Source organism: Mesorhizobium sp. WSM4840 (assembly GCF_055811755.1).
Genome location: NZ_JBVVQD010000017.1, coordinates 1 through 54861, shown reverse-complemented (window position 1 = coordinate 54861; position 54861 = coordinate 1). Strand labels below are relative to the sequence as shown.

General features: G+C 61.9%; 57 protein-coding genes, 3 tRNA genes and 1 pseudogene (1 of these 61 only partly in view). 28 read left to right on the top strand and 33 right to left on the bottom strand.

Annotated elements, in window-relative coordinates; genetic code table 11:
* The 7 genes from AC0L3I_RS22170 to AC0L3I_RS22140 all read right to left on the bottom strand — a co-directional run.
* Positions 1-751, bottom strand: the 5' portion of a protein-coding gene (locus AC0L3I_RS22170; RefSeq protein WP_473528225.1) for a flavin-containing monooxygenase. 482 nt of this gene lie to the left of the window's left edge; the window shows 751 of its 1233 coding nt (coding positions 1-751); its start codon is at positions 749-751; its stop codon lies off the left edge, out of view.
* Positions 752-815: 64 nt separating this feature from the next.
* On the bottom strand, positions 816-1394 hold the full coding sequence (locus AC0L3I_RS22165) for an OsmC family protein (RefSeq protein WP_473528224.1): 579 nt from the start codon (positions 1392-1394) through the stop codon (positions 816-818).
* 306 nt (positions 1395-1700) lie between these two features.
* The gene (locus tag AC0L3I_RS22160; RefSeq protein WP_473528223.1) at positions 1701-1949 is read right to left on the bottom strand and encodes a DUF1127 domain-containing protein; all 249 of its coding nucleotides are present in this window, start codon (positions 1947-1949) and stop codon (positions 1701-1703) included.
* Between the two features lie 256 nt (positions 1950-2205).
* Positions 2206-2631 (bottom strand): globin family protein, encoded by a 426-nt coding sequence (locus AC0L3I_RS22155; RefSeq protein ID WP_473528222.1) that lies wholly within the window; start codon positions 2629-2631, stop codon positions 2206-2208.
* Between the two features lie 471 nt (positions 2632-3102).
* Complete coding sequence (locus AC0L3I_RS22150; RefSeq protein WP_473528221.1) at positions 3103-3711, bottom strand: transglutaminase-like cysteine peptidase; 609 nt, start codon at positions 3709-3711, stop codon at positions 3103-3105.
* A 270-nt stretch (positions 3712-3981) separates the two neighbouring features.
* On the bottom strand, positions 3982-4599 hold the full coding sequence (locus AC0L3I_RS22145; RefSeq protein WP_123151050.1) for a PilZ domain-containing protein: 618 nt from the start codon (positions 4597-4599) through the stop codon (positions 3982-3984).
* A gap of 117 nt (positions 4600-4716) precedes the next feature.
* Entirely contained in the window at positions 4717-5355 is a 639-nt protein-coding gene (locus AC0L3I_RS22140; RefSeq protein ID WP_473488670.1) for a PAS domain-containing protein, read from the bottom strand.
* 421 nt (positions 5356-5776) lie between these two features.
* Between AC0L3I_RS22140 and AC0L3I_RS22135 the strand changes: the two genes are divergently transcribed.
* From AC0L3I_RS22135 to AC0L3I_RS22115, 5 genes are all read left to right on the top strand, one after another.
* Positions 5777-6535 carry a rhomboid family intramembrane serine protease gene (locus AC0L3I_RS22135; RefSeq protein WP_473528220.1) on the top strand — a complete coding sequence of 253 codons (759 nt, stop codon included), beginning with the start codon at positions 5777-5779 and terminating at the stop codon, positions 6533-6535.
* 103 nt (positions 6536-6638) lie between these two features.
* The gene (locus AC0L3I_RS22130) at positions 6639-7070 is read left to right on the top strand and encodes a CBS domain-containing protein (RefSeq protein WP_023798170.1); all 432 of its coding nucleotides are present in this window, start codon (positions 6639-6641) and stop codon (positions 7068-7070) included.
* Positions 7071-7237: 167 nt separating this feature from the next.
* Entirely contained in the window at positions 7238-8737 is a 1500-nt protein-coding gene (gatB, locus tag AC0L3I_RS22125) for an Asp-tRNA(Asn)/Glu-tRNA(Gln) amidotransferase subunit GatB (RefSeq protein ID WP_473528219.1), read from the top strand.
* A 4-nt stretch (positions 8738-8741) separates the two neighbouring features.
* Positions 8742-9230: a GNAT family N-acetyltransferase gene (locus AC0L3I_RS22120; RefSeq protein WP_473528272.1), complete on the top strand. Its 489-nt coding sequence runs from the start codon at positions 8742-8744 to the stop codon at positions 9228-9230.
* 256 nt (positions 9231-9486) lie between these two features.
* On the top strand, positions 9487-9939 hold the full coding sequence (locus tag AC0L3I_RS22115; protein WP_473528218.1) for a phasin: 453 nt from the start codon (positions 9487-9489) through the stop codon (positions 9937-9939).
* 5 nt (positions 9940-9944) lie between these two features.
* On the opposite strand, the gene panC is transcribed toward AC0L3I_RS22115, so the two are convergent.
* A complete protein-coding gene (gene panC, locus AC0L3I_RS22110; RefSeq protein WP_473528217.1) occupies positions 9945-10796 on the bottom strand; it encodes a pantoate--beta-alanine ligase in 852 nt (283 codons plus the stop codon).
* Between the two features lie 64 nt (positions 10797-10860).
* Complete coding sequence (panB, locus tag AC0L3I_RS22105; RefSeq protein ID WP_473528216.1) at positions 10861-11703, bottom strand: 3-methyl-2-oxobutanoate hydroxymethyltransferase; 843 nt, start codon at positions 11701-11703, stop codon at positions 10861-10863.
* 260 nt (positions 11704-11963) lie between these two features.
* Between panB and AC0L3I_RS22100 the strand changes: the two genes are divergently transcribed.
* The 3 genes from AC0L3I_RS22100 to AC0L3I_RS22090 all read left to right on the top strand — a co-directional run bounded on the left by AC0L3I_RS22100 (position 11964) and on the right by AC0L3I_RS22090 (position 13624).
* Complete coding sequence (locus AC0L3I_RS22100) at positions 11964-12362, top strand: NADH:ubiquinone oxidoreductase subunit NDUFA12 (protein ID WP_473528215.1); 399 nt, start codon at positions 11964-11966, stop codon at positions 12360-12362.
* Positions 12363-12636: 274 nt separating this feature from the next.
* The gene (locus tag AC0L3I_RS22095) at positions 12637-13152 is read left to right on the top strand and encodes a DUF2155 domain-containing protein (RefSeq protein WP_473488707.1); all 516 of its coding nucleotides are present in this window, start codon (positions 12637-12639) and stop codon (positions 13150-13152) included.
* Positions 13153-13255: 103 nt separating this feature from the next.
* On the top strand, positions 13256-13624 hold the full coding sequence (locus tag AC0L3I_RS22090; RefSeq protein ID WP_473528214.1) for a hypothetical protein: 369 nt from the start codon (positions 13256-13258) through the stop codon (positions 13622-13624).
* 12 nt (positions 13625-13636) lie between these two features.
* On the opposite strand, the gene aat is transcribed toward AC0L3I_RS22090, so the two are convergent.
* From aat to AC0L3I_RS22060, 6 genes are all read right to left on the bottom strand, one after another.
* Entirely contained in the window at positions 13637-14254 is a 618-nt protein-coding gene (gene aat, locus AC0L3I_RS22085; RefSeq protein WP_095492025.1) for a leucyl/phenylalanyl-tRNA--protein transferase, read from the bottom strand.
* A gap of 29 nt (positions 14255-14283) precedes the next feature.
* A complete protein-coding gene (gene accC / locus AC0L3I_RS22080; RefSeq protein ID WP_473488678.1) occupies positions 14284-15627 on the bottom strand; it encodes an acetyl-CoA carboxylase biotin carboxylase subunit in 1344 nt (447 codons plus the stop codon).
* 19 nt (positions 15628-15646) lie between these two features.
* The gene (accB, locus tag AC0L3I_RS22075; protein WP_029353815.1) at positions 15647-16105 is read right to left on the bottom strand and encodes an acetyl-CoA carboxylase biotin carboxyl carrier protein; all 459 of its coding nucleotides are present in this window, start codon (positions 16103-16105) and stop codon (positions 15647-15649) included.
* A 26-nt stretch (positions 16106-16131) separates the two neighbouring features.
* Positions 16132-16566 carry a type II 3-dehydroquinate dehydratase gene (gene aroQ, locus AC0L3I_RS22070; protein WP_031254564.1) on the bottom strand — a complete coding sequence of 145 codons (435 nt, stop codon included), beginning with the start codon at positions 16564-16566 and terminating at the stop codon, positions 16132-16134.
* Positions 16567-16780: 214 nt separating this feature from the next.
* Positions 16781-17584 carry a DsbA family protein gene (locus AC0L3I_RS22065; protein ID WP_473528213.1) on the bottom strand — a complete coding sequence of 268 codons (804 nt, stop codon included), beginning with the start codon at positions 17582-17584 and terminating at the stop codon, positions 16781-16783.
* Between the two features lie 87 nt (positions 17585-17671).
* Positions 17672-19066, bottom strand: coding sequence for a M48 family metalloprotease (locus AC0L3I_RS22060; RefSeq protein ID WP_473528212.1), 1395 nt, complete (start codon positions 19064-19066; stop codon positions 17672-17674).
* 180 nt (positions 19067-19246) lie between these two features.
* Here AC0L3I_RS22060 and AC0L3I_RS22055 point away from each other — a divergent pair, with 180 nt between their 5' ends.
* Entirely contained in the window at positions 19247-20395 is a 1149-nt protein-coding gene (locus AC0L3I_RS22055; RefSeq protein ID WP_473528211.1) for a pyridoxal phosphate-dependent aminotransferase, read from the top strand.
* Positions 20396-20400: 5 nt separating this feature from the next.
* Positions 20401-21330, top strand: coding sequence for a glutaminase (locus AC0L3I_RS22050; protein ID WP_165848789.1), 930 nt, complete (start codon positions 20401-20403; stop codon positions 21328-21330).
* A gap of 72 nt (positions 21331-21402) precedes the next feature.
* Here the strand turns inward: AC0L3I_RS22050 and AC0L3I_RS22045 are convergent, their stop codons facing one another.
* The gene (locus AC0L3I_RS22045; RefSeq protein ID WP_473528210.1) at positions 21403-24366 is read right to left on the bottom strand and encodes an Rne/Rng family ribonuclease; all 2964 of its coding nucleotides are present in this window, start codon (positions 24364-24366) and stop codon (positions 21403-21405) included.
* 673 nt (positions 24367-25039) lie between these two features.
* Here AC0L3I_RS22045 and AC0L3I_RS22040 point away from each other — a divergent pair.
* The 6 genes from AC0L3I_RS22040 (at position 25040) to AC0L3I_RS22015 (ending at position 32607) form a co-directional block, all read left to right on the top strand.
* Positions 25040-26332 (top strand): N-acetylmuramoyl-L-alanine amidase, encoded by a 1293-nt coding sequence (locus tag AC0L3I_RS22040; RefSeq protein ID WP_473528209.1) that lies wholly within the window; start codon positions 25040-25042, stop codon positions 26330-26332.
* Positions 26333-26541: 209 nt separating this feature from the next.
* Positions 26542-28998 (top strand): penicillin-binding protein 1A, encoded by a 2457-nt coding sequence (locus AC0L3I_RS22035; protein WP_473528208.1) that lies wholly within the window; start codon positions 26542-26544, stop codon positions 28996-28998.
* Positions 28999-29139: 141 nt separating this feature from the next.
* Positions 29140-30271, top strand: a protein-coding gene (prfB, locus tag AC0L3I_RS22030; protein ID WP_123151031.1) for a peptide chain release factor 2 whose coding sequence is annotated in 2 segments (ribosomal slippage) — positions 29140-29205 and positions 29207-30271 — 1131 coding nt in all. Because the reading frame shifts where the segments join, the coding sequence is not laid out codon by codon here.
* 444 nt (positions 30272-30715) lie between these two features.
* Positions 30716-31102, top strand: a complete 387-nt coding sequence (locus AC0L3I_RS22025) for a hypothetical protein (protein WP_473528207.1) — start codon at positions 30716-30718, stop codon at positions 31100-31102.
* 210 nt (positions 31103-31312) lie between these two features.
* On the top strand, positions 31313-31681 hold the full coding sequence (locus AC0L3I_RS22020; RefSeq protein ID WP_473528206.1) for a GFA family protein: 369 nt from the start codon (positions 31313-31315) through the stop codon (positions 31679-31681).
* 275 nt (positions 31682-31956) lie between these two features.
* Complete coding sequence (locus AC0L3I_RS22015; protein ID WP_473528205.1) at positions 31957-32607, top strand: YiaD family glycine zipper/OmpA-like lipoprotein; 651 nt, start codon at positions 31957-31959, stop codon at positions 32605-32607.
* 115 nt (positions 32608-32722) lie between these two features.
* Here the strand turns inward: AC0L3I_RS22015 and AC0L3I_RS22010 are convergent, their stop codons facing one another.
* The gene (locus tag AC0L3I_RS22010) at positions 32723-32995 is read right to left on the bottom strand and encodes a DUF2798 domain-containing protein (RefSeq protein WP_123151027.1); all 273 of its coding nucleotides are present in this window, start codon (positions 32993-32995) and stop codon (positions 32723-32725) included.
* 34 nt (positions 32996-33029) lie between these two features.
* Positions 33030-34082: an NmrA/HSCARG family protein gene (locus AC0L3I_RS22005; RefSeq protein WP_473528204.1), complete on the bottom strand. Its 1053-nt coding sequence runs from the start codon at positions 34080-34082 to the stop codon at positions 33030-33032.
* On the opposite strand from AC0L3I_RS22005, the gene AC0L3I_RS22000 reads away from it, so the two are divergent.
* Positions 34035-34928: a LysR family transcriptional regulator gene (locus AC0L3I_RS22000; RefSeq protein ID WP_473528203.1), complete on the top strand. Its 894-nt coding sequence runs from the start codon at positions 34035-34037 to the stop codon at positions 34926-34928. The genes AC0L3I_RS22005 and AC0L3I_RS22000 overlap by 48 nt on opposite strands.
* Positions 34929-35118: 190 nt before the next feature.
* On the opposite strand, the gene AC0L3I_RS21995 is transcribed toward AC0L3I_RS22000, so the two are convergent.
* The 7 genes from AC0L3I_RS21995 to AC0L3I_RS21965 all read right to left on the bottom strand — a co-directional run bounded on the left by AC0L3I_RS21995 (position 35119) and on the right by AC0L3I_RS21965 (position 42750).
* Positions 35119-36723 (bottom strand): DEAD/DEAH box helicase, encoded by a 1605-nt coding sequence (locus AC0L3I_RS21995; RefSeq protein WP_473528202.1) that lies wholly within the window; start codon positions 36721-36723, stop codon positions 35119-35121.
* Between the two features lie 191 nt (positions 36724-36914).
* Entirely contained in the window at positions 36915-37688 is a 774-nt protein-coding gene (locus AC0L3I_RS21990) for an NAD kinase (protein ID WP_473488688.1), read from the bottom strand.
* A 485-nt stretch (positions 37689-38173) separates the two neighbouring features.
* Positions 38174-38935, bottom strand: coding sequence for an MBL fold metallo-hydrolase (locus AC0L3I_RS21985; protein ID WP_473488689.1), 762 nt, complete (start codon positions 38933-38935; stop codon positions 38174-38176).
* 3 nt (positions 38936-38938) lie between these two features.
* Positions 38939-40003: an ABC transporter ATP-binding protein gene (locus tag AC0L3I_RS21980; protein ID WP_473528201.1), complete on the bottom strand. Its 1065-nt coding sequence runs from the start codon at positions 40001-40003 to the stop codon at positions 38939-38941.
* Positions 40000-40782, bottom strand: coding sequence for an ABC transporter permease (locus AC0L3I_RS21975; protein ID WP_473488691.1), 783 nt, complete (start codon positions 40780-40782; stop codon positions 40000-40002). Before AC0L3I_RS21975 ends, AC0L3I_RS21980 begins: the two co-directional genes overlap by 4 nt.
* Before the next feature lie 2 nt (positions 40783-40784).
* Positions 40785-41630 carry an ABC transporter permease gene (locus AC0L3I_RS21970; protein WP_473488692.1) on the bottom strand — a complete coding sequence of 282 codons (846 nt, stop codon included), beginning with the start codon at positions 41628-41630 and terminating at the stop codon, positions 40785-40787.
* Positions 41631-41643: 13 nt separating this feature from the next.
* Positions 41644-42750 (bottom strand): polyamine ABC transporter substrate-binding protein, encoded by a 1107-nt coding sequence (locus AC0L3I_RS21965; protein ID WP_473528200.1) that lies wholly within the window; start codon positions 42748-42750, stop codon positions 41644-41646.
* A 91-nt stretch (positions 42751-42841) separates the two neighbouring features.
* Between AC0L3I_RS21965 and AC0L3I_RS21960 the strand changes: the two genes are divergently transcribed.
* The gene (locus tag AC0L3I_RS21960; protein ID WP_473488694.1) at positions 42842-43456 is read left to right on the top strand and encodes a TetR/AcrR family transcriptional regulator; all 615 of its coding nucleotides are present in this window, start codon (positions 42842-42844) and stop codon (positions 43454-43456) included.
* 16 nt (positions 43457-43472) lie between these two features.
* A complete protein-coding gene (locus AC0L3I_RS21955) occupies positions 43473-43838 on the top strand; it encodes a hypothetical protein (RefSeq protein WP_473488695.1) in 366 nt (121 codons plus the stop codon).
* A 171-nt stretch (positions 43839-44009) separates the two neighbouring features.
* On the opposite strand, the gene AC0L3I_RS21950 is transcribed toward AC0L3I_RS21955, so the two are convergent.
* Both AC0L3I_RS21950 and AC0L3I_RS21945 read right to left on the bottom strand, forming a co-directional pair.
* Positions 44010-44255 carry a hypothetical protein gene (locus AC0L3I_RS21950; protein ID WP_473488696.1) on the bottom strand — a complete coding sequence of 82 codons (246 nt, stop codon included), beginning with the start codon at positions 44253-44255 and terminating at the stop codon, positions 44010-44012.
* Between the two features lie 147 nt (positions 44256-44402).
* A tRNA-Thr gene (locus tag AC0L3I_RS21945) sits at positions 44403-44478 on the bottom strand.
* A 146-nt stretch (positions 44479-44624) separates the two neighbouring features.
* Between AC0L3I_RS21945 and AC0L3I_RS21940 the strand changes: the two genes are divergently transcribed.
* From AC0L3I_RS21940 to AC0L3I_RS21930, 3 genes are all read left to right on the top strand, one after another.
* A complete protein-coding gene (locus AC0L3I_RS21940; protein WP_473488697.1) occupies positions 44625-44792 on the top strand; it encodes a hypothetical protein in 168 nt (55 codons plus the stop codon).
* Positions 44793-44992: 200 nt separating this feature from the next.
* Complete coding sequence (locus tag AC0L3I_RS21935; RefSeq protein WP_473488698.1) at positions 44993-45301, top strand: BA14K family protein; 309 nt, start codon at positions 44993-44995, stop codon at positions 45299-45301.
* A gap of 169 nt (positions 45302-45470) precedes the next feature.
* Positions 45471-45827 carry a hypothetical protein gene (locus tag AC0L3I_RS21930; RefSeq protein WP_095489666.1) on the top strand — a complete coding sequence of 119 codons (357 nt, stop codon included), beginning with the start codon at positions 45471-45473 and terminating at the stop codon, positions 45825-45827.
* Here AC0L3I_RS21930 and AC0L3I_RS21925 read toward each other — a convergent pair.
* Together AC0L3I_RS21925 and bhcR are read right to left on the bottom strand one after the other, a co-directional pair.
* The gene (locus AC0L3I_RS21925; RefSeq protein WP_473528199.1) at positions 45795-46289 is read right to left on the bottom strand and encodes a YbaK/EbsC family protein; all 495 of its coding nucleotides are present in this window, start codon (positions 46287-46289) and stop codon (positions 45795-45797) included. The genes AC0L3I_RS21930 and AC0L3I_RS21925 overlap by 33 nt on opposite strands.
* A gap of 61 nt (positions 46290-46350) precedes the next feature.
* Positions 46351-47235, bottom strand: coding sequence for an HTH-type transcriptional regulator BhcR (gene bhcR / locus AC0L3I_RS21920; protein WP_473528198.1), 885 nt, complete (start codon positions 47233-47235; stop codon positions 46351-46353).
* A 202-nt stretch (positions 47236-47437) separates the two neighbouring features.
* On the opposite strand from bhcR, the gene gcl reads away from it, so the two are divergent.
* The 3 genes and pseudogenes from gcl (at position 47438) to AC0L3I_RS21905 (ending at position 51032) form a co-directional block, all read left to right on the top strand.
* On the top strand, positions 47438-49219 hold the full coding sequence (gcl, locus tag AC0L3I_RS21915; RefSeq protein ID WP_473488701.1) for a glyoxylate carboligase: 1782 nt from the start codon (positions 47438-47440) through the stop codon (positions 49217-49219).
* Between the two features lie 89 nt (positions 49220-49308).
* Positions 49309-50088, top strand: a pseudogene (hyi, locus tag AC0L3I_RS21910) (hydroxypyruvate isomerase); the annotation flags it as partial.
* A gap of 59 nt (positions 50089-50147) precedes the next feature.
* Positions 50148-51032 carry a 2-hydroxy-3-oxopropionate reductase gene (locus AC0L3I_RS21905; protein WP_473528197.1) on the top strand — a complete coding sequence of 295 codons (885 nt, stop codon included), beginning with the start codon at positions 50148-50150 and terminating at the stop codon, positions 51030-51032.
* 40 nt (positions 51033-51072) lie between these two features.
* On the opposite strand, the gene AC0L3I_RS21900 is transcribed toward AC0L3I_RS21905, so the two are convergent.
* Positions 51073-51633: a hypothetical protein gene (locus tag AC0L3I_RS21900; RefSeq protein ID WP_473528196.1), complete on the bottom strand. Its 561-nt coding sequence runs from the start codon at positions 51631-51633 to the stop codon at positions 51073-51075.
* Positions 51623-52489, bottom strand: coding sequence for a TrmH family RNA methyltransferase (locus AC0L3I_RS21895; protein ID WP_473528195.1), 867 nt, complete (start codon positions 52487-52489; stop codon positions 51623-51625). The genes AC0L3I_RS21900 and AC0L3I_RS21895 overlap by 11 nt, the downstream gene beginning before the upstream one ends.
* 198 nt (positions 52490-52687) lie before the next feature.
* On the opposite strand from AC0L3I_RS21895, the gene AC0L3I_RS21890 reads away from it, so the two are divergent.
* Together AC0L3I_RS21890 and AC0L3I_RS21885 are read left to right on the top strand one after the other, a co-directional pair.
* Positions 52688-52772: transfer RNA gene (locus tag AC0L3I_RS21890), tRNA-Tyr, on the top strand.
* 71 nt (positions 52773-52843) lie between these two features.
* Positions 52844-52917, top strand: a tRNA-Gly gene (locus tag AC0L3I_RS21885).
* A 115-nt stretch (positions 52918-53032) separates the two neighbouring features.
* On the opposite strand, the gene AC0L3I_RS21880 is transcribed toward AC0L3I_RS21885, so the two are convergent.
* Together AC0L3I_RS21880 and AC0L3I_RS21875 are read right to left on the bottom strand one after the other, a co-directional pair.
* Complete coding sequence (locus tag AC0L3I_RS21880) at positions 53033-53479, bottom strand: GFA family protein (RefSeq protein ID WP_473528194.1); 447 nt, start codon at positions 53477-53479, stop codon at positions 53033-53035.
* 66 nt (positions 53480-53545) lie between these two features.
* Positions 53546-54433 carry a DMT family transporter gene (locus tag AC0L3I_RS21875; RefSeq protein WP_473528193.1) on the bottom strand — a complete coding sequence of 296 codons (888 nt, stop codon included), beginning with the start codon at positions 54431-54433 and terminating at the stop codon, positions 53546-53548.
* Positions 54434-54739: 306 nt separating this feature from the next.
* Between AC0L3I_RS21875 and AC0L3I_RS21870 the strand changes: the two genes are divergently transcribed.
* Positions 54740-54861, top strand: a 122-nt coding sequence (locus AC0L3I_RS21870) for a GTP-binding protein (protein WP_246677656.1), incomplete at its 3' end; no start/stop codon positions are given.

Here is a 54861-nt window from a genome sequence, read left to right as displayed (position 1 = left end):
CCAGATCGACATTGGAGCGATCCGCCCGACCGGCAAGTTGAAGTGAAGGCTGTCGTCTGGCGCTGTCGGGATCTGTCAAATCGTCCAGCCGCTGGGACATGAATCCCATATGGTAGAGCCACCAGAAGATATCCTTGTCTCGCCAGATGCGCGGCAAACGCGTGTGCTTGCCGACGGACAGGATTACGCGTCTGCCACTGCGTCGCAGCTCGTCGGCAATCTGGACGCCCGACGACGATGCGCCGACAACCAGCACGCCGCCTGACGCAAGCTGGTCGGGACTTCGGTACTGCGAAGCGTGGATGCTGACCGGTTGGTCCGCGCTGGTATGCAGCGGGAAGGGCATGCTCGGCACGTCGCAATGACCGGTGGCCACAACGACGACTTTCGCCGACCAGTCGCCGGCGGTCGTCCGCAGCCTGAAGCCTTGCCCATCCTGTTCGCACGACAAGACATCGACGTACGAGCGCACCGGCGCTTGCGATCGATGGGCATAGCCAACCAGGGTTTCCACAAACGCGTCGCGGCTCATGTAGCCGTCGGGTTCGGAGCCACAATATGGGGAGCCTGGCAGCCCGTTCAGCCAATTGGGCGTCAAAAGGCGGAGCGAACGCCATGTCGAGGACCGCCACCGTTCGCCAATGCGCCCGCGTTCCAGAACGACATGCGAGATCCCGCGTTTTCGAAGGCAATGGCTCAAGGCGATGCCCGCCTGGCCAGCGCCGACGATGACAACGTCAGCCTGTTCCATATTGTTTCCATCAGTTTTGGAGGCGACGGTTCAGACTCCCGTCCGAACCGCCTTTCCGGGTGGATCACTGGATGGTTTTGACACCGACCGAAACGGAAACACCGTTCGTCAGCACGTCGAAGACCGCGGACCGTGCCCGTGCCTGCTCGACCAGTTGCTGGAGCCTCTCGGACGGCGCATCGCCCTCGATTTCGAACGCCACCGTGATGTTCTGAAAGCCGTTTCGGACCGCGTCGGAAATCCCGAGGATGCCGCGCAGATCGATGTCGCCATCGACCGAACACTGCACCTTGGTCAGCTTGATGCCGCGCGCCGCGGCGATGTTGGCGACGCCCGCCATCAGGCAGCTGGCGAGCGCATGCAGCAGCCATTCGACCGGGGTGGGGCCGTGATCGGCGCCGCACAGCACGGCCGGGTGGTCGCTGTCGGCGTAATAGGCTTTGGCATGCTTCTGTTCCTGGCCGGCGCCGTGGAAGCCGAGCATGACGCTCTTGCTGTGGGTGCCTTCGACCCACTCGTTGTGGGCGCGGAACTGGAAATTGGCCAGTTCAGGCTGGCCGGCGACAAAGTTGATCGTTGCCAGAAGGTTCGGCGTGTCGACGCCGTTCAACGGTGGCCTTGAGGCCTTGGTGGTGTGTTGCATCGTCTTCTCCAAGTGAATAGTGCGGCGAATTTGCCGGACCGCTTCCTTGTGACGGCGCTGCGTTTGAACGAGGGTGGTTGCGTTCGTGGAATTTGCCATGGAATTGCTTGATCCACATGCTTCCACGCTACGAAACGATCTGCGAGACGTGGGCCTTGTTCAAAGCGCCAAAACCCCGGCGAGGTGATCGCCAGGGATTGCGCGGTTGAGTAATTCTTGTGTTGAAGGCCTGGCCCGACTTCGGGGCAACCTCTCGCGCCCGTCGAGCCGAGCCTGTTCAGCAGGCCGGGTCAATGTGGATCAGCATCATTTCGCGTTCAAGCGACCGCGTTGAGCGCTGTTGGCAATTGTAAACCGCATGGACGTGACGTGATCGATCTCCGAGCGGCCGATGCCCATGTCGTTGAGCAGATAGTCGGGCATTGAATGTAGCGCGACTCGCTCGCTGCGCATCTTCCATGCACGGAAGGCCAGGCGGATCGCGGATTTGGCGAAGCCGATAGCGTCGAGCCTGTCTCTCGAGGCGGAATAGTTTGCGTGATCGATTGTGGTCATTTTTGTCTCCATCCTCGCGACGCGACCATTCGCGCCGTCGATTAGAGGAGGTTGCGATAAGACCAGGGGAGTGAGCGTTTGAGCCTCCGTCGAATTATGGTCGAATTCGAGGGAATGGACCCGTTAAACTGCGTATGCAACCACGGGAATCGACAGTCACTGTCAATCCCGGCCGCCGGGCTGGGCCACGGGCGCGTTTGGTTTCAAAGCGCGAACATCGCTAACTTAAGTGCCGATTGTTCCGGCATCGGATGCCTCACGCTGCGAGCTGATCCTCGCGGGCAGCCGCGATCATCACACTTGCGAGCAACGCATAGGCTGCCTCCCAAGCCTCGCGGACCGCCGGCGTGAAGGCCGTGCCGAGGCCGGCCGCCATCGTGTCGATGAGCGCTTGCCCGACGATCGGGTAATGATGCTCCTTGAAACCGCAGGCCGCATGACGCTTGGCGAGCTCGCGTACGGTCGGAAGGACGGTGTTGGCACGATCCAGTCCGCGCACGACGGAGCCCAGGCTCGCCATCAGCTCTGCGCCTTGCTTGGGCATGTCGCTCGCCAGAAACAGTGCGCGAAGATCCGAGTCGATCGCGAACAGGCGTTCATAGAACAGAGCCGCGGCTGCCACGCGTATCGGGAGGACCTCGTGGAAACTATCCTGGACAAGTCGAATCTGGTCGGGTGTCATTGGCGACGCTCCTGCGCTCCTGGCCTGCGTGCGGCTCGACCATCCGCCCAAAACGTTTCGCATGCATGTCGCCCGGCGCATCGATGTGTTTCAGTTGTGTCTCAATTGGGGTTCGGTTTGCGCCCAGTTGTATTCAGATTCCTTCTGTGTCCTGACGGTGCCCGGAAACCTCTCAATGTGACCAAGCGTCTAGGAAACATTCCCGAACAGTCCTCTGATCACAGATCACTCGAATTTTCATCGCCTGGTAGCTCACGGCAGAAGCTTATTGCGCCGCTGAATTTGTCGCAAGCGGACCAATGTCCGCACCGGTCGTCTCCCGCCATTCCCAACGCGCAAGTCGGATCGTCATCCCCAGAAGCCAGTACCGCTTGAAAAGGTGGAGCCGGCCCGGGGACGGGGCCGGCTCCTAAAACCCGGTCGTTGGGGACGGGGAGTGTGGGGACTCGACCGGGTTTTTGCGTCGCGTCCTTAGCGGACGCTGGCGACCGCGTCGGAGCGGCCGTCGTTGATCGTTACCCAAGCGCCCGAATTCTGGCTCGATTGGCGCTTCAGGTAGGTGTACTCGGTGGCGGTCCAGGACAGCACCCTGGTTTCGAGATTGTCGAGGATGAACTCTCCGAGGCTGGTGCGCACGGTCAGCACCGCGTGACCGTCTCCGTTCGGCTGGCGCGCAACCGTCATCAGCAGGTCACCGGCCGGAACGCCGATGTTCATCAACGCGCGGCGCTTTTCCAGCGCATAGTCCTCGCAGTCGCCGAAGCCGCTGTTGGGATAGGACCAGATTTCTTCCTTGCCCGACAGTTCCATATCGGTGCGTGGCGCGATCCTGCTGTTGATGGAATTGTTGATGCTCACGATCTTCGCCCACAGCTTGCGGGTCAGCTCGACCGGCGCCTGCTTCTGCGTCCGCTGATTGCATTCCAGCGGAATCTTCTGGCAGAACTCGTAATGGCCGACCGGCTGTGTGGTGCGGCTTCCGGTGTGCATGAAGGCAGGTCCCGCTGCGTACGCCGTTCCCCAGGCGGTAAGCTGCATCGCCATTGCCAAGAGCAACAGCTTGCCCCTCGTCTTCTTCATCGTTCAGTCTCCCCGTTTGAGGAGACAATGACACGGTTGGATTTATTCGACGCAAAGGTCCGAAGTAGACATTAAGTAAAACGCCTATAGAATAAACATAAAATTTGAATCATTTCAGTATAAAATTGTTGAGGCGGTTTCGCGGGAGTCACATCGGCGCGACGCGGCGCCTTGGCGCGGCATCGGTTGGCAGCCCGCGACAGCCGGCGCGGGTCAACAAAAAAAACCGGCCGAAATGGGCCGGTCGATTGCGGCAATGTGCGCTGTTTGTCAGGTGCCGGACGCGTTGAATTCGGAATCGAGTGTTTCGGGCCGCTGGATGACCGCGAACTCGATGGCGACGCCCTCCTCGAAATGGCGCACCACCTGGCCGCGCATGGTGCCGAGCATGACCTGGATGCCGATCGCCGGCTTGACATCGATCTCGACCGCGGCGCCCGAAAGTGACAGATCGATGATGCGGCACTGGTACTGGCGCCCGTCACTGAGCTGAAGCACGCTGGTCGGATTGCGCGGCGCCACGCGTTCGTGACGACGGTCCTCCGGCAGATCGAGCTCGTGCTTGTTGGCAAGCCAGGTCAATTGCGCGGCAAGCTTGTCCTTCTTGCGTTCCGACGCGATGACCGTCATCGCGAAACCGTCCTGCAAAATGCGGGTGACGACGCCCTCGATGCGGCCGATGTGATCGATATAGGCGATGACTTTCTCGCCCGGCATGCCGATGCGCTCGGTGCGAAGCGCTACATTGCCCGGCGACATGTCGACCACCTGGCACGGATGTTCGGTGCGATCCTCCAGCATGAAGCGTCCGTAGATCTTCACGCGGACGCGCTGAAAGTTACGCCTTTCAGCTCGGGACGGCGCGGTGTCGACCGCCGCTGACCTCATGACTGCCTACACCCCGTTTGGCATTCCGCGCGTTGATGCGAGGAACTTCGTCGGAAAGCTACAGCAAAGCAGGTTAACAAAGGGGAAAGCCTGACCCCGCTACTTTAGCGTTTTGGGCTATTCCTCGCGCCCGCCGTCGAACACGACCAGATGGCGGATGCGGCGCGCTTGGCCGAGCGCCGAAATCGTCTGGGGCGGATCGAGTTCCGACGGGACAAGCGAAGGAACGTCGATGGCCGGCCGGCTCCTGGGGAATTTCGGTTCCTTCTCCGGATCGACGACACGGATTGAATCGATCAGGGCGTCGGCGATCGGATCCGCGCCCAGCCAGAAGGGTTTTTCAGCAGCGCTTATCACACCGAGGCAACGCGGATTTTCGACGCCGCCGTCGAGCGGCAGGGCGAGCAGCTCGAACTTGCTGGAGCGGTCGGTGCGGCTAAAACCTTCATAGGTGATGAGCACTACGGATTTCTGATCGAAGACGCCGTGGATCAGTTTTGAGACAAGCCGCTGGTCCTTCTCGCGCCATAGCGAGGGAAAGGAAAACCCCTTGAGCTCACGGCCATAGACCGCGCAAAGCCTGGTGCCGGCGAGCCGGAATACCGCTTCGCCGCGCGTATCCTTTTCCAAGATGAAGGTGTCGGCCAGCAACGACTTGATGTCGGCTGGCTCGACTTCCGAACGCTTCGGGGCAGGGCGCCCGTCACGCAGCCGGTTCCAATAATGGAACAGCGTGATCGATCCGTTCTGGTTCATGCTATGCTGCTCCGCGCAATCTGTCGTCTGATGTCCCATCGGTGAACAGAAGGGCGCCCTCCGAGGACCTACATGCGTTGCGGAGCAGGATGCGTGCCAGCATCGTTAACACTTGTTCACGGGTCGGGGTCGTTAAGGTTAACAAGTGGTTTACGTTGCGCCCCGCCCACCCCCGTGGCACGCTAAAACCACTCCAGAAGCGGTCGTTTCGCAGCGATCGGCAGCAGTTCAATCAAGAGTTTGGGGGAGCCCGGGGGCTCGACCAGCCGTTCAAGGGCAACCTTGGACGGCTTCTTTTTGATTCGCGCAAATTTTGATTCGCCCCAGTTTTGATTTGCGTGGGGCGATTCGCCCTTTGTGAATCGGGTGACCGTGATCTACATGCTCGCGAAGTCGAATCCAGCGACTGAGTGCGAGCCATATGAGCGAACCAGCAAGCCCATCGGAAATCGAACAGGGTGAGGGCGGACCTGTCGGCCGCGAGCCGGAGCCGCGCCGCGAGCCGGTATTCAACATGCCGCCTGTTGTGCTGGCGCTGATCGGCATCTGCGTCGTCGTTCACCTGATCCGGCTCTACTGGCTCACCGAGGACCAGGATTTCTCCCTGCTGATCCGGACCGCCTTCATTCCGATCCGCTATTCCGGTCGCTTCGACCTCGATTTCTACGCGTTTTCGAGCCCCTTCACCTATGCCTTCCTGCATGGCGGCTTTGCTCATCTTGCCGTCAACATGGTGTGGCTGGCGGCTTTCGGCTCGCCGCTGGCGAACCGCTTCGGCGCGCTTCGTTTCAGCCTGTTCTTCGCGGCAACGGGGCTGGCGGCGGTGGTGCTGTTCTGGGCCGTGCATCCGCTCGGCCAGGCGCCACTGGTCGGCGCATCGGGGGCGATTTCCGGCATGATGGGGGCCGCCGCCCGCTTTGGCTTCCGCACCGACCGCTCGTCCGGCAAAGCCGCCTTCGCCGGCGCGCCGCTGCCGATGGCGGCGGTGTTCCGCTCGCGCGGCGTTGTTACTTTTCTTGCCATCTGGATGGTGATCAATCTCGCCACCGGCCTCGTTGCCTTCGCGCCCGGCATCGACAGCCAGATCGCCTGGGAGGCTCATATCGGCGGTTTCGTCGCCGGCTTCTTCGGCCTGCGCGCTTTCGATCGGCGGCAGCAGGTGGATGAGTTTATGGTCTGAGCCTCGCCGCACTTGAAAAGCAATCGATCGCGGCGCACGATGTCTGGCACTATCGAAAGCCGGTCAGGGTAGGAAACCGGCAAGTAAAACTGAGGAGGACGCCATGACTGTTAAGGCAATTCTCGAGCAGAAGGGCCACGACGTGTTGACGCTCGGGCCGAACGAAAAGCTGAGCGAGGCCATTCGCATCCTGGCCGAACACAGGATCGGTGCGCTGGTCATCACCAATGGCGATCACAAGATCGTCGGCATTCTTTCCGAGCGCGACGTCGTGCGGGTCCTCGCCAGGGAAGGAGCCGCCGCACTGGATATCGCGGTGCGCTCGGCAATGACGCCCAAGGTGAAGATCTGCAATGAGAACCACACCGTCAACGAGGTCATGGAGATCATGACCAGTGGCCGTTTCCGCCATCTGCCGGTGGAAAAGGACGGCCTGCTCGACGGCATCGTATCGATAGGCGACGTGGTCAAGCGGCGCATCGAGGATGTCGAGCGCGAGGCCGCGGAGATCAGGGCCTACATCGCGACGGCGTGATGGCTTGTTTCTTCAGCCGGCCGGCCGGCTGGATTCGATGTGAAGCGCCAGCTTTGGCTTTGCGCTTGTCTCTTTTTGTGGTTTGCACTAGCGAGTGACTTTCACGTCCGACGTGACGGAATTCACGTTGAGAATTGAATTCCGTCACCGATAACTCGCAGGCCACTATGACCCTCATCGACACCCGCACGCCCGACGCCAAACGCCTGATATCAGGCGCCACCGGCGACTGGGAGATCATCATCGGCCTCGAGGTGCACGCGCAGGTGACCTCGCAAGCAAAGCTGTTCTCCGGCGCCTCGACGGCTTTCGGCGCGCCGCCAAATGCCAATGTCAGCCTCGTCGATGCGGCGATGCCGGGCATGCTGCCGGTCATCAACGAGGAATGCGTCAAGCAGGCGATCCGCACCGGCCTCGGACTGAAGGCCGAGATCAACCACAAGTCGGTCTTCGACCGGAAGAATTATTTTTATCCCGACCTGCCGCAGGGCTACCAGATCTCGCAGTTCAAGCAGCCGATCGTCGGCGAGGGCAAGGTGATCGTCTCCGTCGGCCCGGACCGGCAGGGCGAGTTCGAGGATATCGAGGTCGGCATCGAGCGCCTGCACCTGGAGCAGGATGCCGGCAAGTCGATGCACGACCAGCATGCGACGATGTCCTATGTCGACCTAAACCGCTGCGGCGTGGCGCTGATGGAGATCGTCTCCAAGCCCGACATGCGCTCCGCCGACGAGGCCAAGGCCTATGTCACCAAGCTGCGCACCATCGTGCGCTATCTCGGCACCTGCGACGGCAATATGGACGAAGGCTCGCTGCGCGCCGACGTCAACGTCTCGGTGCGCCGGCCCGGCGGCGAATTCGGCACGCGCTGCGAGATCAAAAACGTCAACTCGATCCGCTTCATCGGCCAGGCCATCGACTACGAGGCGCGCCGCCAGATCGCCATCCTCGAGGACGGCGGCAAGATCGACCAGGAAACGCGGCTGTTCGACCCCAACAAGGGCGAGACGCGCTCGATGCGTTCCAAGGAAGAAGCGCACGACTACCGCTATTTCCCGGATCCCGATCTTCTGCCGCTGGAATTCGACCAGGCCTATGTCGATGCGCTGGCAAAGGATCTGCCTGAACTGCCCGACGCCAAGAAGGCGCGGCTGATCTCCTCGCTCGGCCTGTCGACTTACGACGCCTCGATCATGGTGTCGGAAAAGGCGGTCGCCGACTATTTCGAGAAGCTGGCCGCTGGTCGCGACGGCAAGCTCGCCGCCAACTGGGTCATCAACGATCTGCTGGGTGCGTTGAACAGAGCCGGTAAGGGTATTGAAAATGCTCCGGTTTCGCCCGATCAGCTCGGCGCGGTCATCGACCTGATCAAGGAGGGCACCATCTCCGGCAAGATCGCCAAGGATCTGTTCGAGATTGTCTGGAACGAGGGCGGCGATCCGCGCCAACTGGTCGAAAGCCGTGGCATGAAGCAGGTCACCGACACCGGCGCCATCGAAACGGCGGTCGATGAGGTGATATCAGCCAATCCGGACAAGGTCGAGCAGGCGCGCGCCAAGCCGAGCATGGCCGGCTGGTTCGTCGGCCAGGTGATGAAGGCGACAGGCGGCAAGGCCAACCCGCAAGCGGTTAACGACCTCGTCAAGGCCAAGCTCGGGATCGAATAGGATGATGTTCGTTCGCACCGCTGGCGAGCGCGATCTTGCCGCGGTCCGCGCGCTGCTGGTCGAAACCTGGCACGCAACCTACGATGGTATTTTTGGTGCTGCCAAAGTCACCGAGATCACTGATGAATGGCATTCGATCGCCTCGCTCAAGGCGCGGCTGACACGGCCGAATTCCGAATTCCTGGTCGCAGACGACGGCAAGCGCATCGGCGGCATGACTTTCGCCGCAGCCACCACCGATGCGAAGATCGTCATGCTGAACCAGCTCTACGTGCATCCGGCCTGCCAGAGGCAGGGGATCGGCCAGGCGTTGCTGGAAGAGGTCGAAGCCAGCTTTCCGGAGGCGCGGACGCTGCGTGTCGAAGTTGAAGAGGCAAACGCTCAGGCCGTCGCCTTCTACCGCTCGAAAGGGTTTTTGCCGGCCGGCAACACCGCCGACTGCGGCGGTGGTTCAGGGCTGCCGGCGCTGATTTTCGAGAAGACGATCGGCTAGATTTGTCTGCCCTAACAGGTCGCCGTCAGTTGCGTTTCATGAGCAGCTGCGAGGGTCGGTTGCGGGCGCGCCGAATTGAATTACGTGACAGTGCACACGCCCGCAGGCACGAAGTCCGCAGTGGCTAACGCTGAGGCAAAAAAGCATGGTGCGACGCACAAAAATATTGCAATGCACTGCAGATGCCGTAACGTCATGGTCCTAGATGAACGAGACGGCTTTTCAAAAAGGCCGCCCACCGCAAAGGATGGAAACTATGACCAAGACCGCCGATAAAACTGCTGAAATCACCGAGAACGCAAAAATCCCGACCGAGGCAACCGATCAGATCCTCGCTGTCGCCGAAAAGGGCGTCGAGCAGTCGAAAGAAGCCTTGTCGAAATTGGCGACCGGCGCCGAGGCGACCCAGAAGGCTCTTGAGTCGTCCTTCGAAACAGCCAAGACCGCCAGCAATGAGCTGTCGCTGAAGACGATCGCCGCGCTGCGCGCAAATGCTGAGGCCAGCTTTGCTCACCTCGAAGCCCTGGTAGCCGTGAAATCGCCCTCCGAGTTCATCGAACTGCAGACTGACTTCTTGCGCAAGCAGGTGGAAAAGACCGTCGAGCAGAGTAAGGAGTTTCAGGCGGCAGCGACGAAAGCCGCCGAAGACGTATCCAAGCCGATCAAAGATGTCTACGAGAAGGCGATAAAGGATCTCAAGGTCGCCTGATTGGCCTAGGCGGAGGGAACTTCCACATTGTCGATGAGCCGGGTTTTGCCCAGCCAGGCGGCTGCGAGCAGGCGTCCGTCACGGTTTCGCAGCCACGGCGCGAGCGCCAGGCTCTCGCGCGCCGCGACATAGTCGACTTTGTCGAAGCCAGCCTTGACGAGCGCGCGGCCGGCCTCGGCGATCGCGCTGCCTTCATCCGCGCCTGCCGCTAGTGCCGCTGCCGTCCGGCGCAATATGGCGTTGAGCTGGCGCGCCACCCCGAGCTCGGCTTCGCTCAGATAGGCATTGCGTGACGACATGGCGAGGCCATGTGCGTCGCGTACCGTTGGTGCGCCGAAGATTTCCACCGGCAGATCGAGGTCGCGGCAGAGCTGCCTGACGACGCAAAGCTGTTGGTAGTCCTTTTCGCCGAAGACCGCATAATCGGGCAACGTCTGCAGGAAGAGCTTTGCCACGACCGTCGCGACGCCGTCGAAGAAGGTCGGCCGGAAATCGGATTCCAGCCCGGCGGCCGGCCCGCCGACGGAGATCCTGGTGGCGAAGCCGGCCGGGTAGATCTCCGCGACATCAGGGATGAAGGCGAGCTGTGCGCCGGCCTCGGCCAGCCGGTCGAGGTCGCGGGCGAGCTGTCGCGGATATTTGTCGAGGTCTTCACTCGGCGCGAACTGCGTCGGGTTGACGAAGATCGAAACAACGCAGCGTTCGGCCTTTTCCAGCGCGATCCTGACCAGCGAGATATGGCCGTCATGCAGCGCACCCATGGTAGGCACCATGGCAACGCCGAGACCATCGCAACGCCAGTCGCGGATTTGCGCGCGAAGAGCGGCGACACTGTCGATGACGAGAGGCCGGCTCATGCTTTGTCCCGGCTCATTCTTTGTCCCCACTCGTTCTCTGTCCCCACTCATTCTTTGTCCCCACTCATTCTTTGTCGTTGTCGGCTGCGGTTGAAAAGACATGGGCCGGGCCGGGGAATGTCCGGCTTCGCACCTCCGCTGCATAGCTGGCCGCCGCCTGCAATATGACGCTGCGCAGGTCGGCATATTGTTTGACGAATTTAGGCACGCGGTCGACGGTCAGGCCGACCATGTCGTCGATGACCAGGATCTGGCCGTCGCATTCGCCGCTGGCGCCGATGCCGATGGTTGGAATGGAAATGTGCCGGGTGAGGTCGGCGGCGACGGTCTCGACGGTGCCTTCGATGACCACCGAAAACGCGCCGGCCTGTTCGACCGCGTCGGCGTCGCGATAAAGCGCCGTCACATTCTCCTCGGTCCGGCCCTTGATCCTGTAGCCGCCTTCGCTTTCCACCGATTGCGGCTGCAAGCCGATATGTCCCATGACCGGAATGCCGGCAGCGACGATCGCCGCGATCTGCGGGGCAACTGCGACGCCGCCCTCCAGCTTGACCGCCTGGCAACCGGTTTCGCCGACGATCCGCCGCGCCGAGGCAACGGCTTGGCGCGGCGTTGCCTCATAGCTTCCGGCCGGCATGTCGACCACCACGCAGGCCTTGGCTGAACCTCGCATCACCGCTTGTCCATGGGCGATCATCATCTCCAGCGAGGCGCCCAGCGTGGTCTTGTGGCCATGGAGAACCATGGCGACGCTGTCGCCGACCAGAAGCAGGTCGACATGGCCGTCGAGCAGGCGAGCGACGGGGTAGGTATAAGCGGTGAGGCAGACGACCGGCACGCCGCCCTTGCGCAGGCGAATGGCGCCGGCACTGATCCGCAGTTCAGGGTCGGATGCATCCGGGGCCATCTTTACCTCCCTCAACCGTCAATCAGGCTGGGTACCTGCATGGGACGCGCAGAGCTTTAGAAAGACCAGGCAGCCTTGGCAAGGCATGCCTCGACAGAGGCGAAAGGCTTGCCAGGTTTGCATCGGTTTTCCGACCGCGATTTGCGTGACGCTTGCGGCAAAACCCTTGCCTTAGCGATGGCCTGACGCCATAAGCAGGAAACAGGCGCCGCCGCTGCCGCCGCGAGGACTTGCCACTAGGACTTGCCACGAGGACTTGGATGAAGACGTTCCTTCTGCAGTTTTTCACCTGGTGGAACAGCCAGACGCTGGGCACGCGCTTCCACACCTGGCGGCATGGCAAGAAAGTCGGGCAGGACGAGGCTGGCAACGTCTACTACGAAGGTGGTGTCGATTCGGAAGGCCGCACCCGCCGCTGGGTCATCTATCGCGACTATTCGGAAGCCTCGATGATTCCGCCCGGCTGGCATGGCTGGATGCATCACCGCGTCGATACGCCGCCGCCGAGCGACAACTACAAGCCACGCGACTGGCAGAAGCCGCATCAGCCGAACCTTACCGGAAGTGCCGCCGCCTATCGCCCCAAAGGCTCCGTGCTCACCAATCAGCACCGCCCGCAGGTGACGGGCGACTACGACGCCTGGACGCCGGGGACGTAACCGCTCGTCGAGACGGATCGGTCCTTTATCGCCACAATTGGCGTTTAGCTGCTTGCCGATCTGACAGCAGCGACTAGCCTTGGGCGCGACAGAATCACCCCGGGCGCAAACCACCGGACCCTGCATGAGCATTTTCAGCCGAATCTCGATGGGCGGACTGACGGCCGCCGCCGCTTTTGTCGCCTGCGCCATCGCCGCCGCACAGACGCTGGAGGCGCCAGTGGAACCGGGGGCACCGATGGGGCTGGAGCCGCCAATGGAACCGGGGGCGCCGATGGAATTGGAGCCGCCAGTGGAACCGGGGGCGCCGATGGAGATGGAGCCGCCAGTGGATCCGGGGGCGCAAGCGGCACCGGAGGCGCCAGTGGAGCCGGATGCGACAGTGGAACCGGATTCGACAGGGGAACCGGATGCGACAGTGGCTCCGGCGGCACCGGCGGCACCGGAACGCATCACCAATCCCGTCGCCGAATTCGCCGGCATCGACAAGATCACCGGCCGCATCATCACCTTCGATGTCTATATCGACGAGACGGTGCAGTTCGGTGCTTTGCAGGTGACGCCGCGCATCTGCTATTCGCAGCCGCAAACCGAAGAGCCGAAGACCGATTCCTTCGTCGAGGTCGACGAGATCACGCTGGATCGCAAGATCCGCCGTATCTTCACCGGCTGGATGTTTGCCGAAAGCCCCGGCCTCAACGCCGTCGAGCACGCGGTCTACGACGTCTGGCTGAAGGGCTGCAAACAGAAGTCGGAGGTGCCGGCACCCGACGCTGCTAAATCCAATTAGGGCGCCAGATGCGGAATCACCTGTTCGGGATCACATGCTGAGCCTTCCGGAACCGCCTTATTCTCCGTGCGTTGGTCATGGCTGGCATTACGGAGATGTCCCCATGATGGCCAACAAGAACGAACTCCTCGATCTCGAAAGAGGGTTCTGGACCGGCGACGCTGCCTATTTCAAAGCCAATGCCGACACCGAATGCCTGGTGGCCTTCCCACAGATGGCGCAAACGATGAGCAACGCCGACCTGGCCGGAACCGCGACGGACCCGAACCGCTGGCGCGATCTCGACATCGACCTCAAGGGCATCATCGAGCCGGGCAACGACATTGTCATGCTGACCTATGAGGCCCATGCCACGCGCGAGAATGGCGAGCCATATGCGGCGCTGGTCAGCACCGGCTATGTCCATCGCGTCAATGGCTGGAAGATGATGTTCCACGCGCAGACGCCTCTTGAGCCTGCCGCAAAACACTGACCCTGGCGCAGATCACGGGAAAAAGACCGCTTCGCCCTTCAGCGCGTCAGCCAGCATCTTTTCATACTTGCCCCTTGGCACGTCGACCGCGCCGAAGCGTTTGAGGTGCTCGGTGGTGAACTGGGTGTCGAGCAGCGCAAAGCGCCGTTCCTTCAGGCGTTCGACCAGATGCACCAGGCAGACCTTCGACGCGTCCGTTTCCCTGGCGAACATGCTTTCGCCGAAGAACACCCGGCCGAGCGACACGCCGTAGAGGCCGCCAACCAGCCGACCCTCACGCCAGGCTTCGACCGAATGGCAATGGCTCATCCTATGGAGTTCGACATAGGCCTCGCGGATCGGCGCATTGATCCAGGTCGACCGGCGTTCCTCGCGCCTCTCTGCGCAGCCATCGATCGTCGCCTCGAAGTCGAAATCGAAACGGATGTCGAACAGGTTTTTCCGGATCGCCTTCCTCAGGCTTTTGGGCGTGTGAAAACCATCGAGCGGGATGATGCCGCGCGTCTCCGGCCGTACCCAGAACACTTCGGGATCGGTGGCGCTTTCGGCCATCGGGAAGACACCCGAGGCGTAGGCCTTGAGCAACAGGTCGGTCGGGATGCGATAGCCTGGCGCGTAGGGACGGGTCATCGCATCATTATATTCTATAAGTTCACGACCTAATCCTCTTTGGCCAGATATTTTTCCAGCCAGTGGATGTCATACTCGCCATTGGCGATATCGGCATTGCCGACGAGATCGCGAAACAGCGGCAGCGTCGTATTGATGCCGTCGACGACGAATTCGTCGAGTGCCCGCCGCAGCCGCATCATGCATTCGACACGGTTGCGGCCGTGCACGATCAGCTTGCCGATCAGGCTGTCGTAGTAGGGCGGGATCTTGTAGCCGGAATAGACGCCGGAATCGACACGGATGCCGAGGCCGCCCGGCGTGTGGAAGTGGGTGATCGTGCCGGGCGAGGGGGTGAAGGTGCGCGCATCCTCGGCATTGATGCGGCATTCGATGGCGTGGCCCTGGAAGCGGATGTCTTCCTGGCGCACCGAAAGCCCAGCGCCCGAGGCGACGCGGATCTGCTCGTGCACGAGGTCGATACCGGTGATCGCCTCCGTCACCGGATGCTCGACCTGCAGGCGCGTGTTCATCTCGATGAAGTAGAATTCGCCGTTCTCGTAGAGGAATTCGATAGTGCCGGCGCCGGAATAGCCAAGATCGGCGATCGCCCTGGCGCAGACGCCGCCGATATGCGCGCGCTCCTCGGCATTGAGGGCCGGCGAGGGCGCTTCTTCCCAGACTTTCTGGTGACGGCGCTGCAGCGAGCAGTCGCGCTCGCCGAAATGCACGCCGTGGCCGGCACCGTCACCGAATACCTGCACCTCGATGTGGCGTGGCTTTTGAAGGTATTTCTCGATGTATACGGCGTCGTCGCCGAAGGCAGCACCGGCTTCCGAACGCGCCGTCTGCAGTGCGACTTCAAGATCCACTTCGCTGCGCGCCACCTTCATGCCGCGTCCGCCGCCACCGGCCGACGCCTTGATGATCACGGGGTAGCCGATCTCGGCGGCGATGCGTTTGGCTTCCTTTTCCTCGGTGACCGCGCCGTCGGAGCCGGGCACCACCGGAATGCCAAGACGCTTTGCGGTGCGCTTGGCCTCGATCTTGTCGCCCATGATGCGGATGTGATCGCCGGTCGGGCCGATGAAGGTGATGTTGTGCGCGGCGAGGATATCGGCGAATTTGGCATTCTCCGACAGGAAGCCGTAGCCCGGATGCACCGCGTCGGCGCCGGTGATCTCGCAGGCCGCGACGATCTGGTGGATGTTGAGATAGCTGTCGCGCGACGGCGGCGGCCCGATGCAGACGCTCTCGTCGGCGAGCCGCACATGCATGGCGTCGGCGTCGGCTGTCGAATGCACCACTACCGTCTGGATGCCGAGCTCCTTGCAGGCGCGCAGCACTCTCAAAGCGATTTCGCCGCGATTGGCGATGAGGATTTTCTGGAACATTTTTCGGCTGTTCCCGGCTCTACTCGATCACGACGAGCGGCATGCCGTATTCGACCGGCTGCGCATCCTCGAACAGGATCGCCGTCACCGTGCCGGCACGGGGCGAGGGGATCTGGTTCATCGTCTTCATCGCCTCGATGATCAGCAGCGTCTGGCCTTCCTTGACTTGCTGGCCGACCTCGATGAACGCCTTGGCGTCGGGCGACGGCGCCAGGTAGGCGGTGCCGACCATGGGCGAGGCGACTGCATTCTTGGACACGTCGGCCGCTGCCGGGGCGGCTGCGGCCGCCGGCTGCGCTGCCGGCGGCGCGTAGGCGGGCTGCGGTGCGGCGACCGCATGGACGGCCGGCGCCTGTCGCGACACGCGCACCTTCAAGTCACCCAGCTCGACCTCGATCTCGGTGAGGTTGGTGTCGTTCAGTATGCCCGCCAGATCGCGGATAAGCTGCTGGTCAACACCATTCTTCTTAATCGACATTTTCGAGCCTTCTGTTTGTTGGCCGGTCATAGGCGTGCGGCCAGCGCCTGCAGCGCCAGTGTGTAGCCGAGCGGCCCGAACCCGCAGATCACGCCGACGGCGACCGGCGAGACCATGGAGACGTGGCGGAATGATTCCCGCGCATGGATGTTGGAAAGATGAACTTCGGCGACGGGCAATGGCGCGACTGAGCGGATGGCGTCGTGAATGGCGATCGAGGTGTGGCTGTAGGCGCCCGGATTGATGACGATGCCGACAGCCTTGTCGGCGGCTTCCTGTATCCAGTCGACGAGGTCGCCCTCATGGTTCGACTGACGGAAATCGATCTCGAGCCCAAGCGCCGCACCTGCCTGCTTGCAATCGTCGGCGATCGCGGCAAGCGTCTTGCCGCCATAGATGCCCGGCTCGCGCTTGCCGAGCGCGTTGAGGTTGGGACCGTTCAGGACGAAAACCGTTTTCAAAATGCCGACCTTTTTCCAGTGTGGTTTTGAATCCGAAATTCGCAATATCTTGAAGCAGCGATTTGAACGAATTTCGGATTCAAATCCACCACATCAGCGCCGGCATCAGTCGGCGCGCCGGACCTCTATAATGGGCTTAGACGCCTGCGAAAAGAGCGCAAGTGGGTTCTTTCGCTGTCCACAACAGGCGGAAAATGGGTTGCGCCGAAACCGATCAGAGTGCGGCCTTGGCCGCCTCGATCTTCTCCGCCAGCACTTGCTGGCCGAGCGCCCCGAACACCACCTCGTTGCCGACCACATAGGAGGGCGTTCCGGTTATGGCCAGCTTGTTGGCAATGTCATAGGTCTTGGAGAGGGCCTCGGCGATCGACGGGTCCTTCATCTTCTCGCGCAGCGTCGCTTCGTCGGCGCCGAGCGAAAGCGCTACCTTGATGGCCGCTGCTTCGGTGGCGCGTCCCTGGGCGCCGAGCAGCGCGTTGTGGAACTCGCCGTATTTCTCCGGCATCATCAGGTGGAAGGCCATCGAGACGACGCTCGCCTTCTGCGAATCCGGGCCGAGGATCGGGAACTCCTTGAGCACGAAGCGCAGGTCCGGATCGGCTGTCGTCAGCGTCTTCATGTCCTCCATGGCGCGTTTGCAGTAGCCGCAATTGTAATCGTAGAACTCGACGATGGTGACCTTGCCGTTCGGATTGCCGACGACGCCGTCGAAGGCCGAGTTGAAGATCTGGTCCTTGGCATCTTTGATGATGGCGAGACTGGCGATGCGCTGCGCCTCCTTCTGCTTGGCCTCGAGCGCTTCCTGAGCCTCCAGCAGCACTTCGGGGTTCTTCAGGAGATAGTCGCGGATGATGCCTTCGACTTCGGCCCGGTCTATCTTGGTGTCGGCGGGCGCCGCCTGGGCGATCTGCACGGCATCGGCCTTTGCCGTCTGCGGACTTCCGGTCACGAACCCGAAACCCAGCATGGCGAGAGCGACCGCCACTCCCGTGGTGCCCAGCAGAATTGCCTTGTTCATCGTCCCTAATCCTCTTGCCTGGTTTCCGGCCCGATTGGTCTGACCTCGATTGGTCCGACTACATGTCGCCGCGCACGGCCGGAAGGTTCACTTTTTCTTGCCTGATGGTGCGTAGTTTATGATGTCCTGCGCGCGGATCCAGCCCGGCTCGCCGCGCTTCATTTTCATCTGCGCGCGCATTGCGAAGATCTTGGCATCCTTGTAGGCGCCGGAATAGAAATGGCCTTCGGCGGTTGCAAGATCGGCGGCCGGAATGTTGCCGAGCTCGCCATAGGCCTGCGCCAGATGGCGGTAACCGACGGCGTTTTCCCGGTCGCGCCCGAGGCCCTTGTTGATCTGCACCACCGCTTTCTCCAGGGATTCGGGCGTGCCGATGGCCATCAGCGCCTGGCCGTAGGAGACCGACAGCAACCCGGATCGCGCCGGATCGAGGCTGACCGCCTTGGCATAGGCTTCGGCGGCAGCCTTCGGTCTGTTCGCCTTCATCAGGATGTCGCCACGCAATTCCTGGAAATAGGGGTTTTTCGGCTGTGCCTTGATCAGCGCGTTGGTCTTGGCGAGCGCCCCCGCCAGATCGCCGAAAAGGTAGCTCGTCTGCGCGTCGCCATATTGCGAGGCGAGGCTGGCCGGGTTCTTGCGCATCAGCCGCGATGCGGCGGCCTTGCCTCCCATATAGGCGGCGATCTTGATGCGCATCACGTCGTGCCGCTGCTGCAGTGCCGGCGTATCGACCTTGTCGACATAGGGGCTCTGCTTGACCAGGACTTCGAGATTGGCGATGCGTTCCCGCGGCAGCGGATGGCTGATCCGGTAGGGATCGACCTGCGCCCCTGACAGCGAGAGCGCGCTCTGAAAGCGGCCGAAGGTCTTCAGCATGCCCAGGCCGGACTGACCGGTGGCATTGAGATAGGTTATCGCCGAGCGGTCGGCGGTCATCTCTTCGGTGCGCTGATAGGCGAGGATACTGCGCTGCGCCATCTCGCCGCCGCCAGCCGCGACCCCCATGCCGGCGCCGGCGAGGCCCCGGCTTTTGGTGGTGGCGCCGGCGACGATGGCGCCGGCGCCAAGCAGCGTCGCGATGATGGCCATCGTCTTGGCGCGTTCGAGCTGGTTGCGCAATTTTTGCTGGTGCCCACCGGCAATGTGGCCGGCTTCGTGTGCGATGACGCCGATGATCTCGTTGGGCGTCTCCGCCGACATCAGGGCGCCGGTGTTGATGAACAGACGGGACCCGGCAACGAAGGCGTTGAAACTCTGGTCGTTGACCAGCACGATGTCGACGCCGTCTTCCGGCAGGCCCGCGGCCCGGAAGATCGGCCGCGCATAATCGCGTACCAGCGCCTCGATCTCGGCATCGCGCACCACCGGCACGTTTTGCGCTAAGGCGCTGATGGTGCCGGTCACAGCGACCGTCGCGGCAAGCGAAAGCGTCGCGAAGGCGCGCGCTGCCCTGGCTATCGTCGATTTGGGTCGGCTAAACATGGCAGGTCCACTGGTAGACGAGCGGGCGAAGGATGAAAAGTCGGCACTGAAACTTTACCGAACTTGTGATCCTCACATCAATCGGGCATTTGTGCGGCGCGGGACGCCAAAGCTCGGCGCCGGCAGCCGACAAGTGCCGACCAAAGGGCCGACCCAAGGGCCGCCCAGGAATGAGGTCAAATGGTTGTATCGCTTTCGCGTCGCGGCGAAGTCGAGCCGTTCCACGCCATGGATATTCTGGCGGAAGCGAATCGGCTGAAGGCAAAGGGCGTGCCGGTTGTTTCCATGGCCGTTGGCCAGCCGTCCGACCCGGCGCCGGCCGGGGTCAGGCAAGCGGCGACGAACGCATTGAAGATGGGGCGCATCGGCTACACCGACGCATTGGGTCTTTCCGGCCTGCGCGAGGCGATCGCGCAGCACTATGCCGACCACTACGGGCATGCCGTTTCACCCGGCCGGATCGCCGTCACCACCGGATCGTCGGCCGCCTTCAACCTGGCCTTTCTGGCGATGTTCGATCCAGGCGATTGTGTCGCCATCGCCGCACCCGGCTATCCGGCCTATCGCAACATCATGGCAGCGCTCGGCATCGAGATCGTCGAGATCGAGCTCCACGGTGATGCCTATCTCCACGCCGAACATCTGAAGGCCGCGCATCGCGAAAAGAAGCTGAAGGGTGTGTTGTTTGCCAGCCCGGCCAATCCGACCGGGGCAATTATCCCCGCCGACGAGCTGTCGGCGCTGGTGACGACGGCGCAAGAGCTCGGCATCGCCGTGATCTCCGACGAGATCTATCACCGGCTGGCTTACGCTGCGCCGGACACGACGGCGCTTGCCTACGGCCAGGACGTGACGGTGATCAATTCCTTCTCGAAATATTACTGCATGACCGGTTGGCGTATCGGCTGGATGGTGCTGCCGGAAGCATTGGTGCGGCCGGTCGAGCGCATCGCCCAGAGTCTCTACATCTCACCGCCGGAACTGTCCCAGATCGCCGCGATCGAGGCATTCAAGGCGACCGGGGAATTGGAGGCGGTGAAGGCGCGCTACGCCTGGAATCGCGAACTTTTGATGACACGCCTGCCCGAACTCGGCTTTGCGCTGGCGGCACCGATGGACGGGGCGTTCTACGCCTTCTGCGATGTCACCAGGCACACCAACGACAGTATGGCCTTCGCGCGCAAGATGCTGGCCGAGGCGCATGTGGCGGCGACGCCCGGCCGCGATTTCGATCCGCTTCAAGGCCATCGAACCATGCGCTTTTCCTACGCCGGCAGCCACGATGAGATGGTCGAGGCGATGATGCGCCTCGAACGCTGGCTGAAGTAGCGCGAATGCCGGAACTCGAACAGGCTTTGACCGAAATTGCCGCCGAAATGGCGGAGCGCACGGATCGCGGTGAAGTCGCGACCTACATTCCGCAGCTCGGCAAGGTCGATCCGAAAAAGTTCGGTATCGCCGCCGTGACCAATGACGGTCGCGTGCTGATGGCGGGCGACGCCGATGAGCCGTTTTCGATCCAGAGCATTTCGAAGGTGTTTACGCTGACATTGGCGCTCGGCAATGTCGGCGACGCGTTGTGGCAGCGTGTCGGGCGCGAGCCTTCGGGCAACCCGTTCAACTCGATCGTCCAGCTCGAGCATGAGAACGGCATTCCGCGCAATCCGTTCATCAATGCCGGCGCCATCGTCATTTCCGACATTCTGCTCGCCGGCCACCAGCCGCGCGAGGCGATCGGCGAGATCCTGCGCTTCATCCAGTTCCTGGCCGACGACGAGACCATCATCATCGACCGCGAGGTCGCGGCTTCGGAACGGGCCACCGGTTTTCGCAACTTGGCGCTTGCCAACTACATGAAATCCTTCGGCAATCTCAACCACGCACCGGACCTGGCGCTGGGCGTCTATTTCCATCATTGCGCCATCGCCATGAGCTGCCGGCAACTGGCTTTGGCCGGCCGCTTCCTTGCCAATGGCGGCAAGAACCCGGCGACCGGCCATTCCGTTGTTTCGGCCGAGCGCGCCCGCCGCATTGGCGCGATGATGCTGACCTGCGGTCATTATGACGGCTCCGGCGATTTCGCCTTTCGCGTCGGCATCCCCGGCAAGAGCGGCGTTGGCGGCGGCATTTTGGCGATCGTGCCGGGCGTGGCTTCGCTCGCCGTCTGGTCGCCCGGCCTCAACGCCAACGGCAATTCTAGGCTTGGGTCGATTGCGCTGGAAAGGCTGGCGAAGATGATGAACTGGTCGGTCTTCGCGCCATAAAGATTCCCGCGCTGTCGACAGGACAGCGCGGGATTCTTTTGGTCAAAAGATCAGGCTAAACTACCGAAAAGCTTAGAAAAAGCCTTTCCGCTGCCACCAGCCGGCACGCTTCGGCTTTTCCTCGGTCTTTTCCTCTTCGGCAACAGTCGAAGACACGATCGGCTCAACCGGAGCATCTACCGGTACAGGCTTGCGTCGCGATGGGCGGACCTTCGGTTTTTCGTCGACGGTGGTCATGACTGTTTCCTCCGGAACAGGTGCGGGAGCCTCGGCAGAGGTTTCCGGCTCGGCTGCCGGCGTCTCGGCGACGACGTCCGCCGCAGCCTTCTTCGGCTTGGCGGCGCGGCGCGGCTTCTTCGGCTTTTCGGCGCTCGGCATGTCGTCATTGGCCGGAGCAAGGTCCACAGGCTCTTCGACCGGCGTTGCTGCTACCGGCTCGCTGGAGACGGCTACGCCCTCCAAGACTTCGGCTTCGGGCCTGTCAGCCGACTCGGCAGTGCCTGCATCGACCTCGCCTTCGCCGTCTTCACGGCGATTGCGCTTGCCGCCACGCTTGCCGCGCCGGCGCTTCTTGCCCTGACCTTCATCCACTACTTGACCTTCATCCGACGCTTCCACCGCCTCAGTGACGCCGACCTGGTCTTCGTGGTCTGCTTCGACGCCTTCATCGCCTAAGGCCCCGGATACGCCTTCGGCAGTGGCCGGGAGGGACGCGCCTTCCATTGGGGCGCCATGCTCGCGGTCGCGATCCTTGCCGCCGCGCCGTCTGCGGCGCTTGCGGCGCTTGCGGTCGCGGCCTTCGCCATCCTCGCTTGGCCTTGGCTGTTGCGGCTGCTGGGCTTGGCGCGGTTGCTCCGTCGGTGCAACGGCCTCGTCTTCCTCCTCCTCGATGACGATTTCGTCGGCGGCCTCTTCCGGCTCGACATAGGCGGGCAAGGTGCGCACCTCGACGAAGCCTTCAGGCTTTTCAGCCAGCGCGCCGCGGAAGATCGCATAATGCTGGGCGCCGACCGTGTCGTCGGCTTCGACGGTGATGGTCAGGCCGAAGCGGCTTTCGAGCTCCACCAGCGTGCCGCGCTTGTGGTTGAGCACATAGAGCGCGGTCGCCGCCGGCGTCCGTACCGTGATGTGGCTGCGCGAATCCTTGAGCAGAAATTCCTCGATCGCCCGCACCACCATCAGCGCGACAGACGAATCGGACCGCACATGGCCGGTGCCGCCGCAATGCGGGCAAGGCTTCATCGTCGATTCCAGCACGCTGGCTCGGATGCGCTGGCGCGACATCTCCATCAGGCCGAAATGCGAGATGCGGCCGACCTGGATGCGGGCGCGATCGTTCTTGAGGTGATCCTTCAGCCGCTTTTCGACGGAGCGGTTGTTGCGGTTCTCCTCCATGTCGATGAAGTCGATGACGATCAGGCCGGCAAGATCGCGCAGCCTCAGCTGCCGTGCGACTTCCTCGGCCGCTTCCAGATTGGTGTGAAGCGCCGTGTCCTCGATCGAGTGCTCCTTGGTGGAGCGGCCCGAATTGACGTCGATGGCGACCAGCGCTTCGGTCTGGTTGATGATGATGTAGCCGCCGCTCTTTAGGGTCACCTGCGGCTGCAGCATGCGGTCGAGCTGCGCCTCGATGCCATTACGCACGAAGATCGGCGTCGTGTCGCGGAACGGCTGCACGACCTTGGCGTGGCTCGGCATCAGCATGCGCATGAAGTCCTTGGCCTCGCGATAGCCCTCTTCGCCGGAAACCAGGATCTCGTCGATGTCCTTGTTGTAGAGATCGCGCACCGAGCGCTTGATCAGGCTGCCTTCCTCGTAGACCAGGGCAGGGGCCGTGGACTGCAGCGTCAGATTGCGGACGTTTTCCCAAAGCCGCATCAGATATTCGTAGTCGCGCTTGATCTCGGCCTTGGTGCGGCTTTCGCCGGCTGTGCGCAGGATGACGCCCATGCCCTGCGGCACTTCGAGATCGGCGACGACCTCCTTCAGCCGCTTGCGGTCCTGCGCGTTGGTGATCTTGCGCGAGATGCCGCCGCCACGCGCCGTGTTCGGCATCAGCACCGAATAGCGGCCGGCAAGCGACAGGTAGGTGGTGAGCGCCGCGCCCTTGTTGCCGCGCTCTTCCTTCACGACCTGCACCAGGAGGATCTGCCGGCGCTTGATCACTTCCTGGATCTTGTACTGGCGGCGCACCGGCTTGCGGCGGTTGCGCGCTTCTTCCAGCGCATCCTCGGCGCCGACCGATTCGACCTCATGGTCGTCCAGATGCGAGGACTGCACCTCTTCCAGCATGCCGCGATCATTGTCGGTGGACGTGGCTTCGCCGGCCGAGTCCGGCTGCGCCACGGCTTCGGAAATCACATCCGCTTCAATGCCGGCGGCGATGGAATTGGGTCCGCCTTCGGAAGGCCCAGTCTCATCATGGCTCGTCTCATCATGGCTCGTCTCATCATGACTCGCGTCAACATGACCGGCGACATCCTCGCCATGTTCCGAAGTATCGGACGGCGTGTCGATATTTTCGGAAACGGCAGCGACGTGCTCCGCGACCGCATCCTTGCCGTGTTCGCCGCGCTCATTGGAACCGCTGTCATTGGAATCGACAGAATCGTCCGAATCGGCCGCACCTGCATCACGCTTGTGCTCGCCTCGGTCGCGGCTCTTGCCGCCGCGCCGGCGTCCGCGCCGCCCGCGATCGCGGCTCTGGCGGTCGTCGCCTTCGCCGTCCTCATCGTCCTCGTCTTCAGCCTCCTGCGCTTCCGCGCGCAGCAGCGCCTGACGGTCGGCGACCGGAATCTGGTAGTAGTCGGGATGAATTTCACTGAAGGCGAGGAAACCGTGACGGTTGCCGCCATATTCGACAAAGGCTGCCTGAAGCGAGGGTTCGACGCGCGTTACGCGGGCGAGGTAGATATTTCCTTTGAGCTGCTTTTTGTCCTGGGATTCAAAGTCGAATTCTTCAATACGGTTACCGCGAACGACGACAACACGTGTTTCCTCCGGGTGGGAGGCGTCTATCAGCATCTTGTTGGGCATTATTTCGTTTCCCCCCGGCAGCCGTCAGCCGCAGCTTGCGGGGCAAAGCCCGCCGCTGTGAGTGTGGATGAACATGGGTGCCGGGCAATTGAATGTCCGCCGGCCGCTGCCTGAGCGCCATAGCGGTGCCGCCCGCAGCCATAATGGCGCGGTTTGCTGCGGACCTTTCCATGATTGCGCTTGAAGCCATCGTAACCAGCAGAACCTTTTTGAACCAAAGCCCGGGAAAACCGGACCAGCTTGTTTGCTCATACAGAGCCGGCGCGGGACAATCCCGGCCGTTTCCTCACGCAGGCGCTTCCCCCGCCACGGGCTCGCACCTGCGAAATTCGTCGCGATCACTTGATACCTTCTTCGCCTGAAGCGAAAGGAGCCGTCGTTCATCTGACCTGTAGCAGGAAGCTGCGGAGAAGGACGGTTCCAGGATTGCAGTGATCCACCATCGCTTTTATGATTTGGCGGGTTGGAAGGCAACCCCGATTTCCGATGCCGGCAAAAAGCAGTTCCGCAACGGAAGCACGGCTTTGAGCGTTGCATGAAAAGGCTTGGTTAACCTTCTCTGGATACCAATCGTTAATCGAGTTCGCGGCCTAACCGGCACCTCTACAAAACGACGACACTCCGACAAACAAGATTAGGCGCCTTGGCGCCAAACCGGAGCGACTGGAAAGAGATGGGACTGGCAGTCTTCACGCACAAGAGTGGTCGCGCCGGAGGCATTTTTTTCTACGCCGCCTACTTCCGCGCTGCCCAATTCCGCGATGCTTGTCTGGTGTTGCTGGTTGTCGCTTGCCTGGCCTTTTCGCCGGTTTCCTTTGCCGCCGACGCGCCGCTCGCCGTGACGAGCTACAAAATGGCGGGTGACGCCACCAAGATGCGCATCGTCATGAATTTCGACCGCGAGCCCGACGTCAAATGGTTCCTGCTGCGCGGCCCCCACCGTCTGGTCGTCGACCTGCCAAGCACGAAATTCGCCATCAATGCCAAGGATGTGAAGGCGCGCGGCCTGGTCAGGAGCGTGCGCTACGGCGATCTCGGCGAGGGGGTGTCACGGCTGATTCTCACCGGCAAGGGCCCGTTCGCCGTCGACAGGCTCGACGTGCTCAAGAATGATGACGGCAGCGGCTACCGCATCGCAATCGACATGTCTGCGGCGTCCGTGCGGGAGTTCGACGCCGCTCTTGCCAATCAGGCGCTGACCACCGGCTCGACGGTCTCTTCCGACAAGGGCGGCAGGGTCGGCACCGGCCCGGTCTCCAATCCAGGCCATCGCTTCACCGTCGTCATCGATCCAGGCCATGGCGGCATCGACGGCGGCGCCGAGGGCCTGAACGGCACTGTCGAAAAGAACGTCACGCTCGCTTTCGCCACCGAATTGCGGGAAAGACTGGCCGCAGTCGGCAAATACGACGTGTTCATGACGCGCGAGACGGACCAATTCCTGCGGCTGGACGACCGCGTGCGAATTGCCCGCCAGCACGAGGCCGATCTGCTCATTTCGATCCACGCCGACACGATCAGGGTCAAGGGCCTTCGCGGCGCAACCGTCTACACCGTCTCCGACAAGGCTTCCGATCCCGAAGCGCAGGCGCTCGCCGACCGTGAAAACCTTTCCGATCAATTCGCCGGCATGGAAATCAAGGACGACGGCAAGGAAGTGACCGACATCCTGATCGACCTGATCCGCCGCGAGACGCACGGTTTCTCGATGCGTTTTGCCCAAACTTTGGTCGGCCAGCTTTCCACCAGCGTCGGCCTCATCAACAATCCGCAGCGTTCGGCCAGCTTCAAGGTGTTAAAGGCACCGGATGTCCCCTCCGTGCTGGTCGAACTCGGCTATCTGTCGAACGCGAAGGACGAGGCGCAACTGCTCAGCGCCGATTGGCGCGGCAAGGCTGCCCAGAGCATAACCAATGCCATCGCCCTGTTCGCCTCAGCCCGGGCCGGAGCCGGAACCGGAGGCTGAGATGCCCGCCGCGCTACAACCAGAGGCAGCGTTGCACGACGACAACACCCTGCACTTATTTCCGCCATTCGAAGGCGAAATTCCAAGCTGCCGCATTTTGCCCACATGGTGGCGACATGGATTTTCGATTACCGGTCGGGATCGTCTCGAAAGCTTGCGCGAAAGGCGGCTTCGTTTAGGGGATTCCCGAACCAAGGACTGGAGCGGGCATGATTCGTCTCATTGGTTATTTCTTCGGCATCGGCACGGCGCTGGCCCTTTTGGTCGCGGCGGGCGTGGCGATCTATATCAGCCATTTGTCGAAGGATCTGCCCGACTACGAGGTCCTGGCCAAGTATGAACCGCCGGTGACGACCCGCATCCATGCGTCTGACGGTGCGCTGATGGCCGAATATGCGCGCGAGCGGCGCCTGTATTTGCCGATCCAGGCGGTGCCGGATCGTGTCAAGGCGGCCTTCCTGTCTGCCGAGGACAAGAATTTCTATAATCATCCCGGCATCGATATGACCGGCCTTGGCCGCGCTGTCATGGTCAATCTGCAGAATTTCGGCTCTGGCAAGCGCCAGGTCGGCGCCTCGACGATCACCCAGCAGGTGGCGAAAAACTTCCTGTTGTCCTCGGACCAGACCTACGAGCGCAAGATCAAGGAGATGATCCTCGCCTTCCGCATCGAGCAGGCCTATTCGAAGGACCGCATTCTCGAGCTTTACCTCAACGAAATTTTCTTCGGGCTTGGCGCCTATGGCGTCGCCGGCGCGGCACTCACCTATTTCGACAAGGCGGTGAATGAACTCACCGTGGCGGAGGCGGCCTATCTGGCGGCTTTGCCGAAGGGCCCCTCCAACTATCACCCCTTCAAATATGCCGACCGCGCCATCGAGCGCCGCAACTGGGTCATCGACCAGATGGTCGGCAACGGCTACGTCACGCAAGAGGAAGGCGCGAAGGCCAAGGCCGAGGCGCTCGGCGTCAAGCCACGCCGCTCCGGCACATATCTGTTCGCCGGCGAATACTTCACCGAGGAAGTGCGTCGCCAGATCAGCGCGCGCTACGGCGAGAATGCGCTCTACGAGGGCGGCCTGTCCGTCCGTACGACGCTCGATCCCAAGATGCAGCTGATCGCCCGCAAAGCCATGCAGAACGGCCTGATGAAGTTCGATACGCTGCGCGGCTATCGCGGGCCGGTGAAGACCATCAGCGTATCCGGCGACTGGGGCGCGCCTTTGAGCGAAGTCAAGGGACTGGACGACGTGCCCGAATGGTCGCTCGCCGTCGTGCTCGACAGCTCGGAGAGCGGCCTGTCGATCGGCCTTCGGCCGACCCGGCAGATCTCGGGCGAACTCGTCAAGGATCGCATCGAAGGCACCATCAGCCGCGAGGACATGAGCTTCGCCATGCGTCATGTGGTCGGCGGCAAGACCGTCAAGGCCAAATCGCCGGCGGACGTGCTGAAGCCGGGCGATGTCATCTTCGTGCAGAAGAAAGAGGGAACGGACGGGGCCTATATCCTGCGCCAGGCCCCCGAAGTGGAAGGTGGCATGATCGCCATGGATCCGCATACCGGCCGTGTTCTGGCCATGGTCGGCGGGTTCTCCTACTCGCAATCCGAATTCAACCGTGCCACGCAGGCCATGCGGCAGCCGGGTTCGTCGTTCAAGCCGATCGTCTATTCGGCAGCCCTCGACAATGGCTATACGCCAGCTTCGGTGATCATGGACGGCCCGATCACCATCAAGAGCGGCAACACGACCTGGACGCCGAAGAACTACGATGGAAGGACAGCTGGCCCGGCGACCTTGCGGTCCGGCATCGAGAGGTCGCGCAATCTGATGACTGTGCGCCTGGCCAACGACATGGGCATGAAGCTGGTCGCCGAATATGCCGAGCGCTTCGGCGTCTATGACCGTCTGGCGCCGTACCTGCCGATGGCGCTGGGTTCGGGCGAGACCACCGTGATGCGCATGGTGTCGGCTTATTCGATCATGGCCAACGGCGGCAAGTCGATCAAGCCGACGCTGATCGACCGCATCCAGGATCGCTACGGCAAGACGGTGTACAGGCAGGACGAACGCGGCTGCGAAAATTGCAACGCCGCCGAATGGCAGAACCAGCCTGAGCCGGAACTGGTCGACAATTCCGAGCAGGTGCTCGATCCGATGACCGCCTATCAGATCACCTCGATGATGGAGGGCGTCGTCGAGCGCGGTACCGGCGCCACCGTCGCCGAACTCGGCCGCCACATCGCCGGCAAGACCGGAACGACAAACGACGAGAAGGATACTTGGTTCATCGGCTACACGCCCAATCTCGTTGTCGGCCTTTATATGGGCTACGATCAGCCGAAAGGTCTTGGCAAGGGCGCGACCGGCGGCGGTCTCGCAGCGCCGATCTTCAAGGACTTCATGCGCGTGGCGCTGGACGGCACGCCCAATGTCGATTTCCAGGTTCCCGAAGGCATGAAGCTGATCGCCATCAATCGCAAGACCGGCATGGCTGCCAACCCAGACGACGCTGGCGCCTTTATCGAAGCCTTCAAGCCGGGCACCGGCCCCGCCGACAGCTATTGGGTGATCGGCATGGGTGCGGACGGCTCCAACGCCTCCGGCGGCGCGCTGTCGCCACAGGCCAACCAAGCCATCCAGTCCGGCGGCGGCGGGCTCTATTGACATAGGACATGGTGTTCTGGGCCGGCTTTCGAGCCGGCCCATTTCGCTTTACAGGCGGCGGTGCCGTCCCTATGTATCGCGCCAACCCAGCTCTGTTTAAGCAGCAGGGCACCATTTCAGCACAGGACAGAACGACCAGCCATGCGCGCGGAAACGCAGAACATTGTCGACGAAATCAGGCAGGCGATAACCCTGCTGAGGAGGCATCTTTGACTGGGATCAAGCCATAAAGCGGCTTGAATACCTGAATGTGCGTGCCGAGGATTCGAGTCTCTGGAACGAACCGCTGGAGGCGCAGAAGCTGATGCGTGAGCGCCAGGGCCTCGAGGAAGGCATCGCCGCGGTCAAAGGCCTCACCCAGGCGCTGGAAGACAATATCGGCCTGATCGAGCTTGGCGAGGAAGAGGGCGACGAGAGCGTCATCGCCGAGGCGGAAGCGGCGATCCGCTCGATGCGCGGCGAAGCAAAGGCCCGGCAGATCGAGACGCTGCTTTCGGGCGAGGCGGACGCCAACGACAGTTATCTCGAAGTCCATGCCGGCGCCGGCGGCACCGAAAGCCAGGACTGGGCCTCGATGCTTCTGCGCATGTACACGCGTTGGGCCGAGCGGCGGCGCTTCAAGGTCGAGGTGCTGGAAGTGCATGACGGCGAAGAGGCCGGCATCAAGTCCGCTACGCTGCTGATCAAGGGCCACAATGCCTATGGTTGGCTGAAGACGGAATCCGGCGTTCACCGTCTCGTGCGTATTTCGCCCTACGACAGCAATGCGCGCCGCCACACGTCGTTTGCCAGCGTATGGGTCTATCCCGTAATCGACGATACGATCGAGATCGATGTTTCCGAATCGGATGTCCGCATCGACACCTATCGTTCGTCCGGATCGGGCGGCCAGCACGTCAACACCACCGATTCGGCGGTCCGCATCACCCATCTCGCCACCGGCATCGCGGTCGCCTGCCAGGCCGAGCGCTCCCAGCACAAGAACAAGGCGAAGGCCTGGGAGATGCTGCGCTCGCGGCTCTACGAGGAAGAGCTGAAGAAGCGCGAGGCGGTGGCGAACGCCACCGAAGCATCGAAGAGCGATATCGGCTGGGGCCACCAGATCCGCTCCTACGTTCTGCAGCCCTATCAGCTGGTGAAGGATCTTCGCACTGGCGTCGAGAGCACAAGCCCGTCGAGCGTGCTGGACGGCGACCTCGACGATTTCATGGAGGCGTCGCTGTCGCAGCGCATCGAGGGCGGCGCCGGCGAAGTGGTGGCCGATATCGACTGAAGCTCCTATGCCCCAAGCAGCAGGAACATCACGCTAGAGTAACAGGCTCTTCACTGTAATTGAGCGGTCGCTTTATGGCTTTGTTTTTTCATCGAATTTTCCGCAACGACATCTACCTCCGGGTTAGATGTTGCAGGCCTGCCGGCATCTGGCCCGGAACCACTGCGAGCTGAATTCCGTTATCTGCGGTCCCATCTGCCGGGGTTGATGAAGTCACTGTCGTCAACCCCGGCAGGCTGGTTCCGGCTGCAGATGTCGGCGCTCGGTTTGCACAGCAATTTCTTGCGCCAACAAAGGAATCAGCCCAGCATCCGAAGGCTGGGGGAAAAAGCATTTATGGCCGGACGCGGCGTATCTGCGACCTGACGAGCCGGCCACTGGGAAGATACGTTCCAAGAACGGGCAAGCGAAACGCTTGATAACTCGGTGATAGGAATTGCGCCCATGCCTGCTCTCAAGACTCGATCGGCCTCAGCCGTCCAGACGGCGCGCCGCCTCCTGAATTCAATCATTGCGGTGGTGGCTCTGACGGCCGCCATCGTTGCATTTGCAGCGCCGGCTTTGGCGCACGACGCCACGCCGACTGCAGCGAAGCCGCAAGGCTGGAGTTACCCATTCTCCTGTTGTTCCGGCTATGATTGCCGCGCGGTCTCGCAGACGTCGATCAGCGAGCGTCCGGAGGGCTATGTCATCAAGGGGACAGGCGAGGTCGTGTCCTACAGCGATGGACGGATCAAGAATTCGCCCGATGGCGAATATCACTGGTGCTCGGTCGCCGGCGCCAATGATGGAAAGACCATCTGCCTGTTCGTGCCACCGTCGTCGTTTTAATGTATGTCGCCCAAAAGCTTGCCCCAAGGGCCTGACCCAGAGCCTGACCCGATGGTGCGCAGCGGTTTTGGGATAACGACATGCATCAAAAAGATTGAAGCGCGCCACGCGTCCGACGCAGGCACGCGAGTCTGCTGATAGACGGTTGTCAGGAGTGTCTCTTTATGTTGCCTTGCCGCGCGGGCGGCAGGCAATCGTGAGGAGGCGTTCATGACCATAAAGGCAAGCTGCCACTGCAGGGCGACGACGTTCGAAGTTTCGCAAGCGCCGCTAACCATGACGCAATGCACCTGCTCCTTCTGCTCGAAACGCGGCTCGTTGTGGGCCTATTACACCCCGTCGCAATTCAAGCTCACCAGCCCACTCAAGAATGTCTCCTTCTACCGGTGGGGGTCGAAAACGATCAAACACGGTTTCTGCGCCACCTGCGGCTGCGGCACCTTCACCGAAACGCCGGACTGGTCGACCGGCAAGCCGGATTTCGACAATCCGAAAATCAGCGTTAATTCGCGCCTGTTCGACGATTTCGACCTCGATCAGGTCGAGGTCGTCGTGATCGACGGCAAGAATCTCTGGTAGCCGATAGTCTCTGGTAGCCGATCAGAATTGCGCAATACCGCGGCCGTGCAATTGACCGGGAAAAGCCATAGCCAGCCGCTTTTCCCGTTCCATTTTTCGCCGCATTTCATGTTACAAGCATTAGAGCGACGTGCGTCCACTTGGACGCACAAAGTACGCTCCAAGACTTTGAATCTATGTATCGGCCCGAAAATCGATGATTTTCGGGCCGATACAACGGAAGGGCTGATGCGGCGCGCCACCGGTGGGACCGCGGACTGGAGAGGGACTACCCAATGAAAAAGACTGTGCTCGTCGTCGTGGCGACGGCTGTGCTCGTGAGTGCCTGCACCACAACCGATCCGTATACCGGAGAGCAGAAGGTTTCCAACACTGCGGCCGGCGCCGGCATCGGCGCGCTGGCGGGTGCGGGGCTCGGCCTGCTTGCCGGCGGCAACGATCGCCGTAATGCGCTGATCGGCGCTGGCGTCGGCGCGCTCGCCGGCGGCGCCATCGGCGCCACGATGGACCAGAACGAGGCCGAACTGCGCCGGCAGCTTCAGGGCTCCGGCGTCAGCGTCACCCGTACCGGCGACCAGATCATCCTCAACATGCCGTCCGACATCACCTTCAACGTCGACCAGGACGCGGTGAAGCCCGGCTTCTATCAAGTGCTGAATTCGGTCGCACTTGTGCTGAACAAGTTCCGGCAGACTACGGTCGACGTGTTCGGCCACACCGACTCGACCGGTGGCGACGAACACAATTTCGACCTGTCGCAGCGCCGCGCGCTGGCGGTCGCCAACTATCTGTCCGGGCAGGGCGTCGATTCCCGCCGCTTCGCAGTCACCGGCTTCGGCAAGACGCGTCCGATCGCTTCCAATGCGACGACCGGCGGGCGTGCCCAGAACCGCCGCGTCGAGATCCAGCTTTCACCGCTCACCTGAGCAAGACAGGCAAGAAGACGGCATTGCGCATGAGAACGGCCCCGCAAGGGGCCGTTCTTGTTTGCTTTTTGCTGGAGTGACGAGCGTCGGCGCCCGTTGCTTCGTTTTCATAGTGTCAGGGGCGGGCCGGCTGATCGACAATTGCCGCAACGATCCGGCGCACGATCGGGAGGACAATCAGCAGGCTCGGAAATGCAACAAGCCATGATACACCCCATGCGTATGACCAGGTCGCTACGAACCCGTTTGTCCAACCGGTGCCGATCGCCGTCGAAACCGCCGAGATAATGCAGGTCATGAGGATTGAAAGAACGAACGGCATTACCACTGCACTGTAGGAAGGCGGCAGTTTTCTCAGCTTCAACGTTTTTTGCGGTGATGCATGCATGGAAATCTCCTAGTCGGAAAATGCGTGAGCGCGATCAGGCGATCTGTGCCGATTGCAGGGCTAGCTCCCGAACAAAGCTTCGCAACGAACGCGGCTCGCGGCCCAAAGCGCAGCGCAATGTCAGGCTGTTTCCGCCGAGGCCATATTTGGCATAGTGGTCATGGACTTTAGCCAGCAGCTGCAATTGGCGGTCATCGTAGGGAAGGCGGGCATTCGCTGCCCACTCGCCAAAGGTCTGCTCGCCGGCCGAGATCGGGCGGCCAAGTTCTTCACCCATCATTGAAACGATTTCTTCCCGGCTATGCATACCAGCGCACAGCTCGAGGGTGGCATAGGACAACCGCGCTTCGGTCAATGCGATCGCTGCCACTTCGGCGACATCGCGATAATCGACGCGCGCCAGCTTTGCCGTCTTTGGGAACGGTTCCGAGAAAACGCCATCCCTAACGACGGACGGCCAGGCTGCTGCGATATTCTGCATGAAATTGGCGGGATGCAGAATGGTGTATTCCATGTTCGTCGAGTAGAGAGCATCCTCGACCGGCACCTTGCTCGCATGGTTTTTGAGCCTCGTATTGGTCGGCTGGATCACTGACGAAAAGACGAATTTTCGAACGCCTGCTCGTGCTGCAGTCTCAACCATCCCAACACCCATGGCCGCTTCATCGGGGGCAAAGGCCGGTCCGATGTGAAAGACGCCGTCGACGCCCTCGACGGCATCTTCGAGGCTCTGAGGGTCGCGCAAATTGCCGATCACGACCTCGGATGCCCCGAGCCTCCGGGCCTTTTCGGCGCTCGCGGGCTCGCGAATGAGTCCTCGAACAGTGGCATTGCGGCGGACAAGTTCAGGCACGACCAATCCGGCAAATCGGCCTGTTGCGCCCACGACCAGGACGGTTGGATTGGGTGCTCGCATGACAATTCCCTTCCACGAAGCTTGCCCGGGGGTTTCTTCCAGGGAAATAAAGGTCGCGAACAGCGTTACAATTATTTGGCTTTGCGATAGTGTCTCTCGATTTTCGACAGAAACGGAGAAGCCATGAGCCGGATAGATGATTTTGAAGCTTTCATGGCAGTCGTCGAGCATGGAAGTTTGACAGCCGCCGCACGTCGGCTGAACCGCTCACTGCAATCGATCAGCCGGTCTTTGGCGACGCTGGAGGAATCCGTCGGGGTCGAGCTTGTGCAGAGAACGACGCGCCGCTCGACACCAAGCGAGGCCGGAGCGGCGTTTTTCCACCGCATCAAACCCGCCATCGACGAAATTAACGACGCAAGACTTCAGGCCGCCAACCAACGATCGGAGCCATCAGGCATCCTGCGCGTGAGCGCGCCAGTTCTGTTCGGCCCGGATTTCGTTGTACCTGTCATAGCCGACTACATGCAGATGTATCCGCGGGTCGAGGTTGAGCTCCAGCTTTCCGATGGATTTGTTGATCTTGGTGCCGAGGGCCTCGATCTGGCAATACGGATCGGCAATTTGCCGGATTCCCGCTTGCGAGCCAGACGCTTGGGCGCGTTGCGGCGCGTCGTGTTCGGCTCGCCTTCCTACTTTGAACGCCGTGGCCGACCAACGCATCCTTTTGAACTGAGCAAGCACAGCTGCATTGTTCGAACCTCCGACCAGCGTCCAGGTGAATGGATGTTTCAGATTGAGGGGAAACCTCGGGCGGTGAAAGTGGCTGGCAGTTTTCGATCCAATTTGATGGCACCGATCTACGCAGCCGCAGCTCACGGATTGGGTTTGGGCTACTCGCCCCTCTGGCAGATAAGGCATTCGGTGGACGATGGCCGCCTAGAGGTGGTTTTAAGCGAATTCGAGCCGGTGCCGGTGCCGATGCACGCCGTGTGGCCGGAAGGCAGATCATCGTCAGCCAAAGTTCGCGCGTTTCTGGATATGTTGCCGTCCCGTCCGGAATTCAAAAACCTGTAGCCACCGGATCAGACGAGACGAAAGAGCGCGGTCGACCGCCTTGTGGTCATCGGCTTCTAACGGCAGCGGCCGACCGAAAAACGGGGCGTCAAAATCCAGCTTTCGCGCTACACCTGAGCAAAGCAAATATCGGACATGAAAACGGCCCCGCAAGGGGCCGTTTTCGTTGGCATTTGAATTTCTGCTGTGATCAGACCTTGGCGACGATGCGCATGAAGGCGGGCATGTCGTCGCCGAATCCGACGGTCGCGTCGTTGTCTTCCTGGCGATGGCGGGCAGGGCGATTGCCGTCGCGCTGCGGCCTGGTGTCGCCGCGTTCCGGCGCACGCTGTTCGTTGCGGTCGGGCGAAGCCTTACGTTCGGGCGAAGCTTGGCGCTCGCTATTTTCCGAGCGGATCGCTTCTTTGTGCGCGCGCCGCTCACCGGCATCGGCGACCGCGGCCTCGGCCACCACTGGCTGTTCCTCGCGCGCCGCATCCGGTGTTGCAGCTTCGCTTTGCCTGGCGTGGCGTTCGCGTGGCTTGCGTTCGCCCCTGTCCTTGCGATCATCGTCCCTGCGGCCGGCGCGGCGCGGGGCGCCGCGGCCACGGCGGGGAGCATCGTCCTCTCCGCCCTCGCTGGCGACGACCGTCGACAGGTCGCCATCGTGCCACTCGATCTTGTTGCCGATCAGCCGTTCGATCGCGTCGATGTATTTGGTGTCGGACTTGGTGGCGATGGTGAAGGATTTGCCCGAGCGTCCGGCGCGGCCGGTGCGGCCGATGCGGTGGACATAGTCCTCGGCATGGATCGGTACGTCGTAATTGAAGACGTGGCTGACATCGGGGATGTCTAGGCCGCGCGCCGCAACGTCCGACGCAACGAGGTAGCGCAGTTTGCCGTCACGGAAATTGGCCAGCATCTGCATGCGCGCGCGCTGGTCCATGTCGCCATGCAGCGCGCCGGCGTCGAAATCATATTTCAGCAGCGAGCGGAAAAGCTCCGAGACCTCGATCTTGCGGTTGCAGAAGATGATGGCGTTCTTCAGCTCCGCATCCTCGGCCCTAATCAGATTGCGCAGCGTCTCGCGCTTGTCCCAGGGTTTCGAGCCGGATTTCACCAGCCGCTGGACGATGTTGGTGGCGGCGGAGGCGGCCTTCGAAACCTCGACGCGCACCGGCGCGTGCAGGAATTTCTCAGTGAGTTTGGTGATCTCAGGCGGCATCGTCGCCGAGAAGAACAGCGTCTGCCTGGTGAACGGGATCATCTCGCAGATACGCTCGATGTCGGGGATGAAGCCCATGTCTAGCATGCGATCGGCCTCATCGATGACGAGGATTTCGACGCCGTTGAGCAGAAGCTTTCCGCGCTCGCGGTGGTCGAGCAGGCGGCCGGGCGTCGCGATCAGCACGTCGGCGCCGCGCTCCAGCTTCTTGTCCTGCTCGTCGAACGACACGCCGCCGATCAGCAGCGCGATGTTGAGCTTGTGGTTCTTGCCGTATCTGATGAAATTCTCTTCGACCTGCGCGGCAAGCTCGCGCGTCGGCTCGAGGATCAGCGTGCGCGGCATGCGAGCGCGGGCCCGGCCTTTTTCGAGGCGGGTCAGCATCGGCAGCACGAACGAGGCCGTCTTGCCGGTGCCGGTCTGGGCGATGCCCAAAATATCCTTGCCGAGCAAGGCGTGCGGTATGGCGCCGGCCTGGATCGGCGTCGGTTCGGTGTAACCGGCATCGGTGACTGCGGAAAGGACCTTCGGCGACAGGCCGAGGTCTGTGAAGGTCAACGCTTCTTGAGCGATCTGGGCGTCTGAGGACAAGTTTGGCTGTCTTTGGCTGGTTCGGGGGCGCAACATAAGCAGTCGCGGCAAGCGCCGCGCGCCTGCAAGATTGGTATTGCAGGTAGGCGCAAGCCCACGATTTGTCAACAGAAACGGGCGCGGATTGGCATGATTGTGAAGTCGTAACCTTAATCGCGATGCTTAATCGAACTGCCCATCGCCGTACCGGCTCAGTAACGGAACTGTTCGGCGAGAATGCGCTCGTTCCACGAATGGCTCGGATCGAACAGCAGCGTCGCCGTCACCGTTGGCGATTCTTGCACCGTAACCGAGGTTACGGCCTTCACCTCGGTGTGGTCGGCGGCGGCGTTCACCGGCCGCTTTTCCGGCTCCAGAATGTCGAAACGGACGGTCGCCTTGTCGGACAGCAGCGCTCCGCGCCAGCGGCGCGGGCGGAACGGACTGACCGGGGTCAGCGCCAGCAGCGGCGCGTCTAGCGGCAGGATCGGTCCGTGCGCGGAAAGGTTGTAGGCGGTCGAGCCGGCCGGCGTCGCGACCATCACACCGTCGCAGTTCAATTCCTCCAGCCGCACTTGCCCGTCCACGGTGATACGGATCTTGGCCGTCTGGTAGGACTGGCGCCACAGCGCAACCTCGTTGATAGCCAACGCCGAGATCGTTTCGCCCTCTGCCGTCACCGCCTGCATCTCCAGCGGACGGATCGTTTCGGCAACGGCCGCCGCGATGCGCCCGGTCAATCCGCTGGCGCGGTATTCGTTCATCAGGAAGCCGATGGTGCCACGGTTCATGCCGTAGACCTTTTTTCCCGTGCTCATCGTGTCGCGCAAGGTCTGCAACAGGAAGCCGTCGCCGCCGAGGGCGACGACGATCTCTGCATCCTCGATGGACGCCTGGCCATAGCGCGCCGACAGGCTCTCCAGCGCCGCCTTGGCGTCGGCTGTGTCGGACGAGACGAAGGCGAAACGGCTGGCGGCTTTGTTCATGGCTCCCCAATGTCGACGGTTGGTGGCGACCGGCTGGTGGCGCCCGGTTGCTTGGGCCGCGCCAGCGCCGGGTTAGCATGGGCGGGCAAATCTGCAAAGGGAGGCATGTGGCGCTGCTCGACACAGCGCCGGGAAGAGCTGCCGGTCAGGTGCTCGCGCATCATATCGGGTGACAAGCGAATGTGATGGTTAAGACGGGGATTAAACTCTCGTAAAGCCGGATCGACCATGCTAGCCGGCAGTGGATGGGCGGCGTGGGGGCCAGCCAGTCGGACCAATCTATTGCCGGTAACACGCCTGATTATCATCGTCCTGATGCTGGGAAGTTTTGCTCTTGCCTTTGCACAACTGGTGCGCCAGTCGGAAGAGACGAGTTTGAGACCCCAGCCCACGGCTTCACGCTGCGGCGACGCCGCCGGCACACCGTGCCCGCAAAGGGCGTTGTGAATTCGCCAGGCACTTCCTGCGATACGAAAGACCGGTGCTTATCGCGCCTGCAGCAGATGGCAGCCGGCCTGCCGCTTTTGTGCGAGATACTCGTCGATAAGCTGGCGATAGCGCACCTTGCCGAAGCTCGGGAAGTGGCCGCCATGCACGACCGCGACTTTGAGCTCGCGCATCCGTAACAGCGTCTCGACATAGTCGTCGACGGCGGAATGATAGACATCGTCGATCAGCGGGCCGTCATAAATGATGTCGCCGGACAGCAGGGTGCCGGTCTTCTTCTCGTAGAGCGCAATGCCGCCGGGCGAATGGCCCGGCGTGTGGATCACCTCGAAGGCGCGGTCGCCGAGATCGATCACGTCGCCTTGTTCGAGCAAGCGATCGGCCGGCGCCGGCAGGATCCCGTAGCGCGCCGTATCCCAGCCTTGCGGCATTCCGTCGAACATTGCGTCGGTGGCATAGCGGTCGGCGAGCGTCCACTCATTGCGCGGATCGGCGAGGATTTCCGCTTCGGCCGCATGCACGCAGCGGTCCGGAAATTCGTGATGGCAGCCGATATGGTCGAAATGGGTGTGGCTCGCCACGCAGGTGAGCTTTCGCTCCGTCACCAGCGGCACATGGCGCCGCAGGCTGAAATGGCCGAGGCCGGTGTCGAACAGAAGATCGTGGTCGCGACCGCTCACATGCCAGATGTTGCAGCGGAAGAACGGCTTGATCCACGGCTCGTGGATCAGCGTCACGCCATCACCCATGCGGATGGTTTCATACCAGTTCGCTGCATCAATGACCGGAAGCGCGCCCATGGCTCAACTCGTCAAAAAGATGATATCGCCAGCGTCGCACGAAACCGCAACGATGTCGCCCGGCTGGACGGCCGCAGCGGCAGCAACCCTGGCGATGAAGTGCAGCGTCGGGTCTTTCTCGGAGACAGCAAGCACGCGCTTGAAGCTGCCTTGAAACACAACGTCGCTCACCTTGGCCGTGCCGAACCCTACAGCGCCGCCGGCCGCGCCGAGGACAAGATGCTCCGGACGGACGGCGAGGGCGACAGTCGTCCCGGCCGGCAATGTGCCGGTCAGCGAAAGCGGTCCGACCTGCGTCGCGACAGTGATTGTTCCGTCCTTCGCCGCCGTCACCGCTCCTGAAATCAGCGTGCTTTCGCCCATGAAAGTCGCGGAAAAGCGCGTCGCCGGCCGCGCATAGACGCGCTCTGGCGGCCCTTCGTCCTCGATGCGCCCGTCATTCATCACCACGCAATGGTCGGCCAGCGCCATTGCCTCTTCCTGGTCGTGGGTGACGTGGATGAAGGCTGTGCCGACCCGTTTCTGGATCGCTTTCAGTTCGTCCTGCATCTGCCGGCGCAATTTTAGGTCGAGCGCGCCGAGCGGTTCGTCGAGCAGCAGTACGGCCGGCTCGACGACAAGGGCACGGGCCAGCGCTACACGCTGCCGCTGGCCGCCGGAAAGCTGGTGCGGCTTCTTGTCGAAGGCAGTCGCCAGACCGACCAGCGCCAGTGCCTCGCGCGCCCGCGCGGCCCGTGCCGCGGCATCGACACCTTGCATGCGCAGGCCGAAGCCGACATTGCTGCCGACGCTCATATGCGGAAACAGCGCATAGTCCTGGAACACCGTCGTCGTCGGCCGCTTCGCCGGCGGCACGGCGGTGCAGTCCTCGCCGCGGATCAGCACTTTGCCTTCGCTCGGCGTGACGAAGCCGCCGAGAATGGACAGCAGCGTCGTCTTGCCGGAGCCCGACGGGCCGAGCAGGATCGTGTAGCTGCCCGGTTCGATCGTCAGCGAGACGTTCTTCAGCACGGTATGCTGGCCGAAGCGGTGCGAGACAGAGCTTATGTCGACCAGTGGCGCGGTCATGCCGGCTTCCTCCGCAACAGCATCAGTTCAAAAAACACCACCAGCACGATGGAGACGGCGAAGACCAGCGAGCCGACGGCGTTGGTCTTGGGATTGAGGCCTGAGCGCAGCAGGTTCCAGATCTCGACCGGCAGCGTCGTGTCGAAGCGCGTCAGCAGGAACGAGATCACGAATTCGTCCCAGGAGAAGGTCATCGACAGGAAGAAGCCGGCGAAGATCGCCGGTGCCATGACAGGCACGGTGATCAGCAGCAGCACCTTCCATTCGGGCGCGCCGAGGTCGCGCGCGGCGCGCTCGATATTGATCTGGTGGTCGCCCATCTGGCTGTAGATGATGGCAAAGCACAGCGGCAGGTTGATAACGACATGGCCGATGCCGGCGGCAAGCAGCGATTTTGGCACGCCGGCCCAATTGAACAGCACCAGCAATCCCATGCCGATGATGAGATAGCTCACTGTCAGCGGCAACGTGATCAGCCCGCGCATCAGGCCTGAGCCCGGCAGGGCGAAACGCGCAAAACCCCAGGCAGAGAGGAAACCCAGCGCGACGGCTGCAGCTGAGGAGAGAGCCGCCACACCAAGCGAATTGACCAGTGCCGAGGTCAGCCGCGTGTCGGCGAGCACGGCGTCGTACCAGCGCAGCGACGGCCCGGTGAAGGGCGGGATCGGAAACGACGTCGCCTGCAGCGAAAACAGCACCAGCACGACCACCGGCAGGAAGATGAAGCCATAGATGGCGACCGCGTAGAGCCAAGAGAAGATACGGACAAGAGCGCGCATGGTCAGGCCCGCTCGATCTTCAGCCAGCGGGCGCAGGCGAGATAGGCGACAGTGACAACCGCCATCAGGATGATCGACAGCGCCGAGGCGAGCGGAAAATCGCCGCGCCGGCCGATCTGGATCATCACCAGCTGCGGCATCAAAAGCTCGTTGTTACCGCCCAGGATCTGCGGCGTGATGTAGTCGCCGATGCACAGCACGAAGGTGAGAAAGGCGCCGACCATGATGCCGGGCAAGGTCAGCGGCAGGACGACATGCAGGAACGTGCGCACCGGCCCGGCGCCGAGATCGGCGGCGGCTTTGCGGTAGCTCGGGCTGAGCTGCTTCAGATTGGCGAAGATCGTCAGCGTCAACAGCATGACGAAGAAATGGACGAAGCCAGTGATCGTGGCCAGCCGTGTGTTGGCGAGCTGCAGCGGCTCGCTGAACAGGCCGGAGCCGGTCAGCGCACGGTTGATCACGCCGTTCTGCGCCAGCACCAGAAGCCAGGAATAGGAGCGCACGACATAGGAGGTCCAGAACGGCAGCACCGCCAGCATCAGCGCCAGCCGCTGCCAGCGCTCCGGCACCTGTTCGGCCAGGATCCAGGCGAAGGGGTAGGCGAGCAGCACCGAAATCACTGTGACGATGGCGGTGACCTGCAGCGAGTTCACCATCGCCTGCCAATAGGCCGGATTGTTGAAGAACTGGCTGTAGTTGGACAGGGTGAAGCCGCCGCCGTCATGCGCCGTAAGGCTGGAAAACCCCATGGCCAGAAAAGGCAGCACGAAGAACAGCAGCGTCCAGCCGAGCGCCGGCGTGACCAGCGCCCAGGGCAGGGCACGCCCGGTGTTTCCAGTAGCGCTCACGACCGGCGACCGGTCACTGCGCCTGCAGCATTTCGGTCCAGACGTCCTGCATTTTCTTGTCGAGATCGGCGTTCGGCGCCGGGTAGGGCTGGGCGCGGGCGAGGAAATCCGGCTGCTCGTCGAAGCGCAGGATCTTCTTCTGCTCGTCGCTCAGCGCCGCCTTGGTGTTCGCCGGCATACCCCAATAGCAGGCAGAGGTCGCAAGCCGCGCCTGGCCTTCAGGGCTCATAATGTACTGGATGAACTTCAGCGCCATGTCCTTGTTTTTGGAATCCTTGAACATGGCCAGCGACTGCGACCACAGCACAGCACCTTCTTTAGGGATGGAGAAGTCGAGGGCTGGGTTCTCCTTGGCCAGCCCGGCCGTCACCCACTCGCCGCCGCCGACCAGAATGTCGACCTCGCCGGTCGCCAGCGCCGTCTGGCTGGCGGTCACCTCGCCGACCAGCTTGGCGTTGGCCTTCATCTTGAGCAGCTCTTCCTTGATGGCGGGAAGGTCGGCCTCGGTCAGTTCGACGGTCTTCTTGCCGATCGCCAGTGCTGCCATGCCGATGACCGGCAGATAGTAGTCATAGATGGCGATCTTGCCCTTGTACTTGTCGCCGGTCAGCGCGGCCAGCGACTGCATGTCGGCCGGATCGACCTTGGTCTTGTTGTAGCCGATGGTGTTGTAGCCGAATTTTTCGGTGATGCCGTAGCGCTTGCCGTCGACCACGGTGGAACTGTCCATCTTCACTTGGGGAAAGAGGTCGGCCAGCGGCAGTTTGTCTTCCGGCAGCGGCTCGAACAGGCCCTTTTCGACGCCGCGCGGTATGTCGATGCTGTCGATCACCATCACATCCCAGTCGCCGGGTTGCGACTGTTCGACAATCGCCATACCGGCGCCGGTGCCCTCGAACTCCTTGACATTGACCTTGACGCCATTGGCCTCCTCGAAAGGCTGCAGCAGCGCCGGGTCGGCGTGATCGCACCAGATCAGAGCGTTGAGATCCGCAGCCTGAGCGAAGCTGCCCGTCGCCAGCAGCAGTGCTGTCGCAGCACAAGCGGCGTGGAGATGGCTCTTCAGAACGGAAAGCGGATTCTTGGCAGTTGGATTCGGGGTCGTCAGGTGAATGCGCATCGAGTGTTCTCCCTTGCCTTTTTGGCTTGTGGCAAAAATTGAACCAATTCAAAAATTGAGTCAATTCTGTTTTTATGGCAAAATAGCCGATATGAGCGGATTGCGGGCAAGGCAAAAGGCGGATCGGCATCGCCGTATCATCGAGGCGGCGGCGGAGCTTTTTCGCGATGCCGGCTATGAAGGCGCCAAGATCGAGACCATCGCAGCTCAGGCCGAGGTCTCGGTCGGCACGATCTACAACTATTACCAGAACAAGGGCGATATCCTCGGCGCCATCGTCTCGATGGAGGTCAACGAGGTGCTCAATGCCGGGCAGGGCGTCGTCGCCAACCCGCCGGCCAATGTCGGAGATGCGCTCGATACGCTGCTCGGCATCTATATCGAGCATTCGCTGCATTATCTCAGCAAGGAGATGTGGCGGCAGGCGATGGCGATCTCGACTCAACTGCCCGACAGCCCGTTCGGCCAGGCCTATACCGCGCTAGACCGGGCGCTGACCGAGCAGATCCGCGCGCTGATCGCCCGGCTGCAGGGGCTCGGCCTGGTGCGCCGGGATATCGATGGACACGCCTTGGGCGAACTGGTGTTCAACAACATGAACATGATGTTCATCGAGTTCGTGAAGCGCGACGGCGCCAGAATTGCCGAATTGCGCGCCGCGATTCGCCGGCAGAACCGGATTCTGGTGGCGGCGATCGCGGTGTGAGGGGCGGGATCTCCCGATGGGACTTCTGGTGGCCCGGACGCCGCTAAGCCGCAATCGCGCCGGTTCAATTCAGCCGGTGGTGCGTGGAGCACTCCCGCTGCTGACTTCCCATATCGGCGCGATCGGCGGTTTACCGGGCATGCCTTGGCGGCCGCGCACGCGGAAACGGCACGACGGTCAATGGCGCCTTGCGGAATTCCGCGATGGCTATTTCTTCAATCAGGGAGTCGAGTGCCTCGCCGACGCGTTGGCTCGTTTCGTCCATGCCGCAGAGCCGGTTTTGGGCACACTCCAAGAGCTCGCGCGCTGCAGCGAAGTCGCTTCGCATAACACCACCCGTTGTTTAGCCCACCGCACAGACATTGTCGGCGCGCTAAATTGAGCGATTGCTAATATACACAGGCGCATTTTAATCGAATGGCATTAGAATGGCCGGGAGCAGGAGATGCCGGCCGGTCTGCATCCCTGGTGCTTCCATTGGTTCTGATTCCCTGGGCACGACCCGGAGGACCTGGGGAGGGCATGGGCGCTTTGCGTTGCAGAACGCGGGAGATTAGTCCCGATACGATCTTGGACGGCCGAGAAATTCTCTCGCGGCAGCGATTTGGCGTCGATGCTCGCGGAGGAAGGTCAGGCTGAAACAAATCGAAAAGGCCAGCCCTGAAAGGGTTATCGTTGCTTGCGAGGTCGGATCAGGATCGTGAATTAGCAGGAAGCGGAAACCGAGCGCCAACGCGAGGGCAGCAAGGCTGCCATACATGCCACCAATAAAAGGTGCGATCGTGCGTTTCTGCTCCAACGGCGACTCCTATGGTTACCGCCAGGGAATACCTGTCGTTCCGCTATGGGAATATATGCGTTGGACCTGATATGCTACCGATCCCGACGGCCCCGGCCTGTGGAAATCGGGGATGAGCAGATATCGCCAGCCCGTGCTGTTGTTTACTGGTGCCCCCGGACGGAATCGAACCGCCGACCTTCGGTTTACAAAACCGCTGCTCTACCAGCTGAGCTACAAGGGCACGGCCCTCCGGTTAGCATATTTGTTGTGCCAGTAAAGACAAAACTCCGTTTGAACGCGCCGGAGCTGCCGGCGCGGGCATCCTGAAAACGGCCAATTCGCCTCCTATATTGATCGAAGGTGCAATCGCATAGGCGAGGGTGTCGCATGGTGAGACTTGTCGTCATTGCCCTGGTCGTCGTCGTGGCCTGGATTCTGCTGGTGAAGCTCATCAAGGATTTGAAGGGCGCTAACGTCGACTGGACCGGCGTCACCACCATTATCGGCTTCATCGCGCTTGCCTTCTGGCTGCGCCATATCACCGGCATGGGCTGAGGCCTCCCGCCGGTGCGACTGTCGATCGGCGCTCTCGCCGGTCGTAATTTGCGCGCCTGACTGCAAACCTGTTCAGTTCGGCCGCTTTTGCGCTTTTGAAAAAATCCAAAAAAACCGTCGAACCTTTTTCCTTGCTGCAACGACTGATGGTCAAGAGGCGGGATGGATCGCCTCTCAGACAACGCAGCAAGGAGATCGTCATGTTCAAGCGCACCATCGTTTCCGGCCTCATCGCCACCACTGTCGCCGCCGCCATGCTGGCCGGCACCGTTCAGCCTTCGGCCGCCCATCACAAGCACCATCACAACAAGCACCTTGGCATCGGCATCGCCGCCGGCGTCGGCGGCTTCCTGCTCGGCAGCGCGCTCGCCCAGCCGCGCACCGTCTATATCGAGGAAAATGGCGGCTCATGGCACGTCCGGCGCTGCCTCAACCGCTATCAGAGTTACGATCCGTACTCGGACACCTATGTCGGCTACGACGGCTATCGTCACCGCTGCCGGCTTTGAGGGGAGGTGAACCGTTTCAGGCAAGGGAAAAAGGGGCACCCACTGCCCCTTTTTCAGCTGTCTGGGTTGCAAAATTGAGCCCGGCACCGCAACCGGTTCCAGCGAGGGATGTACAGGGATTTTTCGACAGCTTAGTCTGGCGGTGAAGGCACCAGAGGGAGAGGGACGCTTGGACGAGCACGAACCCAAGGAAGAGCAGATTGAGACGGATTTCCGCAACGGCACGATCACCACCGTCGGCATTCTACTGGCTTTCTCGCTGGGCTTCATCACGCATTGGGCCGCCAACCCGCTCCCTTGGGAAATCTATCACCTGGCAGCCGTCGTGCCGATTTTGATAGGCATTGCCTTGCAGATACGAGCGCTGCGGTTGCTGCTCGACACAACGTCTCTACAGCGACGCGTCTATGAACGCGCCACCCGCATCTTCATCGCCGGCCTCATCTTCACCGCCTGCGGAGTTGGGCTGGCGATGCTGCTTGATTTCTACGACCTATCGACCAAGAGCGCGGTGCCCGGGGCCTAGCTCATCCTGACAGATGTCGCACCATTCGGCGCCGGTCAGCGCCGCCATGCGCTCGACGCCTATTTTCACCGCTGCATTGGTTGCGCCGGCCGCTGGCACGACCTGATCGTAGGCGCGCAGCGATACGTCGCAATAGACCGGCAACGGCGAGGCGAGGCCGAAGGGGCAGACGCCGCCAATCGGATGGCCAGTGATTTCGGCCACCTGCTCGGCATCGAGCATGCGCGGCTTGCCGCCGAATGCATCGCGCGATTTGCGATTGTCGATGCGCGCGTCGCCGCGGGCGACGACCAGCATGACCCGGTCACCGACGCGCAGGCAGATGGTCTTGGCGATCTGCCCCGGCTCGACGCCGTGCGCCTCGGCCGCGAGCGCGACGGTCGCCGAGCTTGTCGGCGTTTCGATCAGCTCGATGTCGGGGGCATATTCGGCGAAGAAGGCTTTGACGGATTGGAGGCTCATGCGTCTTTCGGGCGTCGGCTGGCGGAAGGTGGACGCAAACTTGGCCGTAGCCGGGCGGCTGTCAAGGTGAGCGCGTAGCGCCAATCTCGAAGAGTGAACCCGGTCCGGCGGCGCGGCTTGGTGAAGAAGGGGGCGGCAGACCACCAATCATCCTGGTTATTTCCGTTGCGGCTTCGCGCACCAGGGGGCCGATCTCGACCAGCCGCTCCGGCGTCACCCGCACTGTCGGTCCCGAAACCGAAACCCCGCCGATCGGCTCGCCGAACTCGTTGAAGATCGCGGCGGCCACGCAGCGCATGCCGGGATGCCGCTCCTCGTCGTCGACCGACCAGCCGCGCAGCTTGATCGTCACCAGGTCGCGGGCCAGCGCCGAGATGTCGGACAGCGTCTTTTCGGTGAAGCGCTCCAGCCCGGCCCGGCGCAGGATGGCGCCGACGCGCTCTGGCTCGAGATGCGCCAGCACCGCCTTGCCGATGCCCGACGCATGGAAGGAACTGCGCGTGCCCGGCCGGAAGAAGGCGCGGATCGCCTGATGCGTCTCGACCTGGCTGACGAAGACGACGCAATCGTCCTCGGCGACGCCGAGATTGGCGGTCTCGCCGGTTTTCTCCATCAGTTCCTGCATGACGGTGCGGGCGCGGTCGACCAGTTTGCGGCGGCGCAGGAATGCCGCGCCCATGCGATAGGTCTCGACGCCGATCGACCAGAGCTGGTCGGTGCCGTCGAACTCGACCATGCCGTGGTTTTCCAGCGTCGTCAGCATGCGGTAGGCGGTGGAGGCGGGGAGGCCGCTCTGCGCGGCGATCTCGCTCAGCGACAGACCGCTGCCGTCGGCGACGATGGCGAGGATGCGCAGCGCCCGGTCGAGCGACTGCACCGAAGCGGCGCCTGACGGACCGTGGAAGGCACGCGGCCGCCCGCGCTGGCGTTTTTCGGTGGTTTCCATGGCGGCATTCTTGCCGATTTCGCCAAATGCGCAATGAAAAAGTTTTTCACCAATTTGCCAGGCAGTTTTATGGAAAACGGAAAACACAATGAAATCAGAATGTAGTCGCCGGATCTTCGAAATGAAAAAATATTTTGAAAAAATTGAAAAATAGCCGGCGCACTGGCATTCTCGGCCAGCAACAAATTCCGTGGAGGCTGACATGGCCAGGATGCGCGCGGTCGACGCAGCGGTTCTCGTTCTCGAAAAGGAAGGCATTTCCTGCGCCTTCGGCGTGCCGGGTGCGGCGATCAACCCGTTCTATTCGGCGGTAAAGGCGAGGGGTACGATCCGTCACATCCTCGCACGCCATGTCGAGGCGGCATCGCACATGGCCGAAGGGTATACCCGCGCCAAGTCAGGCAATATTGGCCTGTGCATCGGCACTTCAGGCCCGGCCGGCACCGACATGATCACCGGTCTCTATTCGGCCGCGGCCGATTCCATCCCGATCCTCTGCATCACCGGCCAGGCGCCGCGGGCGCGTCTCAACAAGGAGGATTTCCAGGCCGTCGACATCGCCGCCATTGCCGCACCGGTCGCCAAATGGGCGGTCACCGTCATGGAACCCTACCTCGTGCCGATGGCGCTGCAGAAGGCGTTCCACCTGATGCGCTCGTCGCGGCCCGGTCCGGTGCTGATCGACCTGCCGGTCGATGTGCAACTGGCCGAGATCGAGTTCGACATCGATGCTTATGAGCCGCTGGTGCCGTTCAAGCCGGCAATGTCACGCAGCCAGGCTGAGAAAGCCTTGGCGATGCTCAACGCGGCCGAAAAGCCTGTCATCGTTGCCGGCGGCGGCATCATCAACGCCGATGCCTCGGATCTGCTGATCGAGTTCGCCGAAGTCACCGGCGTGCCCGTGATCCCGACGCTGATGGGCTGGGGCGCGATTCCCGACGACCACCGGCTGATGGCCGGCTTGTGCGGGCTGCAGACGTCGCATCGCTACGGCAACGCGACGATGCTAGAGGCCGACTTCGTCTTCGGCATCGGCAACCGCTGGGCCAACCGCCATACCGGCTCGGTCGACGTCTACACCAAGGGCAAAAAATTCATCCATGTCGACATCGAGCCGACCCAGATCGGCCGTGTCTTCGCGCCGGATCTCGGTGTCGTCTCGGATGCCGGTGCGGCACTGAAAATGCTGCTCGACGTCGCCACCGAATGGAAGACGGCGCGGAAACTGCGCGACTGGTCGGGCTGGGCCAGGGAATGCCAGGGCCGCAAGAAGACGATGAAGCGCAAGACGCATTTCGACCAGGTGCCGCTGAAGCCGCAGCGCGTCTACGAGGAGATGAACAAGGCATTTGGCCGCGATACCACCTATGTCACCACGATCGGGCTTTCGCAGATCGCCGGCGCGCAGTTCCTGCATGTCTATAAGCCGCGCAACTGGATCAATTGCGGCCAGGCCGGTCCGCTCGGCTGGACGCTGCCGGCCGCACTTGGCGTTCGCGCCGCCGATCCGCAGCGAAACATCGTCGCGCTTTCCGGCGACTATGATTTCCAGTTCATGATCGAGGAACTGGCGGCCGGCGCGCAGCACAAATTGCCCTATATCCATGTCGTGGTGAACAATGCCTATCTCGGCCTGATCCGCCAGGCGCAGCGCGGCTTTTCGATGGATTTCGAGGTCAGCCTCGCCTTCGAGAACGTCAACCGCAAAGACGATCCCGAGGCTGGCTATGGCGTCGACCATGTTGCTGTCGCCGAGGCCATGGGCTGCAAGGCGGTCCGGGTGCGCAGGCCGGAGGAATTCGCCGGCGCGTTCAAGCAGGCGCAGCGCCTGATGAAGGATCACCAGGTTCCCGTCGTGCTTGAATTCATCTTAGAGCGCGTCACCAACATTTCGATGGGCACGGAAATCGATGAGATCACCGAGTTCGAGGAGCTTGCCGAACACCATGAAGACGCCCCCACGGCGATCGTCATGCTCGATTAAGCTGCGCTGATATTCACGTGATGCCGGCCTGACCTGATCTCACCACAGCTTGGGCCGGGCGAAAACAAGGAGAAACAAGGAGAAACAAGATGCCGCGTTTTTCAGCCAATCTCTCGATGCTCTTTGGCGAGCACGATTTCCTCGACCGCTTCGATGCCGCCGCCCGCGCCGGCTTTAGCGGTGTCGAATATATCGGCCCTTATGACCATGCGCCCGATGTCGTTGCGGCGAGGCTGAAGAAAAACGGCCTGACGCAAGTGCTCTTCAACCTGCCGGCCGGCGACTGGGGCAAGGGCGAGCGCGGCATTGCGGTGTTGCCGGATCGTGTTCCCGAGTTCCGGCAAGGCGTCGCCAAGGCGATCACCTACGCGCATGCGCTGGGTTGCGAACAGGTCAACTGCCTCGCAGGCATCGCGCCGCGAGGCGTCGAGCGTTCAGTGCTGGAAGATGTCTTCGCCGAAAACCTGGCTTTCGCAGCGGAGAAGCTGGCGCAGGCCGGCATCAGGCTGTTGATCGAGCCGATCAACACCCGCGACATTCCGGGCTTCTTCCTGAACTATTCGGACCAGGCCCTGGCGCTCATCGACCGCGTCGGCTCGAAGAACCTGTTCCTGCAATACGACATTTATCACATGCAGATCATGGAGGGGGATCTCGCCCGCACCATCGAGGCCAACCTCGGCCGCATCGCGCATATCCAGCTTGCGGACAATCCCGGCCGTCATGAGCCGGGGACGGGCGAGATCAATTTTCCTTTTCTGTACAACCACATCGACCGCATCGGCTATTCCGGCTGGATCGGGGCGGAGTACAAGCCGAAGTCCGGCACGGAAGCCGGACTCGGATGGTTCCAGGACTTGGCCGGGCAGGCCAGAGGGGGGCGCCACGGAACGCGGCCTCAACAAGGAAACACCAGGGAGATAATCAAATGGACACCATCGGTTTCATCGGCCTCGGCATCATGGGCGCGCCGATGGCGGGGCATCTGCTCGATGCTGGCTACACCGTTGTCGCCAGCGACCATCGCTCGAAACCGCCGGCCGATCTCGTCGCCAAGGGTCTGAAGACCGTCACCGGCCATCACGCCGTTGCGAAAACGGCCGACATCGTCATCACCATGGTTCCCGACACGCCTGAGGTGGCCGACGTGCTGTTTGGCGAAAACGGTGTCGCCTCGGGTTTGACCGGGGGCAAGCTGGTCATCGACATGAGCTCGATCTCGCCGATCGAGACCAAGGTTTTTGCCAGGAAGATCAACGACCTCGGCTGCGACTATCTCGATGCGCCGGTGTCGGGCGGCGAGGTCGGCGCCAAGGCCGCGTCGCTGACCATCATGGTCGGCGGCGAGGAAAAGGCCTTCGAGCGCGCCAGGCCGGTATTCGAGAAGATGGGCAAGAACATCACGCTGGTTGGCCCGAACAGCGTCGGCCAGACCACCAAAGTCGCCAACCAGATCGTCGTCGCGCTGACCATCGAAGCGGTCGCCGAAGCGCTTGTTTTTGCGTCGAAAGCCGGCGCCGACCCGGCCAAGGTGCGACAGGCGCTGATGGGCGGGCTCGCGGCCTCGCGCATTCTAGAAGTGCATGGCGAGCGCATGATCAAGCGCAGCTTCGCGCCGGGCTTTCGCATCGAGCTGCACCAGAAGGATCTTAATCTCGCCCTGGAAGGGGCAAAAGCGCTTGGCGTGGCACTACCCAACACCTCGACGACGCAACAATTGTTCAATTCCTGCGCGGCCAATGGCGGCGCTAAGGAGGATCATTCGGCGCTGGTCAAGGCGCTGGAGCGAATGGCCGGACATGAGATGGAGTGAGATCGATCGCTTGGTGGTACCCGCGGCAGCGATGGAGGCATCAGTGCGACGGGTTGGCCCGCCATTTCGCAACAAGGTAGAGAAGCAAGATACCAAGCATCATAATTGCTGCAGACAAGAACGGCAGTGCCGCAAATATCGACATAAGAAGCAGACCAACGACCCCGACAATCAGCGTTGGTGTCACAAATATATTTCTGTAGAGGAGGCAAAGACAGAGTATAGATCCTACCGTTGTGAAATAAATTTGGTTTTGCTCAATTCTGAATTGTTCTCTCACGGCGCTGGGAGTCTTAGAAAACAAAATTAGTATCAAAATGAGTATACTCGATAGCAACATCGCGAGGAAAAGGCGACGAAGCACAAGTTCTTTTGTTTTGAACTCGTTCAAACTGAGAACGAGCTTAAGGTCACGAAGCTCGGCCCTGCGCGCCTCACGCTGGTACTCGTGGAGACGCTCCCACGACAGCGATACGCGGTTGGGCAGGTACTTAAGTAAAAACAGCTTCTCGAAGTCGTCGACGATCTGCTCTCTGATTGTCATGTCTGGGCGCCACGAATGGCGGTTAAGCCACACCCAATTCTGGTCGTCATTCGCCATTTCGGATACTCTTGAGGTGCGCGTGCGCCGCATAAAGGCTCACCGCCGCCGCATTCGACACGTTGAGCGAGCGGATGGCGCCCGGCATGTCGAGCCGGGCGAGCGTCGTCACCGTCTCACGGGTCTTCTGGCGCAAGCCCTTGCCCTCGGCGCCCAGCACCAGCGCGATCTTTTCCCCGGCAAGGCTTTTCTCGAGTTCCGCCGGCCCGTCCGAATCGAGGCCGATGGTCTGGAAGCCGGCCTCGTGCAGCTGGCCGAGCGCGTCGGCGAGGTTCTTCACCTCGATTTGGTCGATATGCTCCAGCGCGCCGGAGGCCGATTTTGCCAGCACGCCGGATTCATGCGGGCTGTGGCGCGCCGTGGTGATCAGCGCGCCGGCGCCGAAGGCGACCGCCGAGCGCAGGATCGCGCCGACATTGTGCGGGTCGGTAACCTGGTCGAGGACCAGCACCAGCGTGGTGTCGCCGAGCGCATCGAGGCGCTTGGGTTTTAGCGGCTCGGCTTCGATAAGCACGCCCTGATGCACGGCATCGGAGCCGGTGACCTTGTCGATGACTTTCGGCTCGACCATCTCTGTCTCAAAGGGCAAGGCGGCGAGGTCGGCGATCGCCAGCCGCTCGGCGGCGTTGCGCGTCACCAGCATCTTCTTGATCCGCCGGCGCGGATTGTCGAGTGCCGCCCGCACCGTGTGCAGGCCGTAAAGTCGCACCAGGCCGTCCGTTGCTGTCTCTCCTGGCGGCACCGGCTGGCGCGGCCTGAACGCCGGCGCGCCGCCGCTTTTCTCGTCGCGATGCGCACGCCGCAGCTTGGCGTAGTGGGTGTCTTTCGGGGTCTTGGGCTTGTTATCGTTGCTCATGGCCGGTTCTATAGCCGTGTCGTCTGTCTATGGATACAGCCGGATACCCTGCTCGGCGGGTCGTCAAGAAATTCAGCGCGTTTGCCGGGATGTTGCGGTTGACAGTTTTGGGCGCTGCCGCCATAAGGCGCTTCGCGAAGGGCTGCTCACGCGGTCGCGACGCGTCGATGCCTCGTTGCATGGCTCCGGCGGCAGACTGGAGAGGTGCCCGAGTGGTTAAAGGGGACGGACTGTAAATCCGTTGGCTATGCCTACGTTGGTTCAAATCCAACCCTCTCCACCACTGCCGGCCCGGAAGCCCTGAAACGCAAAGCATCGGACCGAAAAGTGCATAGCGGTTTTCGGGCGAGAGGCGCGGGTATAGCTCAGTGGTAGAGCAGCAGCCTTCCAAGCTGAATATGCGGGTTCGATTCCCGCTACCCGCTCCAAGCATGCTGTTGAAGTCATTATCAAAAACAACTTCCTTGAAAATGCGCCGTGTCACTGTCTGTGGCGGTTCTGTAGTGCCTGAGCGGCAATGCCGTCATCCACATCGCCAGGTCTTCAGTCGGCGCCTCCGGCGACATGCTCTTCATATTGAGGCAGGTCGTCGGCGATCGTAAACCACTTCGCCTTGGAGCCGACAAAGATGTGCTGGGTCGCGCGGATGGTCGGCTCGTCGACGAGGGTTCCCATGGCGACGTGCACGAAGGCGCCGTCGCGGACGACCGAATAGAGCAATGAGCCGCAGGTCTTGCAGTGCACGTCGTGGCCGGTCTCCTCGCCAAAGATCAGGAGGTTGTCCTCGCCCTTGGTCAGGCTCAGTCTCTCACGCTCGATGCCGGCAAACGGCTTGAAGGCCGAACCGGTGGTGCGCCGGCAGTTCGAGCAGTGGCAGTTGGCGGCGTAGATGAACTCGTCGGCCACCGCGTATTGCACGGCGCCGCACAGGCATTTTCCGGCAAGCATGCGGGTGCCAGCATTCTCCTCGCTTGTCACAGGTTTCTCCATTTTTTGCGGGCAGCGGCCAAGTTGAAATTTGTGGTGTAACCGTTGTTTTGGTCACCACTGCCCAAATTATGCGACGACGGTCAGTCGGCGCCTACGCTCGTCGAGCGACACGATGGTCAGCCCGCTGGCCACCACCAGCAGGATGCCGCTGATCGCCAGCGCGTTCGGCAATTGCTGGAACACCACCAGCCCCGAAATGACCGCCCAGACGGTGAAGCAGTAGTAGAAGGGCGCCACCACCCCGGTCGGCCCGGCGCGATAGGCCATGAAGATGAAGAAATGGCCGAAGATCAGGAACAATCCGGCCCCGGCCATCAGCAGCAAATGATGCGTCTCGGGCATCACCCAACGCTCGGACATCAGATGCGCGACGCCTGAGCCGACCAGCACCACCACCACCGCGGAAATTGCGACGATCATGCCAGGCACGTCGGCGGCGACCCGCCGCCCGGCGAGATCGCGCGCGGCGGCGAATGCCGCATTGCCGAGCGCCAGCAAGGCGTAGACCGAGATGCCCTGCATGGTCGGCTGCGCCACCATCACCGCGCCGATGAAGCCGAGCCCGATCAGCGCCATGCGCAGCCCCCCGATCCGTTCGCCGAACAGGACAGCGGAGCCAATCAGCATGAGCAGGGGAGTGATCTGCCCCAGGGCGGTCGAATCGGCGATCTGCATGTTGGCGAGCGCCACCACGTAGCAAAGGATTGCCGCCAACTCGAACAGGTTTCTTTGCAACACTCTCCGCTCGAGGATCAGCGGGATCTGCCTGGCGTAGCCCAGCGCAAACAGCAACGGGATGCCCCAAAGCGTTGCCGCCGTCCCGCGCAAAAACAGCACTTCATAGGGCGGCAGCCCCACCGTCGCCAGCTTCATCATGGTGTCGTTGGCGACATAGGACCCGGTCGAGAGGATCATGAACAGCGGGCCGCGGATGGCGATCGGAATGTAATGCATGGGATCAGGAAATCAGACCGGCGCCACACCGGCAATGGGCCAGATCCGGCTGTAAATCCGGCAAGGCAGACAGGCGGAAGCGGCGATGTCCACCCGCTGAATGCCGGTACCCGCGAAACCTATCTCCGGCCATTCCATTCCTTCTTGTTCGTTCCTATATCCGCGCCACATCCCCGAAAACCGGATCATGGGTTCAGTCCGGGTGAGAAAGCCCCGGCCACAAGGCACTTGTGTTTTTCGGCCGCAGTCGCTAATCGCCCCGCATTCGACTGAACTGAAGGTCCAGGCCGTCCAAGGAAAGAGACTATGGCAAAAGGTAAATTCGAGCGTACAAAGCCTCATGTGAACATTGGCACGATTGGCCACGTCGATCATGGCAAGACGTCGCTGACGGCGGCGATCACCAAGTATTTTGGCGAATACAAGCG

What these genes read in the sequence shown, in the direction of transcription:
- AC0L3I_RS22165 (WP_473528224.1), bottom strand. Translation starts at nt 1,394, where the DNA reads ATGCAACACACCACCAAGGCCTCAAGGCCACCGTTGAACGGCGTCGAC.
- AC0L3I_RS22160 (WP_473528223.1), bottom strand. Translation starts at nt 1,949, where the DNA reads ATGACCACAATCGATCACGCAAACTATTCCGCCTCGAGAGACAGGCTC.
- AC0L3I_RS22155 (WP_473528222.1), bottom strand. Translation starts at nt 2,631, where the DNA reads ATGACACCCGACCAGATTCGACTTGTCCAGGATAGTTTCCACGAGGTC.
- AC0L3I_RS22150 (WP_473528221.1), bottom strand. Translation starts at nt 3,711, where the DNA reads ATGAAGAAGACGAGGGGCAAGCTGTTGCTCTTGGCAATGGCGATGCAG.
- AC0L3I_RS22145 (WP_123151050.1), bottom strand. Translation starts at nt 4,599, where the DNA reads ATGAGGTCAGCGGCGGTCGACACCGCGCCGTCCCGAGCTGAAAGGCGT.
- AC0L3I_RS22140 (WP_473488670.1), bottom strand. Translation starts at nt 5,355, where the DNA reads ATGAACCAGAACGGATCGATCACGCTGTTCCATTATTGGAACCGGCTG.
- AC0L3I_RS22135 (WP_473528220.1), top strand. Translation starts at nt 5,777, where the DNA reads ATGAGCGAACCAGCAAGCCCATCGGAAATCGAACAGGGTGAGGGCGGA.
- AC0L3I_RS22130 (WP_023798170.1), top strand. Translation starts at nt 6,639, where the DNA reads ATGACTGTTAAGGCAATTCTCGAGCAGAAGGGCCACGACGTGTTGACG.
- gatB (WP_473528219.1), top strand. Translation starts at nt 7,238, where the DNA reads ATGACCCTCATCGACACCCGCACGCCCGACGCCAAACGCCTGATATCA.
- AC0L3I_RS22120 (WP_473528272.1), top strand. Translation starts at nt 8,742, where the DNA reads ATGTTCGTTCGCACCGCTGGCGAGCGCGATCTTGCCGCGGTCCGCGCG.
- AC0L3I_RS22115 (WP_473528218.1), top strand. Translation starts at nt 9,487, where the DNA reads ATGACCAAGACCGCCGATAAAACTGCTGAAATCACCGAGAACGCAAAA.
- panC (WP_473528217.1), bottom strand. Translation starts at nt 10,796, where the DNA reads ATGAGCCGGCCTCTCGTCATCGACAGTGTCGCCGCTCTTCGCGCGCAA.
- panB (WP_473528216.1), bottom strand. Translation starts at nt 11,703, where the DNA reads ATGGCCCCGGATGCATCCGACCCTGAACTGCGGATCAGTGCCGGCGCC.
- AC0L3I_RS22100 (WP_473528215.1), top strand. Translation starts at nt 11,964, where the DNA reads ATGAAGACGTTCCTTCTGCAGTTTTTCACCTGGTGGAACAGCCAGACG.
- AC0L3I_RS22095 (WP_473488707.1), top strand. Translation starts at nt 12,637, where the DNA reads ATGGAATTGGAGCCGCCAGTGGAACCGGGGGCGCCGATGGAGATGGAG.
- AC0L3I_RS22090 (WP_473528214.1), top strand. Translation starts at nt 13,256, where the DNA reads ATGATGGCCAACAAGAACGAACTCCTCGATCTCGAAAGAGGGTTCTGG.
- aat (WP_095492025.1), bottom strand. Translation starts at nt 14,254, where the DNA reads ATGACCCGTCCCTACGCGCCAGGCTATCGCATCCCGACCGACCTGTTG.
- accC (WP_473488678.1), bottom strand. Translation starts at nt 15,627, where the DNA reads ATGTTCCAGAAAATCCTCATCGCCAATCGCGGCGAAATCGCTTTGAGA.
- accB (WP_029353815.1), bottom strand. Translation starts at nt 16,105, where the DNA reads ATGTCGATTAAGAAGAATGGTGTTGACCAGCAGCTTATCCGCGATCTG.
- AC0L3I_RS22065 (WP_473528213.1), bottom strand. Translation starts at nt 17,584, where the DNA reads ATGAACAAGGCAATTCTGCTGGGCACCACGGGAGTGGCGGTCGCTCTC.
- AC0L3I_RS22060 (WP_473528212.1), bottom strand. Translation starts at nt 19,066, where the DNA reads ATGTTTAGCCGACCCAAATCGACGATAGCCAGGGCAGCGCGCGCCTTC.
- AC0L3I_RS22055 (WP_473528211.1), top strand. Translation starts at nt 19,247, where the DNA reads ATGGTTGTATCGCTTTCGCGTCGCGGCGAAGTCGAGCCGTTCCACGCC.
- AC0L3I_RS22050 (WP_165848789.1), top strand. Translation starts at nt 20,401, where the DNA reads ATGCCGGAACTCGAACAGGCTTTGACCGAAATTGCCGCCGAAATGGCG.
- AC0L3I_RS22045 (WP_473528210.1), bottom strand. Translation starts at nt 24,366, where the DNA reads ATGCCCAACAAGATGCTGATAGACGCCTCCCACCCGGAGGAAACACGT.
- AC0L3I_RS22040 (WP_473528209.1), top strand. Translation starts at nt 25,040, where the DNA reads ATGGGACTGGCAGTCTTCACGCACAAGAGTGGTCGCGCCGGAGGCATT.
- AC0L3I_RS22035 (WP_473528208.1), top strand. Translation starts at nt 26,542, where the DNA reads ATGATTCGTCTCATTGGTTATTTCTTCGGCATCGGCACGGCGCTGGCC.
- AC0L3I_RS22025 (WP_473528207.1), top strand. Translation starts at nt 30,716, where the DNA reads ATGCCTGCTCTCAAGACTCGATCGGCCTCAGCCGTCCAGACGGCGCGC.
- AC0L3I_RS22020 (WP_473528206.1), top strand. Translation starts at nt 31,313, where the DNA reads ATGACCATAAAGGCAAGCTGCCACTGCAGGGCGACGACGTTCGAAGTT.
- AC0L3I_RS22015 (WP_473528205.1), top strand. Translation starts at nt 31,957, where the DNA reads ATGAAAAAGACTGTGCTCGTCGTCGTGGCGACGGCTGTGCTCGTGAGT.
- AC0L3I_RS22010 (WP_123151027.1), bottom strand. Translation starts at nt 32,995, where the DNA reads ATGCATGCATCACCGCAAAAAACGTTGAAGCTGAGAAAACTGCCGCCT.
- AC0L3I_RS22000 (WP_473528203.1), top strand. Translation starts at nt 34,035, where the DNA reads ATGAGCCGGATAGATGATTTTGAAGCTTTCATGGCAGTCGTCGAGCAT.
- AC0L3I_RS22005 (WP_473528204.1), bottom strand. Translation starts at nt 34,082, where the DNA reads ATGCTCGACGACTGCCATGAAAGCTTCAAAATCATCTATCCGGCTCAT.
- AC0L3I_RS21990 (WP_473488688.1), bottom strand. Translation starts at nt 37,688, where the DNA reads ATGAACAAAGCCGCCAGCCGTTTCGCCTTCGTCTCGTCCGACACAGCC.
- AC0L3I_RS21985 (WP_473488689.1), bottom strand. Translation starts at nt 38,935, where the DNA reads ATGGGCGCGCTTCCGGTCATTGATGCAGCGAACTGGTATGAAACCATC.
- AC0L3I_RS21980 (WP_473528201.1), bottom strand. Translation starts at nt 40,003, where the DNA reads ATGACCGCGCCACTGGTCGACATAAGCTCTGTCTCGCACCGCTTCGGC.
- AC0L3I_RS21975 (WP_473488691.1), bottom strand. Translation starts at nt 40,782, where the DNA reads ATGCGCGCTCTTGTCCGTATCTTCTCTTGGCTCTACGCGGTCGCCATC.
- AC0L3I_RS21965 (WP_473528200.1), bottom strand. Translation starts at nt 42,750, where the DNA reads ATGCGCATTCACCTGACGACCCCGAATCCAACTGCCAAGAATCCGCTT.
- AC0L3I_RS21960 (WP_473488694.1), top strand. Translation starts at nt 42,842, where the DNA reads ATGAGCGGATTGCGGGCAAGGCAAAAGGCGGATCGGCATCGCCGTATC.
- AC0L3I_RS21955 (WP_473488695.1), top strand. Translation starts at nt 43,473, where the DNA reads ATGGGACTTCTGGTGGCCCGGACGCCGCTAAGCCGCAATCGCGCCGGT.
- AC0L3I_RS21940 (WP_473488697.1), top strand. Translation starts at nt 44,625, where the DNA reads ATGGTGAGACTTGTCGTCATTGCCCTGGTCGTCGTCGTGGCCTGGATT.
- AC0L3I_RS21935 (WP_473488698.1), top strand. Translation starts at nt 44,993, where the DNA reads ATGTTCAAGCGCACCATCGTTTCCGGCCTCATCGCCACCACTGTCGCC.
- AC0L3I_RS21925 (WP_473528199.1), bottom strand. Translation starts at nt 46,289, where the DNA reads ATGAGCCTCCAATCCGTCAAAGCCTTCTTCGCCGAATATGCCCCCGAC.
- bhcR (WP_473528198.1), bottom strand. Translation starts at nt 47,235, where the DNA reads ATGGAAACCACCGAAAAACGCCAGCGCGGGCGGCCGCGTGCCTTCCAC.
- gcl (WP_473488701.1), top strand. Translation starts at nt 47,438, where the DNA reads ATGGCCAGGATGCGCGCGGTCGACGCAGCGGTTCTCGTTCTCGAAAAG.
- AC0L3I_RS21905 (WP_473528197.1), top strand. Translation starts at nt 50,148, where the DNA reads ATGGACACCATCGGTTTCATCGGCCTCGGCATCATGGGCGCGCCGATG.
- AC0L3I_RS21900 (WP_473528196.1), bottom strand. Translation starts at nt 51,633, where the DNA reads ATGGCGAATGACGACCAGAATTGGGTGTGGCTTAACCGCCATTCGTGG.
- AC0L3I_RS21895 (WP_473528195.1), bottom strand. Translation starts at nt 52,489, where the DNA reads ATGAGCAACGATAACAAGCCCAAGACCCCGAAAGACACCCACTACGCC.
- AC0L3I_RS21880 (WP_473528194.1), bottom strand. Translation starts at nt 53,479, where the DNA reads ATGGAGAAACCTGTGACAAGCGAGGAGAATGCTGGCACCCGCATGCTT.
- AC0L3I_RS21875 (WP_473528193.1), bottom strand. Translation starts at nt 54,433, where the DNA reads ATGCATTACATTCCGATCGCCATCCGCGGCCCGCTGTTCATGATCCTC.